Source organism: Prosthecobacter sp., from assembly GCF_044378005.1.
Lineage (GTDB): Bacteria > Verrucomicrobiota > Verrucomicrobiia > Verrucomicrobiales > Verrucomicrobiaceae > Prosthecobacter.
Genome location: NZ_JBILYB010000043.1, coordinates 1 through 43,277 on the forward strand (window position 1 = coordinate 1; position 43,277 = coordinate 43,277).

26 protein-coding genes are annotated in these 43,277 nt (G+C 61.0%); 14 read left to right on the forward strand and 12 right to left on the reverse strand.

Going from position 1 to position 43,277, the window contains the following annotated elements; translation table 11 throughout:
* The 4 genes from AC6FTP_RS10745 to AC6FTP_RS10760 all read right to left on the reverse strand — a co-directional run.
* Positions 1–526 (reverse strand): serine/threonine-protein kinase (locus AC6FTP_RS10745; RefSeq protein WP_497206916.1); only part of this gene is annotated, 526 nt, incomplete at its 3' end.
* Between the two features lie 64 nt (positions 527–590).
* Complete coding sequence (locus AC6FTP_RS10750) at positions 591–1,619, reverse strand: zinc-binding dehydrogenase (RefSeq protein ID WP_497200949.1); 1,029 nt, start codon at positions 1,617–1,619, stop codon at positions 591–593.
* Positions 1,620–1,744: 125 nt separating this feature from the next.
* Positions 1,745–2,119 (reverse strand): GxxExxY protein, encoded by a 375-nt coding sequence (locus tag AC6FTP_RS10755; RefSeq protein ID WP_497206917.1) that lies wholly within the window; start codon positions 2,117–2,119, stop codon positions 1,745–1,747.
* Between the two features lie 66 nt (positions 2,120–2,185).
* Positions 2,186–2,887, reverse strand: coding sequence for an orotidine 5'-phosphate decarboxylase / HUMPS family protein (locus tag AC6FTP_RS10760; protein WP_497206918.1), 702 nt, complete (start codon positions 2,885–2,887; stop codon positions 2,186–2,188).
* 40 nt (positions 2,888–2,927) lie between these two features.
* Here AC6FTP_RS10760 and AC6FTP_RS10765 point away from each other — a divergent pair, with 40 nt between their 5' ends.
* The 4 genes from AC6FTP_RS10765 (at position 2,928) to AC6FTP_RS10780 (ending at position 7,218) form a co-directional block, all read left to right on the forward strand.
* Positions 2,928–3,755, forward strand: coding sequence for a helix-turn-helix domain-containing protein (locus AC6FTP_RS10765; protein ID WP_497206919.1), 828 nt, complete (start codon positions 2,928–2,930; stop codon positions 3,753–3,755).
* A 53-nt stretch (positions 3,756–3,808) separates the two neighbouring features.
* On the forward strand, positions 3,809–5,362 hold the full coding sequence (locus AC6FTP_RS10770) for a sialate O-acetylesterase (RefSeq protein ID WP_497206920.1): 1,554 nt from the start codon (positions 3,809–3,811) through the stop codon (positions 5,360–5,362).
* Between the two features lie 64 nt (positions 5,363–5,426).
* On the forward strand, positions 5,427–5,780 hold the full coding sequence (locus tag AC6FTP_RS10775) for a putative quorum-sensing-regulated virulence factor (RefSeq protein ID WP_497206921.1): 354 nt from the start codon (positions 5,427–5,429) through the stop codon (positions 5,778–5,780).
* Between the two features lie 37 nt (positions 5,781–5,817).
* A complete protein-coding gene (locus AC6FTP_RS10780; protein WP_497206922.1) occupies positions 5,818–7,218 on the forward strand; it encodes a DEAD/DEAH box helicase in 1,401 nt (466 codons plus the stop codon).
* 6 nt (positions 7,219–7,224) lie between these two features.
* Here the strand turns inward: AC6FTP_RS10780 and AC6FTP_RS10785 are convergent, their stop codons facing one another.
* On the reverse strand, positions 7,225–13,068 hold the full coding sequence (locus AC6FTP_RS10785) for a LamG-like jellyroll fold domain-containing protein (RefSeq protein ID WP_497206923.1): 5,844 nt from the start codon (positions 13,066–13,068) through the stop codon (positions 7,225–7,227).
* 64 nt (positions 13,069–13,132) lie between these two features.
* Here AC6FTP_RS10785 and AC6FTP_RS10790 point away from each other — a divergent pair, with 64 nt between their 5' ends.
* Positions 13,133–13,855: an RNA polymerase sigma factor gene (locus AC6FTP_RS10790; protein WP_497206924.1), complete on the forward strand. Its 723-nt coding sequence runs from the start codon at positions 13,133–13,135 to the stop codon at positions 13,853–13,855.
* Positions 13,856–13,923: 68 nt separating this feature from the next.
* Entirely contained in the window at positions 13,924–14,604 is a 681-nt protein-coding gene (locus tag AC6FTP_RS10795; RefSeq protein ID WP_497206925.1) for a 3-keto-alpha-glucoside-1,2-lyase-like domain-containing protein, read from the forward strand.
* A gap of 8 nt (positions 14,605–14,612) precedes the next feature.
* Here the strand turns inward: AC6FTP_RS10795 and AC6FTP_RS10800 are convergent, their stop codons facing one another.
* From AC6FTP_RS10800 to AC6FTP_RS10810, 3 genes are read right to left on the reverse strand one after another with little or no spacing between them, the layout of a single operon-like run.
* Positions 14,613–15,428 carry a histidinol-phosphatase HisJ family protein gene (locus tag AC6FTP_RS10800; RefSeq protein WP_497206926.1) on the reverse strand — a complete coding sequence of 272 codons (816 nt, stop codon included), beginning with the start codon at positions 15,426–15,428 and terminating at the stop codon, positions 14,613–14,615.
* A gap of 46 nt (positions 15,429–15,474) precedes the next feature.
* Complete coding sequence (locus AC6FTP_RS10805; RefSeq protein WP_497206927.1) at positions 15,475–16,683, reverse strand: M14-type cytosolic carboxypeptidase; 1,209 nt, start codon at positions 16,681–16,683, stop codon at positions 15,475–15,477.
* A 47-nt stretch (positions 16,684–16,730) separates the two neighbouring features.
* Positions 16,731–17,825 carry a DNA alkylation repair protein gene (locus tag AC6FTP_RS10810; protein ID WP_497206928.1) on the reverse strand — a complete coding sequence of 365 codons (1,095 nt, stop codon included), beginning with the start codon at positions 17,823–17,825 and terminating at the stop codon, positions 16,731–16,733.
* Positions 17,826–17,845: 20 nt separating this feature from the next.
* Between AC6FTP_RS10810 and AC6FTP_RS10815 the strand changes: the two genes are divergently transcribed.
* A complete protein-coding gene (locus tag AC6FTP_RS10815) occupies positions 17,846–19,345 on the forward strand; it encodes an outer membrane protein assembly factor BamB family protein (RefSeq protein WP_497206929.1) in 1,500 nt (499 codons plus the stop codon).
* A gap of 52 nt (positions 19,346–19,397) precedes the next feature.
* Here AC6FTP_RS10815 and AC6FTP_RS10820 read toward each other — a convergent pair whose 3' ends face one another.
* From AC6FTP_RS10820 to AC6FTP_RS10830, 3 genes are all read right to left on the reverse strand, one after another.
* Positions 19,398–20,630: an MFS transporter gene (locus AC6FTP_RS10820; protein WP_497206930.1), complete on the reverse strand. Its 1,233-nt coding sequence runs from the start codon at positions 20,628–20,630 to the stop codon at positions 19,398–19,400.
* Between the two features lie 4 nt (positions 20,631–20,634).
* Positions 20,635–21,813, reverse strand: a complete 1,179-nt coding sequence (locus tag AC6FTP_RS10825) for an enolase C-terminal domain-like protein (RefSeq protein ID WP_497206931.1) — start codon at positions 21,811–21,813, stop codon at positions 20,635–20,637.
* Between the two features lie 324 nt (positions 21,814–22,137).
* Positions 22,138–23,547 carry a DUF1501 domain-containing protein gene (locus AC6FTP_RS10830; protein WP_497206932.1) on the reverse strand — a complete coding sequence of 470 codons (1,410 nt, stop codon included), beginning with the start codon at positions 23,545–23,547 and terminating at the stop codon, positions 22,138–22,140.
* Positions 23,548–23,865: 318 nt separating this feature from the next.
* Between AC6FTP_RS10830 and AC6FTP_RS10835 the strand changes: the two genes are divergently transcribed.
* The 5 genes from AC6FTP_RS10835 to AC6FTP_RS10855 are packed head-to-tail and all read left to right on the forward strand — an operon-like array spanning position 23,866 to position 38,871.
* Complete coding sequence (locus AC6FTP_RS10835; protein ID WP_497206933.1) at positions 23,866–24,597, forward strand: RNA polymerase sigma factor; 732 nt, start codon at positions 23,866–23,868, stop codon at positions 24,595–24,597.
* A complete protein-coding gene (locus AC6FTP_RS10840; RefSeq protein WP_497206934.1) occupies positions 24,590–26,620 on the forward strand; it encodes a bifunctional serine/threonine-protein kinase/formylglycine-generating enzyme family protein in 2,031 nt (676 codons plus the stop codon). The genes AC6FTP_RS10835 and AC6FTP_RS10840 overlap by 8 nt, the downstream gene beginning before the upstream one ends.
* Before the next feature lie 48 nt (positions 26,621–26,668).
* Entirely contained in the window at positions 26,669–32,032 is a 5,364-nt protein-coding gene (locus AC6FTP_RS10845; protein WP_497206935.1) for a hypothetical protein, read from the forward strand.
* Positions 32,033–32,052: 20 nt separating this feature from the next.
* Positions 32,053–35,307 (forward strand): hypothetical protein, encoded by a 3,255-nt coding sequence (locus tag AC6FTP_RS10850; RefSeq protein ID WP_497206936.1) that lies wholly within the window; start codon positions 32,053–32,055, stop codon positions 35,305–35,307.
* 24 nt (positions 35,308–35,331) lie between these two features.
* Entirely contained in the window at positions 35,332–38,871 is a 3,540-nt protein-coding gene (locus AC6FTP_RS10855; RefSeq protein ID WP_497206937.1) for a hypothetical protein, read from the forward strand.
* On the opposite strand, the gene AC6FTP_RS10860 is transcribed toward AC6FTP_RS10855, so the two are convergent.
* The gene (locus tag AC6FTP_RS10860; RefSeq protein ID WP_497206938.1) at positions 38,868–40,292 is read right to left on the reverse strand and encodes a DUF1501 domain-containing protein; all 1,425 of its coding nucleotides are present in this window, start codon (positions 40,290–40,292) and stop codon (positions 38,868–38,870) included. The genes AC6FTP_RS10855 and AC6FTP_RS10860 overlap by 4 nt on opposite strands.
* A gap of 155 nt (positions 40,293–40,447) precedes the next feature.
* Between AC6FTP_RS10860 and AC6FTP_RS10865 the strand changes: the two genes are divergently transcribed.
* Together AC6FTP_RS10865 and AC6FTP_RS10870 are read left to right on the forward strand one after the other, a co-directional pair.
* The gene (locus AC6FTP_RS10865) at positions 40,448–42,472 is read left to right on the forward strand and encodes a PSD1 and planctomycete cytochrome C domain-containing protein (protein ID WP_497206939.1); all 2,025 of its coding nucleotides are present in this window, start codon (positions 40,448–40,450) and stop codon (positions 42,470–42,472) included.
* 340 nt (positions 42,473–42,812) lie between these two features.
* Positions 42,813–42,941: a hypothetical protein gene (locus AC6FTP_RS10870; protein ID WP_497206940.1), complete on the forward strand. Its 129-nt coding sequence runs from the start codon at positions 42,813–42,815 to the stop codon at positions 42,939–42,941.
* Positions 42,942–43,277 lie beyond the last annotated feature (336 nt).

Genomic DNA, 43,277 nt, shown 5'->3' on the forward strand with positions numbered 1-43,277 from the left:
CGCGGGCCATGCCATCTCGGTCGATGAGCACATTTTCCGGCTTCATGTCACGGTGGATCACCCCGGAGGCATGGGCGGCCTCCAATCCGGCGGCGATTTGCCGCAGAATGCGCAGCGCCTCCGCCAGCGGCAGGCCTTGCGGATGCAGGCGCAGCTTTTCGCGCAGCGTGCCACCCTCGACAAACTCCATCACGATGGCCGCGCCATCGTCGGTGCGCTGGAAGTCATGCACGGCCACGATGTTCGGATGCCGCAGCCGCGCCATCACACGCGCCTCGCGTTCGAGGCGTTCGAGAAACAGCGGATCATCCGCCAGCTCGCCGGCGAGCACCTTCACCGCCACCTCGCGGTCCAGACTGATCTGCCGCCCCAGATACACCGTGCCCATGCCGCCACGTCCGAGCGATGTCTCGATTTCGATGCCATTCAACTCCACCGTCAGGGCGTCGGCAGCCAGCCCATGTGCCATCAGCGCCTCCGGTTTCAGCCCGGAGAGTCGGCGATGCGGTTTGAGGGGATCGGCCATGCTCGGAGGGGCTTTGATGGGCAGTCGAAGCCTGTCATCCATCGGGCCCGATTGCCAATCCAATCTACACCGGACGCAGCACGCTCTTCACGACTTCACCCTTGTGCATCTTCTCGAAGGCTTCGTGCCATTCGGTCACGGGCCAGACGCCGCCGATGATGGGCTTTACATCAAACTGACCGCTGCTCATGAGGGCGATCACGCGCTCCCAGATCGGCCAGTTGTGGCTGAAGCTGCCTTGCAGGGTGATGTTTTTCTGCACGAGCGGGTCCATGTTGAAACCGAGCGGCTGTGGCCCCCAGCCGACTTTAGAAATCCATCCAGCAGGGCGCACGATATCGAGCGCGATCTTGAGCGTGATGCTGGCACCAGCGGCATCAATGACACCATCACAGCCGAGCCCGTCACGCTCCATCGCCCAGGGCTTCGCATCGCCGATGATGACTTCGCAGCCGTAGTGCTTGCGGGCCAGTTCCAGACGATGCGCGTCCTGTTGAAGACCGACGATGGCGACTTGCGCACCGCATTGTTTCGCCATCGCGGCACAGAGAATGCCGATGGTGCCAGGACCAAGAACGACGACGCGATCACCCGGCTCGATGCGGGCATTCTTCACAACTGCGTTGTAAGCGACGCAGCAGGGCTCCGTGAGGCAGGCTTGCTCGAAAGGAAGATGATCCGGCACATGGTGCAAGATGCGGCTCGGCACGCGCACATACTTCGTCATCGCGCCGTTCACGCCATAGCCGAAGCCCTTGCGCGTGCTGTCCAGATTGTAGAGCCCGCGACGGGTCATCGGATTGTCCTTGGAAATGATCGCTGCCGTCTCCGACACGACACGGTCGCCCTCCTTCCAGCCTTCCACGTCTTTGCCGACCTCGATGATGTGTCCACCAAACTCATGCCCGAGCACGACCGGATAGTTCACGGGCCAGGAGTGATCCGCAGTCCACTGATGCAGGTCCGAGCCGCAAACGCCGACGTTGGCGACTTCGAGGAGCACATCCTCGGCACCGATGGTCGGTTTCTCGATTTCACGGATTTCGACAGAGCCTTTTTCAGGCGCGAAGTTGACGACGGCGGCGGATTTCATGGGGTTGGGAAGGTGGGGAATTTTTTAACGCGAATAGTCGCTAATGTCCGCGAATTAGCACGAATTCTGGAGGCCGGAATTCGTGGGGATTCGCGGGCATTCGTGCTCATCCGCGTTGGAGGAATTCAGAGGGATTGTGATTTCACTTTTCGAACCCATTCGAGTTTGGGATTCTTGAAGTTGATAATAAGACCGATCTCCAGACAGGAGATCCGCAGGTAGTTCAACATTTGCGCGATTTCGTTTTCGCCGATGGCGTCGATCGATTTGGCATCCACCAGCACATTTCCGTTCACGGTGATGTCAGGGATGCAATCGCCCACGATCTGGTTCAGATAACGGATCGGGTAAGCCTTCTGCGCTTCGGCCAGAAGTTGCTTCTCCCGCAAAGCAATGACCAGGGCATTCTCATAGGGCTTCTCTCGCAGGCCCGGGCCCAGTGCGTTATGAACATGCATGGCGCAGCCGATGATGTCGTAGGTGCAGTCGTTGAAGTTCATGGTTCAGAGTTGTCAATTCAACGCGAATGGTCGCGAATATCCGCGAATGACAAGAATGAATTTCAATCAGGTGAAAACGGGAACATCCTGTGCATGCACCGCCTCGCAGATCAAACGCAGTGAGGCTTCGAGATTTCCGTCCGCCGTTTTGAAGGCGTCGGCATCAATGGTCAGCGGCGCGCCGAGGACGACAAGCGGTGCACCATACTGCGGGCACTGGATGGCTTGTTCGAGGCTGAGGCCGCCGACGGCCTGCACGGGGATTTTGACGGCGTTCACGACTTCGCGGAGCTGATCAAGTGGGCTGGGCATCCGCCTTCCCGCAGCGGCGATGCCACGGCGCTCGTCGTAGCCGATGTGGTGGATGACGTAGTCGCAGCCGAGGTCTTCGAGGAACTTTGCGCCATCGATCATGCTTTCGCAGATCATGTTATCGCCCATGACCTTGCAACCGAAGTCCTTGCCCGCTTTGACGACGCATTTGATCGTCTCCGCATGCGCGCGGGCCATGACGACGACGTGGGTGGCACCAGCCTTCGCCATCATCTCGGCTTCGAGGTAGCCGCCATCCATCGTCTTCAAATCAGCGACGATGGGCGTGTTGGGGAAGGCTTTCCGCAAGGCTCGCACGCCATGCAGACCTTCGGCGAGGATGAGCGGTGTGCCTGCCTCCAGCCAATCGACTCCAGCGCGCATGGCGAGCGCGGCGGTTTCGAGCGCTTCGTCGATGTTGGTGAGGTCGAGGGAGATTTGGACGATGGGTTTCATGGCGGTGGTTGGACGCTTGCAGTTTAAAGCCGGACCACCCATGCTCGTCACGACAAAGATGATGCGAAATGCGACACCCCTGAAACCCCGCGAGCGCCCCCGAAGATCGGCGGCGGAGATCGCGCGCTGGAAAAAGGAGCGTGCCCGCTGGATGGCGAGCCTGGAGCCGACGCTGCTTTTCCAAAAGCTCTTCGATCATATTCCGGGCGTGTATTTCTTTGCCAAGAACCAGTCCGGTCACCTCATGTTTGCCAGTGCTGGGCTGCTCCAGCGCTATCAGATGAGCGACGATTCCGACTTCATCGGGCGCACGGACTACGATCTGAATCCCGACACGATGGCGCAGGCCTATGTGGAGGATGACCGCCACCTGCTGGCGGGCAAAGTGAAGATCGTGGAGCGCATCGAACTCTGGTGGGATCGGCAGGGCATCCCGGACTGGTTTCTGGTGACGAAGCTGCCGCTGCTGGACACACGTCGTCGAGTTCAAGGCGTGATGGGTGTGCTGCGTCGGCCTGATGAATCCGAGCGCCAGCTGCCTGTCTTCCAAACCGTGGCGCAGGCCGTGGAGATGATCCGTCGTGACTTTGCGAAGCCATTGAAGATCGAAGAGGTGGCACGAGCTTGTGGGCAGTCGCTGCGCCAGCTCCAGCGGAGATTTCAGAGCGCGTTCGGCATCACCCCGCAGGAGTTTTTGCTGAAGACGCGTGTGCTCGCCGCGACTCGGATGCTGGAGGAGACGGCGCTCGCTGTGGGTGAGATCGCGGTGCGCTGTGGCTTTGTGGATGCGAGCAGCTTCACCCAGCATTTCCGTCGTCGTCTCGGGCAATCACCGGCGGCGTATCGGAAGAGGATGGCTGGTGGGTGATGCGGCGGAAGGAATGGCGCACGGCGGACGTTTGTTCCGCCCTTCCAAATCCTATGCGCAAGCATCTCCTCATCACCACCCTCGCGGCCCTCGCTTTTTCAGCGCAGGCAGAAACCAAACTCCCCGCCATCATCGGCGATCACATGGTGCTCCAGCAGAAGCTGGCGAACCCCATCTGGGGCTGGGATGCACCCGGCACCGCCGTGACCGTGACCTTCGCTGGCCAGACCAAAAGCGCCAAGGCTGGCGCTGACGGCAAATGGACCGTGACGCTCGACCCCGTGCCCGCCAATGCCAAGCCTGCCGCGATGACCATCAAAGGCAGCAGCACACGCGAGCTGAAAAACATCCTCGTCGGCGAAGTATGGATCTGCTCCGGCCAGTCCAACATGCAATGGAGTGTGCAGAGCTCCTGGGACGCCGATCTCGAAATCGCCACGGCGAAGTTCCCCAACATCCGCCTCATCACCGTGCCGAATGTGGGCACGCAGGAACCGCAGCAGGATTTTAAGGGCGCTTGGGCTGAGTGCTCACCACAGACGGTCGGCGGCTTCAGCGCCGTCGGTTACTTCTACGGCCGCGTGCTGCATCAGATGCTCGACGTGCCCGTCGGCCTGATCAACAACGCCTGGGGCGGCAGCGCTGCCGAAGCCTGGGTGCGCCGCGATGTGCTGGAGAAAGACGACCGTTTCAAACTGCTCATGGCAAACACCAAAGCGAACGAGGCCAATCTCACCAGCCCTGAGGCCAAGACGAAGTATGAAGCCGCCCTCGCCGCTTGGAAAAAGCAGGCCGACGAAGCCAAGGCCGCAGGCAAGCCCTTCACCACCCGCGCACCCGGCGCACCGGAAGGCTGGCTGCGTGGCAACGCCCGCCCAGGCAACATTTACAACGGAGTCCTGCTCCCCACCATTGGTTACGGCATCAAAGGTGCCATCTGGTATCAGGGCGAAAGCAATGCAGGCCGCGCCTATGAATATGCGAGTCTCTTCCCGCTCATGATCACCCATTGGCGCAGCGAATGGAAGCAGGGTGACTTCCCCTTCTACTGGGTGCAACTCGCCGACTTCATGGCCGAGAAACCCGAGCCCGGCGACAGCTCATGGGCCGAGCTCCGTGAGAGCCAGACGAAGACCCAAAGCGCCATCAAGAACGGCGGTCAGGCCGTCATCATCGACCTCGGCGAAGCCAACGACATCCATCCGAAGAACAAGCGGGACGTGGCCGAGCGTCTCGCCCGTCTCGCGCTCGTGAATGACTACGGCATGAAGCTGCCCTCCCGCAGCCCCGAGTTCAAAAGCGCTGAGTTTGCCAATGGCAAAGCCACCGTCACGCTCGACACCTTCGGCTCCAGCCTCCGCACCGTCGATGTCAGCGACGTCAAAGGCTTCGCCATCTGTGGCGAAGACAAGAAGTGGGTCTGGGCCACCGCCAAGATCACTGGCAACAACAAAGTCGAAGTCAGCGCAGCAGGCGTCGCCAAGCCCATCGCCGTCCGCTATGCCTGGTCTGACAACCCTGTCTGCAATCTCTTCAGCAAAGACGGCCTGCCAGTCACTCCTTTCCGCAGTGACAACTATGAGATGACCACGAAGCCGAAGATGTAATCTCGTCTCCCGCAAGGTTTCTAAACCGGTCCTGCCAGCATGGTGGGACCGGTTTTTTGTTGGCTTGCAGCTCTTCCTCGGCTCGAATGCGGGCATGGATGACCTCGCCGCGCGGATGCAGCACGATCTCGATGAGATTGGGCGAACCTACATGCCCTTTGGCAAATTTGGCCCGCAGTTCTGCCCGCCGAATGGAGTGCCGATCTATGATCTGCCCGCCGAATATCTCGGCTGGTTTGCCAACAAGGCAGGCTTTCCCAAAGGCCGGCTCGGCGTGCTGCTCCAGATGGTGCATCAGATGAAGGCCGATGGTTCTGACATGGCGTTCGACATCTTCCGCCGCCGCCGTGGAGGCCGAACTCCGCTGCGTGAAGAGCGGCAAAGGCACTACGAAGTCGGCGATGGCGCGGGGAAATGAACGCTCGCACTTTGGCTGATCGCGTCCATTCTCGCGAATGTCATTTCAAGCACTCGGCCTCGACGTCAACATCCTCCAGGCCATCAAAGAAGCCGGTTACACCGAACCCACGCCGATCCAGGCAGCCGCCATTCCGCCCATCATCGCCGGGCATGATCTCATCGGCATCGCCCAGACGGGCACGGGCAAAACCGCCGCCTTCACGCTTCCCATTCTGACTCGTCTGGCCACCGGCCCGAAAGTGCCGGGCACGAAGGTTCTCATCCTCGCCCCCACGCGCGAACTCGTCGTGCAGATCGAGGAAAACGTGATGGCCTATGCCAAGCATCTGCCACTCACCATCGCCAAGGTCTTCGGTGGCGTCGGCGAACGTCCGCAGATCAATGCACTCCGTAGCGGCTGCGACATCGTCATCGCCACGCCTGGGCGCCTGATCGATCTCATGGGCCAGCGCCATGGCAACTTCAGCGGTCTCCAGCATCTCGTGCTCGATGAAGCGGACCGGATGCTCGACATGGGCTTCCTGCCCAGCATCAAGAAGATCGTCCATGCCATGCCGAAGAAGCGCCAGACGCTCATGTTCTCCGCCACGCTTTCCAAGGAGATCGAGGCCCTCACGCATGAATTCCAACGCCAGCCGAAGATCGTGCAGATCGGCCGACGCTCGAACCCTGCCGAGACTGTCACCCAGCTCGTTTATGAAGTGCCCGCGCATCTGAAGCTCACGCTTCTCAGCCATCTGCTGCAGGACTCCGCCATGGACATGGTGCTCGTCTTCACCCGCACGAAACACGGTGCGGACAAAGTGGCCCGCAAGCTGGAGCAGACCGGCTTGAAGTGCGCCACCCTGCACGCGAACCGCTCGCAGAATCAGCGTCTCAAAGCACTCGCCGATTTCAAATCAGGTGCTGTGCGGGTGCTCGTCGCCACGGACATCGCCGCGCGAGGCATCGATGTGGATGGCATCTCCCACGTCGTGAACTACGACTTCCCCATGCACGCCGAAGACTACGTCCACCGCATTGGCCGCACAGGCCGTGCGCAGGCCATCGGCGATGCCATCAGCTTCATCTCGCCCGAGGATCTTTCTTCCCTCAGAGCGCTGGAAAAATTCATCGGCCGCGGCCTCGTGCGGAAACGTGCAGAGGGCTTCAACTACGCAGCCTCTGCGCCTCCGCGCAGCGAAGAGCCGCCACGTCATCGCGATCCACGCGCCGCGCAGTTTGGTCACGTCGGTCGCCCACAGCCAGGGCGCGGCGGGCAACAACGCGGCGGCCGCGCTCAGGGCGGTGGTGGTGGTGCGGGTGGACGCGAACGTGAAGACACACGCGGACAAGGCCAAGCCAGACCGCAGCGGGCAGCCCCTCAAGATCCTCGCCAGTCCCAGGCTGCGGACACGGCGAAGAAGAGCTTGTGGCGTCGTTTGTCAGGCAAATAGCCACCTTCAATTCATCATCACCCGCAGCCGATAGAATGTCGGCAAGGAGGATGTTGGCACGGTGACGCTGACAGGTCGCACCATGCCAGCACCCTCACTGATGGATGCTGTTCCCACCGGAGTTGTTCCATTCACCGAAGTGGCCAGCGGCAGCCAGGTTATGAAGTCGGTCGTGCATTCAACGATGAGCGTCATGCCTCGGGCCAGGCTGTTGCGAGTGAGCGTGAGTTGGGCATTGCCGCCGATGATCTGTAAAGTCAGCGGACTCATCGCATCTGAGCCGAGCGCAAACTCAATCGCGTTGGCGATGCCATTGCCATTCGCGTCGGCATCGGGGGTATTGAGCGCGGGATTGGCAAGCTGTGCCGGGGTCAGATTTGCGTTCCTCCAGTCATCAAAGCTCTCCACATCTGGCGCTGCGTGCATCGCGGCAATTTCGGTTTGGCTCAAGGCGCGGCGATAGACGCGGAAGTCGTCGATCTGGCCGAACCAGCCGTTCCATCCGGCGCTGAGGCCGCCGATGCGGAGCAGCTCGCTCACGGTGCCGCCGTTGCCGGTGTTGAACTGCGTGCTCTGCGTGCCGTTGTCATAATAGACTCGCGTGCGCCAGGTGCCGGCGTCGTTGAAGTTCACCATCGTGACGAGGTGCCACTGGCCGTCATTGAGCGCGGGCGCGGTGGCGATTTGGCCACCGTATTGGTTGCCGTTGATGCCTTGGAGCTGCGTGGTCGGATTGGCGCTCCAGAGGCGGTATTGGATGCGGTAAGGATCGCCACCATCCTTACTGAAAAGCGTGGTGTAGCCGTTCGTGGTCGTGGTGCGGCACCAAAGCGAGATTGTGAAGGCATCGCCGCGCGGGTTGAAGTTGAGGTCGGCTTGATTGGCAGGCGTGAAGTTTTGCATGCCCGCGTTTGTCACGCCGGGACCATAGGCACCGCCAAAGCGACCGTCGCTGATCCATTGTGAGCCAGTGACGGTGGTGGCGTGGTTGTTCCCCGTCGGGGCGCTGTCCCAGACGCGGGTGCCGCTGCCTTCATCAAAAGTGTAGTGCAGAATGAGATCAGGATCGTTCACGAAGCCGCCGACAGGCGCGACATCAAGCGCGAGCGTTTGCGTGTCGATGCCGGAGGAATCGGTCACCCGCACGACGAGGCTCGCCCGTGCGGCGGTGGTGGGCATGCCGCTGAGCACGCCGCTGGATGAAAGCGTGATGCCAGGCGGCAGCACGCCGCCGTCGAGGCTCCAGGTGCGTGTGGAAACACCGCCGGTGGCCGCGAGCGAGGCGTTGTAGGCCACGCCGATGGTTCCAGAGGCTAGTGCGCTCGTCGTGATGGTGAGCGGGCCGTTCACCGTGAGCACGGCGGGCGTGGTGACGATGCTGCCTTGTGCGTTCGTGATGGTGCAGGTGTAGCTGCCGGCATCGGCGAGGCTCACGGCGACGATTTGCAGCTCGGGGCTGTTCGTGCCGATGATGGTGGTGCCGCGACGCCATTCATAGGTGAAGGGTCCGGTGCCGCTGACGGCGACGACGAAGTTCAAGGCATTGCCTTCAGCCAAAGCGAGGCTCTGAGGTTCGCTGACGATGCCGGGAGCCTGCGGTGAAGGTGTGCTAGGTGCGGCGAGCGGCACGCCATTGGCATCGCGACCGTCGAGTTGGGTCAAATAGGCCAGCAGGTCGCTGCGATCTCCGCTGCTGAGGCTTTGCACGAGGCGGTGCGGCTGCGCGGTGGTGAGCTGTGTGGCATTCGCGACGAGCAAGCCGTTGAGGAAGAAGTCTCCATTGCCACGCAGCAGCTCGATGGTGTTCGTCGCGCCTGCATTGAGCGGCACATCGAGCGTGAGCCAGCGCCAGCCAGCGGTGTTCCAGGCCATGTCAGGCTCCTGGCGCAGCGTGGTGAGGGTTTGCGAGACGCCATTGATGCGCAGGTAGGAGGTGCCGCCGCCGTATTGCCGCACATAGCGCAGCGAGAGCCGCGCCGTGCCGCCGCTGCCGCCATCGACATTCGTGAAGCGCACGCCGGAGACATTCTCCGTGCCGCCGATGAAGGCGGCGGAGCCATTGAAGTAACCGCGATTGAAGCCGCCGCCGCCCTCCGCGGGCGTGTCCGTCAATGCTCCTGTGCCGCCGCCGAAAAACTCGCCCGTGGCGCCTGAGATCCAGGTGCCGCCCGCATAGCTGAAGACCTCGCCGAGTGTCGCGGCCTGGCCGTGATGCAGATAGACACGCGTGGCATGCAGGCCGTGCAGCGTCGGTGTGTCGATGCCTGGCAGCGTCACGCCGAGCCGCGAGCCGCTGAGCGTGGACTGCGTGCCGACATTGATGAGCGTGCTGTTCGTGAACGCAGCTCCGCTGTGGCATGAGGCGCATTTTTGCACCGTGAAGACGGCCTGACCACGCGCGGCGGCATCAGTGAAGGTGCCGTTCGCGTTACGCGAGGGACTGCGCGGCGTGTGATCGGGCGTGAGCGATGAGACGTAGGCCGCGAGGGCATCGAGATCGCTGCTGAGGCCCGTTTTTCCGCTCGCGGGCGAGGGATGCTGAGCGGCGAATTGCTGCGGCGAGAGATTCATGAAGCCCGTGCCGCCGAAGGGGCCGCGGATGTCGTGCTCGAAGTCCTGAATCTCGTCGAAGTTCCCGCTCCAATGCACCGCGCCGTGGCCGAGACCGCTGCGTCCTCGCAGATCGGTGGTGCGGCGCAGACCTTCGCCGCGTCCGGTGAAGTCCCACACGCGTCCGTCGTGGCTGCCATCGATGTGGCAGGTGGCGCAGGAGATGTAGCTGTCGGCGCTCATGCGCGGATCGGCGGCATTGTAAAAGAGGCGTTTGCCTTGCAACACGCTTGCCGGGAGCAGCTCGGTGGTGACGGCAGCGGTCGTGGCGATGAGCGGGAGAGACGTTTCATTGCTCACCAGCAGCGGCGCGGCATCGCGCACGGTGACACTGCGGCCCATGAAGTCCTGGGTGAAGAGGCGGTTCGATGTCGCGTCGATGAGCAGGCCCTGCGGCGCGAGTCCGGTGCCGACATCGAGCGAGAGCACGGCGGGCTGCGTGGTCGTGGAGCCGGTGATGATCTGATCGGACAGCGGCGCGAGATTCAACGCGTCGATGCCGACGACGCGGTTGTTCCCTTGATGCGTGACGAGCAGCATGTCGCCCATCGGCGTGTAGGTGACGGCGCTGGGGCTGTCGCTGTTGTCGAAGTCGCGGCGTGAGTTCGGGACCTCGGCGTTGTTTGCCAGATCGAGGAAGGACACCACGCTGCGCACCGTGGTCTCATGCGTGAGATTGCCCACGCCGAAAAAGGTGCCGCGCTGGGTGTTGTCCTGTTTGGACACGACCGCCGCCCGCGTGCCATCCGGCGAGATGGCGATGCCTGCGAGGTAGTTTGGCACGCCCGCCGCCCGATCACCGCCATCAATCGTGCGTGCGGCGGCGAGCCTGAAGGTGCGCGTGAGACCCAGCGTGGCCGTGAACTCACCCACTTGGGCTTCCAAATCCGGCGAGATGAAGCGCGTGACGAACACCCGCGCTCCATCCGTGCTGATGGCGATGGCTCGCGGCGTGCTCACGCCGCTGACGGTGAGCGGCGCATTGCCCGGAGCTGCCGCCGAGTAGCGATGCACCTGCCCGGAGCCAAACATCGTGGCATAAAGCAACGTGCCATCCGGCGATGGGCAGATGCCAAACGGCGCGGAACCATACGCGAGCGGGATCGTGGCATGCGCGGTGCCATCGGCATTCAAGACGCGAATTTCATCGCTGCCGTGGCAGGTGACCCAGTAACGGCCATTCGCATCGCGGGCGATGCCGCGCGGGCTCACGCCCACCGCGTGCTCGGCGACTTTCGCGCCGGTGACTGCATTGACCACGGTGACGGTGTTGGCGTCTGGATTCACGCTCCATACGCGGCGGGTGCCGGAGTCGTCGCCGATGGCCAGCGTGCTGCTTTGCGTGGGCCGTGGACCGACTGGCGCGGTGATGACGAGCAGGCGCAGCGAGTTCGTGACGATGTTCCCCGCCGCATCCCGCACCTGCACGAGCACACGCGGGCGGCCTGTGGTGAGGTAGGTGTGATTGCCCGTCGTCGAGGTGCTCCAAGCTCCCCAGGTGCCGTCGAAGTTGAAACGGTAGTCGAGCGTGCCCATGCCAGTCGCGGCGGCGCTGACGGTGATTGGTTGATTCGGAGTTGGTTGATAGCTGCTGGAGGTCAAACTGGTGAAAACCGGCGGCGCGGTGGCATTCACGCCGCCACCGGTCGAGAAGCGGAAGCTGTAAGGCTCGATGTAATTGCCCGCCGCATCGACGAAGCCGATTTGAAGGGCCGGATTGCTCAAAAAATCGACTTGGAAAGTCGTGTCCGCCGCGAGCGGTGCATCGGGCGTGAAGGTCATGTTGCCGGAGAAGTCGTGGATGAGGAATCCGGGCACGAAAGCGCCCAGCGTGTCGTTCGCGCCGACGGCACGCACGGTGAAGTCGATGCCGTTTCGCGGTCCGCCGTTCCGCGGATGCTCATGCACGAGGAAGCTCAGCGGCGCATGGCGCGGGTAGCTCGTGCGGTTCACCTGCGGGATGTGGTAGCTCACACGCGGCGGCGTGGTATCGGCTGCCTGTTGATGAACCCACACGCCGAGTCCTTGATTGAAGCCAGGAATCGGATAACCGCCCGTGAGCCAGAGATTGCCGAGCGGCAGCGACATCTGCGAGGTGTTCACACCGACCAGTGCTCCATTGGGCAGCGCAGGCGCTCCGGCTTGGCGCGGCGGATTCGTTTCATTCAGCGTGAGCACGATGGGGTTCGCATCGCCCGCGAGGAAGCGGGTCATGTCCACCTTGCGGTTGTGGATGAATCCGAAGTTGTCCTGATACGCGGGATAGGAGGCGTTGGTGAAGTTTGGCACCGTGAGGCTCGCCACGGTTTGCAGGTTCACATTCGCGCCGGGCATCGTCGCGGAAGTGATGTCCGCGCCGATGAGGATGTCCGTCGTCGAACCGATTACATACAGCCCCGTGCCATCGCTGAAAAGATTCGGCCAGTAGCCCTGAAAGCCGCCGCTGAGCGATCCGACATACTGCGGCGTGATGCTGTCGTTGTTGGGATCGCCGTCGTCCATGTTGTGGTAGGCCAGCCGATACACCACCACGCCATCGCGAGCCGCTCCGCCGCTGCGGGCCATGATGAGTAGATCACCAAAAAACATCGGATGCCAGTCCCCGCCGCCGAACTGACCCACATGATCGAAAGTGGCGAGCACACGCCTTTGCGCGAAGCCATTGGCGTTGAGGAAAACCTTCGCCAGCTCGATGTCCGAGTCCGGCGTGTCATACCAGAGCAGCGTTGCGTCCCAAGGCCCCGCTTGCGACGGGCGGCGATACCAGATCGGCAACTGCGCGAGCTGCGGTATGCCATGCGTGCCACCACGCTCCACGAGTCCGCCAAACCCATTCACGCGAATCGGGTCCGGCAACAGCAGGTTGCCGTATTGCGCCGTGCCGTGCGCATTCCAGCCGTAGTTGCCAAAGATCCACGAGTTGTTCGCGTAGTTCAGCCCGAAGTCCGACGGCAGCCGCCGCACCGGATTCGTCGGATCAGCGATGTCATAGACTCGCATCTGCCAGTCCGATCCCTCCCGCGACCCCGGCTGCTCAGCACCGACGATGATCCAGCCATTCAGATAATTGATCGACGTCGTCCGCCCAATCGGTTCCGAGCCATTCGTCACCGGATGGGAAAGCAGCGTGCCGGGATCTTCCGAGCGTGCGGCGTTGCTGAATCCCGTCGTCGTGACCTGCGCGGACGCAGACATGGCGAGCGTGAAATAGAGAAGGGCTTTCGAGAAGATCGGGGGCATGGCTTCTGTTTCTTGGTCAAAGCCGGGAAGCGGTTACAGTCTGCCTGAACTTTTTCTCCTGCCAATGCCCGAAACCGCCCCCGCTGCCTTCCAGCCGACTCGCTGGAGCCTCGTGCTCCAGTCGCAGGGGCAGGATGAGCGGGCGAAGCGGGCGCTTGAGGAGCTGTGCGCGGCGTATTGGTTCCCGCTGTATGCGTGGAGTCGCCGGTTCGGTGCTGCGCCAGAAGATGCGGAGGATTATGTGCAGGGCTTCTTCGTTCAGGTTTTGCAAAAGCAGCTCTTTGCCGCCGCGAACCCGGAGCTGGGCAAGCTGCGCACCTTCATGCTCACGGCGTTTCGTCGGCATGTGAATGATGAGCAGCGCAAAGAGTCACGGCAGAAGCGCGGCGGCGGCCAGATCGTGTCGTTCGATGCGGCGGAGGCCGAGGCATGGTATGAAGTGGAGCAGATCGAGGGAGAGAGCGCGGATCACATGTTCGACCGCCAGTGGGCGCTCACGGTGCTGGATCAGGCAATGGCGAAACTGGAGCATCTGGCCGCTTCGAAGGGCAAATCGGACGAGTTTGCCGTGATGCGGCCGTTTTTGACCGGAGAGGCTGATGTGGACGACTATGAAAGGGCAGGCCACGGACTCGGCATGAGCGCGAACACTTTTAAGGTAGCGGTGCATCGTCTGCGCAGCCGTTTCCGTGCGGCGCTGCGTGCGGAGGTGGCCGAGACGCAGCCGGACGGTGGAAGTGTGGAAGACGAAATGAGCTACCTGACGCAGGTGCTGCGTGGTTCGTAGATTCGGCCGGTATTCGAACCCGTCCCTTGGGCGCAATGTTCTCGAATCTGTGCCGTTTCCATTCACCCATGAAATTCATCCTCTCGCTTGCCATCACAGCCACCGCCGCCTTCGCCGCCGACTACCCGCGCGTCATCTTCTCCGATGACTTCAATGCCGAAGGCTTCGGGAAACGCTGGGGCCACTACAAAAGCTCCAGCATCATCAAGGACGGCGTGCTCGTCGGCATCACCGCACCGACCTCTGACCACAGCGCCGTGGACAACATCCGCATCGACGGCGAGCGCGATCTCGAAGTCTCCGTGAAGTTCCGCTTCACCAGCGACAAGGCGAAGAGCTTCAACGTCTGGTTCGACGACAAGAACTACAAAGGTTCCCACGCCGGCCACATCTGCCAGGCCACCATCAGCCCCACGAGCGTGAACATCGCCGATGCCAAGACGGGCGGCTTTGACTTCACCGGCGGCCTTTACGACCGCAAAAAAGCCAATCAACTCACCGAGGACGAGAAGAAGATGCTCGCCAGCAAGCAGACACGCATCCCGACCAAAGTCAGCCTTCAGGAATGGCACACACTTGTCGTCCAAACGAGCGGTGATGAACTCAGCGTCAGCATCGACGGCAAATCTGTCGGCAGTTTCAAGTCACCTGGCATCACGCATGACACGAAGTCACTCATCAGCCTCACCACGAATGCGGTGGACGTGGAATACGACGACTTCAGCCTCAAAGGCATCGCCAAGCCCTGATCAGAAACTCAGCGCACCGGCCATGTCTCCGGCAGAGGAACGACCTTCCTCTGCCGCTTCTCAAAACGAACTGTCGTCGTGTAACCCACACTGCGGACGAGAGTCAGTGCCTTGTCGAAATCCACCCCCACATCCGTGGGCAGATGCGCGTCGGAGTTGATCACAATGGGCACCCTGGCGGCAAAGGCCATCTCCAGCATCTCGCGCGCCGGGTAAATTTCGCGCACATCTTTGCGCAAACCGGCGGTGCTTACCTCCAACACGCCCTGCGTGTCCACCAGAGCCTGGATCACCGGCTCGTAGTAGCGGCGCAAATCACCTTCGGGCCGCAGACCGAAGCGTTTTGCCAGATCGGGATGGGCATGAAAATCAAACTGCCTCGTGCGGATCATCTGCTCGTAGAGTTTCCAATACATGCCCCACATGTGCTCGATGTCGCTCGCCGACTTCCAGCGCGAGACATGCTTCGGGTCATCCACCGCGATGCCATCATGGATGTAATGCACGCTGCCGATGAGGTAATCCCAGTCCGCCATGCCAGTCGTCTTCTCGATCCAGCCTTCCTTGCCCTCCAAATGATCGCACTCCAGTGCGAGCCGGATCGGGAAATCAGGCAGTGCCTCACGAGCTTCCTGCACCAGCTCAAAATAGCGCGGAAGGTCGGAGATCAGCATTCGCCAGTCGTCATACTTCTCCGGCATCGGATTGTGATCCGAAAGGCCGATCTCAGCCAGCCCGATGGCCTGCGCATGACGTGCGTAATCGATTGGATTCCCCTCAGCATGAAGGCAAAGCGGCGTGTGCGTGTGATAGTCCGTGAGCATGGCGTTCCCTGCGTCACTTTTCCCAAGGCGCAAGCACTTCCATCCATCACTCCCGTCTTGGATTCTCGCCGACATAGGCCGCCAGCGCACGTCCCAGTCCGGCACCCACCTTGCCGTAGCCTTCCACGGACATCAGTGGGCTGTTCCATCCTGTTTCGAGCGTGACTGAGATTGTGGAGTCTCCGGTATTTGCGCGCACCCAGCCGCTGCTCATTCGTCCACGCTCTTCATCAGTCGTCACATAGGTGGCGAAGCGATACTTCGGCTGCACGGGCATGGGCTCGGTGATGTTCGCAGCGGCGAGGTCGATCCAGCGCTGGTAGTTCCGCTGTTGGATGCCCGTCATGCGCTCAAAGGCGAAGGGGCCAAAAAAGAAGATCGGATCATTGGCGCCGGGATTGTGCAGGTCGATGAAGACATCAAGCCCGTGCTTCGCCTGAATGTTACGGATCATCTTCTGCGCCGCCGCCACCTCGGGATAGATCGGCTCGGCGGCCCAGTCGCGGTTGTGATCACGCGGCACGGCTTCTTTGCCACCCGCGCCGAGAGTAGCGTTGTCCACGTCCATGATCGGGATGTAATGCAGGCAGGTCTTCGCGCGCAGCGACTTCGCTTCATCACTGGCATACCAGGTGATGAACCCGCGCCCGACCTGACTGCCGCCCGCCTCCCAGGTGTGCTGACGTGAACCGACCCATACCTGATTTGGCGCATGTTCATCACCGATGCGGATGCCATGCACAGGCCGACCACCCCGCGTCTTCGCCAACTCGAAGCGTTTCGCCTCCGGCAGCTTTGCCGCGATGTCGGTGAGCAGCTTCTCCGCATCACTCGGCACAAACGGCGGCCCCCAGGCGAGTGCCATCGTCGCAGTCTCTGCCTTGATCGTGTAGCTCATCACCTTGTCCGCGCTGAGCGTGCCTCGGGCAGATGGCTTCCATGTCGTGCCATCGACACTGATCCAGGCCTGCTTTGGCTGACACCACACGGCGGCGAGCACGGTCTTGTCGCGAAAAGGCTTCGTCTGGGCCTGCACTTCCAGTGTAAACTCCTCGCCCGGCGTGAGTCCATCGACTTTGAAGAGCCACCAACACGGCCAGCCGTGTCCTTCGCGCAGTTCGGGCATGATGCGCAGCATCTTCGTGGCTTGGTCGAGCTTCACGACTTCGGCGTTGCCGCCTTCAAAGTCAGTCATTACACGCAGTTCGGCGTGTGCGTTGAGTGTGAGCAGGAAGACGAGTGAAAGCAGGCGCATGATGAACCTGAACGTCACTCGTTGGAGCGATTGTTCACCGAGCAGGATCAGCTCAAATCAAACGCCGCAGATGCCACACGCAGACCGTTGATTTGAAGCTCCACCTTGTGGTTGCCGGGGTAGTGCTTCCGCGTGGTGAAGTCGCGGATCACCTGCGTTTTCGAGAGTTCGAGCTTCTCGCCGCCTTTCAGTTCAGTCTCTGTCCATTTGAAGACCTTGGCTGCACTGCCGCCGCTGGCTTTCACATAATGAATCACGTAGTCGATCACGAGGCTCTGCGACTTCCGTGAAGTCGAAGTCACCGTGGCGGCAAGCCCCAGCCGCTGGCCCAAAGACAGGCTTGTGGGTGACAAGGTCAGCATCGCCTCCACGTCCGCACCTTCCGCGAAACCAAACAACTGCAAGGCTCGTGGATGACCACGCTTGATGAGGGTTCGGCAGGCATGTTTGGCGATCCAGGACTGCCGCTCATCGCGAAGATCCCAGCCTTCCAGCCGCTCCACCACCCAGTCGGGATGATCCTTCGTGATATCATTCAGATGGTTCGCGACTGACTTCCGCACATAGAGCGCTTCATCTCCCTTCAAGGCTTCCAAAATCGGCGCCGCAGGGCTCGGATCAGCCACCAATGATGGCAGTCTCATACCCCAGGGCAGCCGAGGCCGCGAACCCTCACTGGCCAGACGCCGCACATGCTCGCAGTCGTCCTCGGCCCAGCGTCGCATGGTCTTCAGCGCTCGCTTTTGATCCGTAATTAGGAAAGGCCGCACGGCAAACTCCGCCGAGCCATGCTTGGTGAACCCACGCAGCGCTTCGAGTGAAAAGTCAAAGTCGTGCAGGCCAAAGCTCGCGACGAAGTCCGAAAGAAAGATCGCCACAAAGCCATGCTCGATCTTCGGAGCCAGGCTGTGCAGCACCTCGACCTTCTCACGGAAAGAACCCGGCAGAGCTGTGTCCACGGCAACCGCACATTGGTGAAGCCTCTGCATCAGAGTGCGCTCCTCCAGACCTTCAAGCACAGTTTGGAGAAACACTTTCTTGCGAAACGGCTTGGAGAGAGTCGCAAGTTCACCGGCCAGTGATTGATAGCGCTTTTCGTCAAACCAGTCTTTGAGCTGGGCGGGGTGAGATTCGGCTGGCATGGCTGTTTGAATGCAATGCCATGTGGCATTTCTGGCGCTCGATCAACTTCAGCAGCGTCATCTTTTTGTCGGCTGGCCTGAAGATCGAGGGAACTTCCAGCGTGAAGTCTTCCGACATGAAGCAACTGACTCTCGCTCTCCTCCTTTCCATCACCTGTCTCGCCGACTCAAACTGGCCGCAGTTCCGCGGTGAAGGTGGACTCGGTGGCGGCACAGGAAAACCACCAGTGGAGTTCAGTACTGAGAAGAACCTGAAGTGGCAGGTCGAAGTGCCGCATGGGCATTCGTCGCCGTGCCTCTGGGGTGACAAGATCGCGCTCACCGGACTCGCCGATGGCAAGCTGGTCACCTTTTGCCTCAACAAGTCCGACGGCCGCGAGTTGTGGCGTGTGGCGGCTCCGGCAGAGAAGATCGAAGGAGCGCACCGCATCGGTAGCCCGGCCACGCCGACTTGCTGCACGGATGGCGAGCGCTTGATCGCCTACTTCGGCAGCTACGGCGTACTGGCGTATGACTGGAACGGCAAGGAGCTGTGGAAGAAGCCGCTGCCGGTGCCGGTGGTGGAGTTTGGCACCAGCGCCTCGCCGATCATTGCCGATGGGAAGGTGATCATCGTCGCGGATCAGGATGTGGGCAGTTACATGATCGCGCTGGACGTGAAAACGGGCGCGGAGGTGTGGCGGGTGGATCGCAGCGAGTTCCGGCGCGGCTTTTCGACGCCGTTGGTGTGGAGGCATGATGGCGTGGAGGAACTCGTCGTGTGTGGATCGCTTTGGACACGCAGTTATGACCTCAACGATGGCAAGCAGCGCTGGTCCGTGCGAGGCATGGCGCGGGTATCGAATGCCAGCCCCGTGGCGTCGGATGGCGTGTTGCTCGTCTCAAGCTGGAACGTCGGCGGTGATGAAGATGATCGCGTGCTCATGGAGCCGCATGAAACCTTCGCGGCCGCGAATGATGCCGACAAAGACGGCCTGCTGACGTTGGAAGAGTTTCCCAAAGGCAAAATCAAAGACCGCTTCTCGCAGATCGATGCCGACAAGGACGGCAAGGTGACGAAGGCCGAGTATGAAACCATGCGCGGCATGTTTGCCGATGCCGTGAACCAGCTTTTCGCCATCAAACCCGGCGGCAGTGGCGACATCACGGACACGCATGTCGTCTGGCAGCAAAACAAGCACCTGCCGTATGTCTCATCCCCCATCGCCACGAATGGCCGCGTGTTCACCATGAAGAGCGGCGGACTCGCCAGTGCCTACGACGCGAAAAGCGGCAGCCCCCTTTACCAAGCCGAACGCGTTGATGCCTCCGGCGACTACTACGCCTCCGCCGTCAGCGCCGATGACCGCATCTACATCACCTCCCAGCGCGGCACCGTCGTCGTGCTGGATGCCGCGAGTGATGCGCTGAAGGTGCTGGCTCGAAACGAACTCAAAGCCTCCGTGTTCGCTTCACCCGCCATCGTTGATGGCGTGATCTATCTGCGCACGGACAAGCAGATGATGGCGTTCGGGCCGTAGCATAGCCTTTCTAGGCTGTGTCGGATGGGGATCACAGGCTTGAAAGGCTATGCTACGCTTTGACCCGCACCCACAGCATCGCAGCTACAATGTAGATCGTTCCAAAGCCGACGAGCACGGCATCCCAGCCGCCGGCGTGGGCGATGAGCCAGGGCACCACGATGGGGAAGGAAGCCGCGCCGAAATTGCCGCACATGTTGGTGATCGCGCTCACGGTGCCCGCGTGAGGTCCGCCGAAGGCCATGAGCGTGGCTGAGTAGCACGGGTTCACCGCACCGGCGCAATACATGCCCGCGCTGATGATGATCACCGCCAGCACTGGCTGCGCCACAAACCACGCGCCAAAGATCAACGCGGCACACAGCATGAGCATCGTCATCGCCATGCCTTGGCGGGCGAGACGCGGGCGGCCCGTCCAGCGCATCAACGCATCGGAAATCAGCCCGCCGGAGAAACCGCCGGCCACATCGGCCAGCAGCGGCAGCGTCGTCAGCCACGCGGACTTCGCCAGCGTCATGCCGCGTGCCTCTTGCAGGTAGGTGGCGAACCAGCTCGCGAAGAAAATGTAGCCAGCCGCCCGGAAAAACTGCTGCGTGCAGAGCAGCCAGAGCGAGGGACTTGTCGTCAGCGCACGCCACGGGATCGCCGGAGTCGTGGTGGGAGCTGTTGAGGCATCTTTTTCTATCCACTCACGCTCCGCCGCATCCACGGACGGATGCTCCGACGGCCGGTTTCGATACCACCACGCAAACCACACTGCCCATAGCACGCCAGGCACCGCGTTGAGCACAAACATCCATCGCCAGCCCGCGTTCATCACGAACCAAGCCGTCAGCGGAGCCGCGACGATGCTGCCCACCGACATGAAACCGCTGAACGCCCCCGCCGCCGAGGCCTGGGCCGTTTTGGGAAACCAGCGCGACATGGCCATCACGCCCACTGGCACCAGCCCCGCCTGCGCCACGCCCATGAAGGCCCGCGAGGCCGTCATCCAGCCCAACTCGCCCATCGCCAGCCCCGCCGTGGCCAGCGACCACATCACCGCATACATCGCCAGCGCCCAGCGTGCCCCGAGCCGCTGCGCCAACATCGCCGCCGGGATCTGGCAGAGCGCATACGGCCAGAAAAACGCGCTCATCATCATGCCCGACTGCTCCTTCGTCAGCCCGAGGTCCGCCCGAATCGTGCTCTCCGCCGGAGCCACGCCATTGCGCACAAAATACGCCAGCGCAGCCGCCGAGCAGAGCCCGGCGAGGACGATGAAGCGAGCGCGGTTGGGTTTCATGAGATCACCAGTCCGTCACCGCGCCATCCGGGCTGAATTCACGCAGGACGATCTCTTGTTGGAACGGATGTTTCTTCACCTCGGCTTCGTTGATGGTGATGCCGAGGCCGGGCTTGGTGTTCGGGCGGACGATGCGGCCCTGCTTTTCGATGGTGAAGCCTTCCTCGACCACGTCCTGACGCCACGGCACGTCGTTGTGAACGGTTTCGCAGATGATGTAGCTCGGTTGGCTGAAGCCGAACTCGAGCGACGCGGCGGTGCTGACGGGGCCTTGCGGATTGTGCGGTGCCAAAGCGATGCGATGTGCCTCCGCGAGCGCGGCGATGCGTTTCGCGGCGCTGAGGCCGCCGCAGTGGGTGATGTCGAGCTGGCAGATCTCGACGGCACGCTTCTCGAACATGTCTTTGAAGGCCTCCAGGTTCGTCACGCGCTCGCCGCTGGCCACGGGTGTGGTGAGCGCGGCGTTGATCTTCGCGAGGCCATCGACGGCCTCCGGCCAGCAGGGCTCCTCGAAGAAGTAGAGACCGAAATCATCGAGCGCCTTGCCAAACTTCAGCCCCATGGCCGGTGAAGGCCGCGCATGGCAATCGACCATGATGTCGATGTCCGGTCCCACAGCCTCGCGCATGGCCGCGACGGCGGCTGCGGCAGCGCGGACGGGTTTCATGCCTTCGATGGGCATCGTGCTGGGCACCGCCATGCTTTTGAAGGCCGTGTAACCATCCGCCACGGCCTGCTGCGCCAGTTCGGCGAAGCGTTTCGCATTGTCGGCGGGCGTTTGATAAAAATCCTCCATCTTCCCGCCGCCGAGATGGCAGTAAGTACGCACCCAGTCACGCACCGGACCACCAAACACCTTCGAGAGCGGCATGTTCGCCACCTTGCCCACGATGTCCCACAGCGCGAGGTCGATGCCCGCAATGGCCGTGGCCCGCACGATGCCATGCCCGTGCCAGAAGTGCTGGCGATACATCATCTGCCACAGGTATTCCACCCGCGTCGGGTCCTCGCCGATGAGCAGGTGCGACATGTCTTCAATCGCCCCCACGATGCTGCGCGTATGCCACTCCAGCGTCGCCTCCCCCCAGCCGATGAGGCCGGGCTGATCCGTGACGACTTTGACAAAGACCCAGTTTCGCATCCGGGCATGGCAGACAAGCGTTTCGATGGCGGTGATTTTCATGGGTGTAGCATAGCCCTTCTAGGCTGTGTGTTGGAAGTTCGTTGGTGTGTTGATTTGAAGAATCACAGGCTGGAAAGCCTATGCTACGAACAAAACCACGTCAGGGCGAAGATTTGCGGGTTGTGCTTCATGGGATACGCACCGTGGCAGATGATGTATCCGTGCGGCGCATTCTTGCCTTGTTCTTGGAGAAAGGTCACCAGGCGCCGTGTCCCCATGAATCTGGACACACAGGCCCTCAGTCGAAGGTCTCGGACGCGACTCAGTTCTGCCCAAACAGACAGCCAAAGGATGTTGTCCTTCATGTATTTTACAGATTTGTGTTCACGCCAACGCCTTCGCGATCACCCGACGCTCCTCCACGCCCGTGAGCCGCTGATTCAGTCCCTGATGAGGGAAACTCAGCCGCGTGTGGTCGATGCCCATGAGATGCAGAATCGTCGCGTGCAGATCGCTGACGTGGACGCGATCCTCCACGGCCTTGAAGCCGAGTTCATCCGTCGAGCCGATGGCTTGGCCGCCTTTCACACCCGCTCCGGCCATCCACATGGAAAAGCCGTGCCAGTCGTGATCGCGGCCCGGCTTGCCCACGCCCTCGCTCGTCGGTGTGCGGCCAAATTCACCGCCCCAGACGATCAGCGTCTCGTCCCACAAGCCGGTGCGCTTCAGATCGGCGATCAGCGCGGCGATAGGCTTGTCCGTCTCGCCCGCGTGCAGCGTGTGATTGGTGATGCAGTCGTTGTGACCGTCCCAGGTGTCCTCGATGTGGCCGCCACCGGAGTAGAGCTGGATGAAGCGCACGCCTTTCTCGATGAGTTTCCGTGTGATGAGACACTTGCGACCAAAATCCGCCGTGCGCGCATCATTGAGGCCATACATCTCGCGCGCCGCCGCATCCTCGCTGTCCACATCCACCACGCTCATCGCCTCCGTCTGCATGCGATACGCCAGCTCATACGACTCGATGCGCGCCATCAGCTCCGTCTCCTCGGGATGCCGTTTGAGATGCTCCTCGTTCAGCGACTTCAGCAAATCCAGACTGCGTCGCTGCGTGCGGTCGCTCGTGCCCTCCGGCGTAGCGAGATCAAGCAAGGGCGACCCACCACTGCGAAACAACGTGCCCTGATACGCCGCCGGCATGTAACCTGCCGTCCAGTTCGACGCGCTGCCAATCGGCCCGCCGCGCGGGTCCGTCATCACCACAAAGCCCGGCAGATTTTGGTTCGTCGTGCCCAGTCCGTAGTTCAGCCAAGAGCCCAGGCACGGCTTGCCGATGAAGATGCTGCCCGTGTTCATCTGCAAACAACCCGAAGCATGAGCCGCCGTGTCCGCGTGCATCGAACGGATCACGCACAAGTCATCCGCATGACGCGCCGTGTGCGGAAACAAACTGCTGATCGGCAGTCCGCTCTGCCCATGCCGCGTGAACTCAAACGGCGACTGCATCAGATGCCCCACCGCGCGTCCGTTCGATCCCACCTTCGCATCCCCCGTGTAAGGCTTGCCATGAAACTTCGTCAGCGCCGGCTTCGGATCAAACGTGTCCACCTGGCTTGGCCCGCCGTTCATGAAGAGAAACACACAATGCTTCGCCTTCGCCGAAAAATGCGGCTGCTTCTCCGCCAGTGGCGATGCGGCGAGCGCATCCGCCGCCAACAAATCCGCCAGCGCCAGCCCCGCAAAGCCGTTGGTGGCACGCATCAAGTATTCACGACGTGTGAGAAAGCGGTTCATGGATATGAAGGATAAAGAAACGCGTACAGATTCAAAATCAATCGGTGCGATCCGCGTGGTGTCCGAGGTGCAGTGAAGTGTCTCCCAAGATCAGAAAGCGCCGTCAGGCACTTGATCTTGGGACCAGTGTCTTCTTACGCTGCATCCTCATTTCTGTGAACCCATGGGAATGCAGCGGGCCTTCAACGACACCCGAAAGGAAAGTTTCCACACTGTTGAAACCTTCGGCTGAAAAGAGCGCATTGCCTGCACATGGCTGACGCCTTTCCATCGCCTTCGATCTTGAGTTCTGCAGCTGATTCTGACAGAAACGGGGTCATGTCTGACACTAGCCGACGTTCATCCACCGCTGGAGCCGCTTTTCCCATCACAGCCTGGACGCAGGTGATGCGGGTGCAACGTGGAGATCAGGAGGCGCGGCAGGCGCTGGAGGTGTTTTGCCAGAACTATTGGCCGGCCATCTACACCTACCTGCGCGCGCTGGGCTGCCAGCGGGAGGAGGCGCTGGACGAGACGCAGGAATTCCTCACGCGGTTCATCAGCGGTGGAGGCATCCAAAGCGTGGCCCCGGAGCGTGGGCGGCTGCGCAGTTACCTGCGGCAATCCTTGAGGAATCACCTCGCCTCGGTGAGACGTGACGCCTCACGGCAAAAGCGCGGCGGTGGGCAGATGCAGATCTCGCTGGACGACGTGGAGACCTTTGACGTGCCGAGCGAGCCGGAGGCGGCGGACCAATGGTTCGACCGGCGCTGGGCCTGGAGCGTGATCCGCACAGCCATCGAGCGCATGGAGTCCCGCTACACGGCGCGTGGGCGCAAGGATCTTTTCGCCGAGCTCAAAGCGGGGCTCATCAGCCCGGATCTGCTGAAGCCCTACGCAGAGATCGCGAAGCTGGTGGGCATGACGGAGAGCCAGGTGAAGCTGGAGGTGCATCGCGCCCGGCGGCGTCTGGCGGATGAACTCCGCGCCGAGGTGGCAGTAACTTTACCACCGGGAGGTGACGTGGAGGAAGAATTGCGCTATCTACTCTCCGTGATGAGCCATGAGTGACGCCGCCTCCAGCATGATCACCTGTCCGCGCTGTGGGAAACCGCAGCCCGAGAAGATGCTCGTGGGGGGGCTCTGCCCTCAATGTGTGGCGCGCAGTGTGCAGGTGGATTTCCTGGCGAGTGCGGATGCGGAACTGGAAGAAAAGGAACCGCTCTCGCTGAACGTGCAGGGCTACGAGGTCATCGAACTGATCGGCGGTGGTGGCATGGGGGAGGTTTACCGCGCAGTGATGGTGGCGCGTGCCCGCGAAGTGGCGATGAAGGTGGTCGCGGGTCGGTTGACGCGTGATCCTGAGACCACGGCGCGCTTTGAGGCCGAGGTGGCGGCGCTTTCTCAGCTTGATCATCCGAACGTGGTGCGCGTGCTGGATCATGGCGAGATGCCGAACGGGCGGCACTTTCTCGTCATGGAGTATGTGGACGGCTGCGATCTGCGCCGACTGCTGCGCGCGCAAAGGCTGGAGCCCGAGCGCGCCATCGACATTTTCCTCAAGGTCTGTGCCGGGGTGCAGCACGCGCATGATCGCGGTCTCGTGCATCGTGACATCAAGCCGGCGAACATCCTCATCGGTCTCGATGGCACGGTGAAGGTGGCGGACTTCGGACTGGCGAAGGCGCTGGTGGAGGAGTCCTTCGCCTATGGGTTCACGCAGACGCGAGATACCTTCGGCACGCCTTACTACGTGGCGCCGGAGGTCACGCAGAAGGCTCAGTCTGCCGATGCACGCACGGATGTGTATGCGCTCGGCGTGCTGCTTTATGAACTGCTGACAGGTGCGGTGCCGATGGGGCAGTTCACGCCACTTTCCAAACGCACAGGCCTGGACAAACGGCTGGATGCCATCGTGACACATGCCTTGGTGGATGATCCCGCAGGCCGCACCGCGAGAGTGGCGGAGATGGCGGAGTCTGTGCAGAAAGTGTGGAGCCATCACGTCAGCATGGCCGAACGAAAAGCCCGCCGATACCGCCTGCAGGCCCTCGCGGCAGTGCTGGCCGTGCTCGGAGTCGGTGCAGCGGCAGGATCATGGCTGACCGCGAAAAATAACGGTCCTGCCGCTCCACCGGTCTATCCTCCCGCGACCACTGCCACCCGCGAGAAGCCCTGGACGAACAGCCTTGGCATGAAATTCGTGCCCGTGCCTGCGACGAAGCTTCTCTGCTCCGTCTGGGAGACGCGTGTGCAGGATTTTGAGGTCTTCTTTGAAGCCGATAATGCGGTCATGCCGAGCTGGCGCACGGGGCGCAATGACCCGCGCACCCAGATCCGCGAAGGATCGCGCCGCCCCAGGGAGTCCGTTCTAAAAGAACTCGGTGTGGAGATGCCTTCGGCTGATGGCCCGACCTGGCGCAATCCAGGCCCCAGCTTCCAACAAACCAAGGACCATCCCGTCTGCGGCGTCGACCTCATCGACGCGCGCCTTTTCTGTGCCTGGCTTACTTGGAAAGACCGTCTTGAGAATCGCATCACGGCCTCCCAGGCCTACCGCATCCCGTCGGATGCTGAATGGAGTCTTGTTGCAGGCTTGGAGTTCGATGCCGACATCCCGCCCACGAGGCTCGAAACCATGCTCGACCTGCCTGATCTGCAAAAGCAGGGCAATTTCGGTGGTGTCGAGGTCACGGACAGCTTCTGGCCGCCGAATGCGGAGACTTTGCCCGAACGTGATTCATTCCCACGCACCGCACCGGTGGGAAGCTTTCCGGCAAATGCACTCGGCATTCACGATCTGGCCGGGAACCTCTCCGAGTGGACCGACACGCTGGCACCGCCGCAGGCCAATGCCATCCGCAAGAGCTACATCATGCGCGGTGGCTCCTGGGCCACGGTGCTGCCCCGTGGGCTGAGGCTGCAATCACGGCAGATCGAGCCCCTGGGCCGTGCCAAACACATGAATGGTTTCCGGGTCGTTCTCGACCTCCAAGTGCCTGAGGCACGTCCGCGTAGTATCGATACCACCGTCTCTGAAGAGGAGACCACGCTCGCGGATCAATCCCGCTCTGACACGACGAAAAATAACTGAAACCCAGGCTCCAAAAGGGAGCTTCTTTGGATTGAAAACCTGCTCAAGATGCACTCACGCCTTTTTTTTATCCTCGCAGCCTGCCTGCTCATGCCGCTGCTCGCCCAAGCTCAGGGCGCGGGCAGCGTGAACAGCCTCGCGCTGCCTTCTTACGCGGCTCCTGGTTATGTCATCAGCGCGGATTCCGTGGACCCTGCGGGCATTGATCGTCATCTGATCGATACCCGTGTGAACTACACCATCAGCGCCGCAGGAACTTATGAGATCCAGTGGAGTCTCCTCAACCCCGCTGGCACCGTCATGGTCTCCAGCACCACGTCTCTCGGATCTGTCACCACGGGTCTGCCTGTCACTACCACGGCCGATGGCACACTGGAGCCGACGGCTGCCGCACCTCTCGTGCCAGGTGTGCTCTATCGTCTCCGTGCCAGACTTGTAGAGGTCTCCGGCGTACCTGCCTTGGTGGATGGTCTGACCGGCTCGCCTGGCAAAACTTACCTGCACTTTCCTGGCACGGATGCGCTGAGCAATGACCGCAACGCGCTCACCGAGATCACCAGCGTCATCATTGATCGTGCCTGGCTGCTGGAGACGGATGCCACTAAGACCACCGTCCCCGTCACAGTCGGCTACAAAGTCCACCGCTATGACCGCTGGACCACGACACCGCAGAATGTCAGCCTCGATGTCACACTCACGCCGACACTCACCAACGACGCTGACAGCACCGTACAGGCCGCGACCGTCACGAACAACGCCTTCACGGTGAGTATTGATGGTCATGACAATAGCGGCTCGCCGCCCGCTCCCACGGGTGTCTCGAGTTTTCAGACGATCTACGTCGATCCCAGCGTCATCCTGAAGCCGCAGATGCACCACATCGACGTGCAGGGCAGCCACATCGAGATCCCTGCCACCAGCACGGTGAAGACGGGTGGCACCTTCGCCTCCGTGACCACCTTCACGCCGCACTTCACCGGCAAGCTGACCTTTGGCGGCAGCATCACCACGTACTTCGGCCACATCGCCTCGGCTCCATCCACCATTCCCACGGTGGCCGTTCCTGGTGTCATCAGTGCCACCCTCCGCATCGCCCCGGACAATAACAGCGGCACCGTGGATGGCATCACGAACTACCACTACGGCGACGGCACGATCATCAATGTCATCCTCGATGAGTTTGGTGATGCCAGCTACACGGGCGACCGGGCACCTGCCTTTACCAGCGGTACGGTGCTGCTGCATCCTGACACGCCTGCTGCGGAGTTCGGCCTGCACAATGGCGTGCCGATCCGTCGCGTGGGCGACATCACGCTGGACACCACGGGTGCGCATGGAGAGATCATCGCCCGTCTGCCTGCCGGCGTCGGCTGGAGTGCCACACGCACGGAGGGACTGCTGACGGATTATGTGAACTATGGCATCACGGACTTCACCCAGACACTCGGGCCGCTGTCTGCCACACTGACGAATTCCTACACCCCGGGGACCTTCTTTCTCTGCGAGGAAACCAAGCCGATCTACATCAACTCGGACGAACTCACCTGGAACACCGTCACGGGTGAGTTCCTCGCCAGCAATGCCAGTCTCGCGCACTCCATTCGCAAGCCGCTGCTCGATTTCATCGCGAACTACACCTACGCGGACCCGACCGTGGCGGTGAAGCGCTCAAACGATCATGTCTATAACCGCGTGGTGTCCGCAGCACAGCCGAAGTTTAAAACAGGCACCAGCGGCGGTGGTGAGATGACCACCATCCTCGCGCTAGCGGCGGCCACCTTTAACACGCATCTGCCCTACGACACGGAAGTGACTTATGGTTCGGCCAGTCAGATCAGCATCGAGAATGATCTCATCGTCACCACACCTGCCACGAGCTATCTCGCCACGGCAAGTCCGGTCGTCATTCCCTACAATCAACATTGCCAGGAGGCCTACGAGCATGACTGCGGAGATCTCGTCGCCTCCAGCGTCACTCTCACGAGTGCCTCCGGTCAGCTCGTCTTCACTGCCGACGGAGGTCTGCACGCCGCAGGCTCGGTCACCATGAGCCAGCTTTCATGGGGTGCCATTCCGAAACCAACCTCGTTCTCCCCGCAGGAGTTTGCCCATCAGGTGACGGATCTCTTCGCGACGGGGAACTTCCTCATGGCCGGCACCTTCCTGCGCGGCGACTTGAATGCATTGACTGATGATGATGGTCCAGCCGTGCTGTTGCTCTCGGGCTTTGATCCGGCGAATCTGAGCACCGCAGAGCGTCCCTCCACCGCGCCCTACATCAACGGGCTCGGCGACTACGCAGGTGTGAACTTCCGCTGCACGGCGGGTGCTTTTGACGGCCTCAGCACTCTCCAGGGCGATCCCTACGCGCCCTACACTCTCACAGCTCGCTCGAAGTACTATGCCCGCACTTCCGGCGTCACCGGCATCCACGAGGCTGAAAACGGCACCTTCCCAGCCACGGCAACCATCGGTGGTTATGCATTCACGCTGGATGCCTTCGGTTTCTCCTTCCTTTCCACCGATCAGGAGGACAGCCGCACCAGTGGGATGCTCGACCTGCCACTGCCCACGGACTTCACGCTCGACTTCTCGGAGCTGTCCATCAGTTGCATCGGGGCATTGGAGAGCTTCGCCATTGATGGTGCTGGCAGCATCACAAAGGAATTCAATTTCTGGGACTGCCTCTTCACGCCCTACACTGCCACCTTTGAGTCGGTGAATGAGTGCCAGCCCGGAGATGGCACCACGCTCGTGCTCGGCTTTGGTGCTTATGCATCGCATTTCGAAGACCCGATCGTCGGTCAGTTGGGCATTCATACGGATGGAAGCTTCGTCACTCCGAATCTCAAAGACACGCTTGGCCTAGCGGACAGTGTGGCCACGCGCATCCGCCTGCCGGCGACACTGAAGATGATGAACACGGACGATGAAATATACGAGTTTTTCCCTTCGCAAGGAGCCTACCTCAGCGATGACTCCACTGGCGAAGGCTTCTGGAGTCTCTTCGGTGGACTGGATGTTCCGTTCTTCCGGGACATGCAGGTTCATCTGCATCTGCGCTGCGGCAGCATCACTGGTCCTGAGCCTGCGACGGAGCTCACCTCACTCATTTACATCATGGGCGGCTGGCCTTCCAATGGCTGGCTGGAGAGCACGCTCGATCCCTTCACCTCCACGGAGTTTGATCAGAACAATGCCGGCTTCACTGGTGCCACGCTGGCGCTGTATCGTACCAGTGGCACGGAGCAATACCTCCCGCGTGCGCAGCAGGAGTGGCTCGGCGGCATCATCGACTTCGACTATCCCGTGCAGTGGTCCAACCTCGCCTACAACTTCACTGGTCTCGGCCCCATCTCGAAAGAGCTCATCGTCGTGCAGACGCAGCATGAGTTGGTGTACATGGACTCGGAGAATGCAGAGATCACTTTCGGCGTGCGCTACGATGGGCTGCCGGAGATCAGTCTGACAAACTTTGTCTTTGATGCGGTGGATGATGTCACCGGCACCTCCTCCGCGATGATTCAGGCGGCGGGCGAGCACGTCTTCGGTGCTTTGGAGAATGGGGTGGATGAGTTTGCCAACACCCTCAGTGACAAGGCGGAAAATCTGCTCGGCACGGCTCTTGATGCCGTGTCCACGCCTGTGCTCACCAGCATGGTCAATGCCCTCAAGGCCAAGATCAATACTGGCGTGTACACGGATGCAGATCTGGAGCAGATCATCGAAGACTACACGACCTCCACCACCTCGTCGATGACCTCGCTCAAAGAGGCGCTGAACACGCTGGATGATGCCACCACCTTCCTCGCCGAGCTCGATGCCAAACTGGCGCGCATCGAGCAGGGCATCGACTCCGTCATTAACACTGTCACCATTGATCCTGAAACCGGAGTAGCACTGCCTGTCGAACAGGTCGCCAACGGCCTGCTGAAAAAAGTGGATGTTGATGGTGAGCTGCGCCGGGCGGTCTTCGAGGCGCTCTCCGGTGCGCTCGTCGATGTGCTGAGTGATCTCGTCGATGCCTCCACGATTGAAGAAGACCTCGCCGAGCTCATTCAGGATCAGGAACCCACGCTCGCAGCCATCACCGAGGCTCTTCAAGAGATCCGAGATCTGGTCTCCGATGTGCGCGAGCAGCTTCAACTGGCCACTGACCTTGGTGAGGAGATCCAGGACATCATTAATTCACCCACTGGCATTGCCGACATCATCAACATTTCGGCGGAGATCGAGCTGGCGGCCAAGGACATCGTGCTCAGCGCCACTGTGCAGGATCTCACAAATCTCGACGAACTCGCCGCCGAATGGCAGGAAGCCATCAAACAAAAAGTGGAAGATGCCTTCTATGCCACGGCCATGGTCGCCGAGGTTCAAGAGGCGGTAAAAGAGCGCCTCTACGACTTGCAGGCAGGATTTAACGAGGCCGTGGACAGCGCCTTTGCCGCGCTCAATGACGCCATCCGCGAGGCTCTCTCCGACGTGCTCGCCGAGCTTGATACGAGCATCAACAACACCCTCGGCAGCTTTGGTGACAAACTCGGTGCTGGCTCGCTCACAGGTTATGCCCGGATCAATGGTGACAGCCTCGACGAACTGCGCATCGACGGCGAATTCGAGCTGAGCGTTCCTGATGAATTGAAACTGAACGCCTACCTGCAAATCAAGGAACTCGACTCCGACGGTCCCGAAGGCTGCTCCAGTGCCCCCGGAGCCGTGGCGGCTGAGGTGACCATCGGCACGACCGACATGAGCCTCGGCTGGACAGGCCTAGGCGCAGATGGAGTGCGTGCGGACATGAGTGTGAAGTTTGGTCTCACGAGCAACGTGCCCAGCAGCATGGGCGGCGCCTTTGAAATGACCTCGGGTGAGATTGGCTTCGAGACCTTTGAGATCTACCGTCTCGCGGCCAGTGTGATGTTTGGCACGGGTGAAAACTACATCGCCGCCGCCATCGGTGTACGCTTCGGCGAGTTCGATGTCGCAGGTGGTGTCTTCTTTGGCAGGTCCTGTGATCTGGAACCGCTGAAGCTCATCGACCCGCTCGTTGACGATGTCATCCCCACCAACACCATCACTGGCATCTACGCGTATGGAGAGGGCACCTTCCCCATCGTCGGCGGCACCTGCTTCTTCAATATCAGCGCCAAGGCGGGTGCGGGCGTCTTTTACTTCCAGGAAGGCCCGACCTACGGCGGCCGCATGACACTCGGTGTCTTCGGCGAAGGCTTGTGTGCGGTGGAGATCGGCGCGGAGGTCTCGCTCGCCGGATCGAAGAGCGGAGACAGCTACAACTTCGCCGGTTACGGCCGCATCTTTGGTCAGGCTGGCAAATGCCCGCTCTGCGTGAAGGCCAGCTTCCAGGTGGACTTCAAATACACCGACTCCGGCGGTTGGGATGTGCAGTTCTAAACCTTTTCATGCTTCAGACCATGTTCCGTTCCTTCATCCTCTCCCTTGTTCTCACGGCCTCAGTGCTCGCGCAGTCCGGGCTCGACAAAAGCCTCATCTTCGCTGGCACGACGGCCACGAGCGGGCCCGACACTCATGCCTGGCTGATCTGGCAGCCCACGGACCCGCTTTTCATCAGCACGCATTCGCTGGCGATCTACCGCAAGAACGGCACCGCTGCTTCGCCCGCATCCTTTGCCCGCATCTCGATCGTCGAGCCCTCCGCAGACACTCGCCTCATCGCGTCACTGCTGCCGGTGGCTCAGAAACTGGGGCAAAACATGGCCGATCTGGATACGCTGCTCACGGACATGCTCGGTGATGCCGCTCCCGCAGCAGGCGTGACCATTTCGGAACGACTCAGTGCACTCGTCGCCGCTGCTCATGGCAATGCCGAGAACACCCAGCGGCTCATTTTGTTGGGACGGCAACATCCGGCCGTCGCCCTGGCGCTCGGCATCGCGATTGCCGACCCCATTCCAGCCGCTTCCGTCCGCACCTACGAGCTGCGCGAGTATGATCGTGCTACAGACACCGATGTCGCCGTTCTCGGGCGTGTGACTTTGGATGCTGGCTCCATCCTCGTGCTGCCACAAACGGGGCGACCCTTTGAAGTCGAAGACACCTCTTCAAAAGGTGATCTCAACGTGGCTCTCCGCTGGGCCACGCCGAACAATCTGCGCGACCTCAGCCCTCTGCACTATGGCTACGACGTTTATCGCGTGCCGCTTGCCCAGGCCACAGCTCACGGCTGGATCGCCTCGCCTCCTGCCACCACCGCGATGCTCGTCGCAGAGCCACTCACAGTGAAGGTGAACAGCCTCGCCATCCTCCCGCCGAAGATTCTCTATGGTCCTGAAGCCACGAACGCTGCCGACACGACCACCGTCTTTGTGCTTGATGACAATGATCGCTTCGATGGCGGCACGAAGTTCACAGATGGAACCGCAGTCGCCTACTTCGTCGTCGCTCGTGACCTGCTCGGGCGTGGAGGTCAGCCCTCCGAAGCCCGCACGGTGACGATCAAAGACCGTATGCCGCCTAACCCGCCGCAGAACGTGCGGGTGCGCAGTGTGGCCAGCTATGACGGCGTGCAGCGTGATCAGCGCTTCCACATCACCTGGGAAGCTCCCGACCTGCCAGCAGGGGAGACCATCAGCGGCTGGTATGTTTATCGCTGGCGCACGCCCAAGGAACTGACCACGAAGGGGCTCAGTATCGACCCCGTGACCCACTTGCCGGACAAAAACCTCATCGCCGTGCTTCCAGCCGCGACGATGACCTTTGTCGATGACGGCAGCAACACACCACCACCTTGGGCCGAGGTGGATGAGCCGCCGCCTGAAGTGCCTGATGACACGAGCAAGACCTACTTTTACACCATCCGTGCCATCGACGGCAGTATGAGCCAGAACTACTCCGGCCACAGTGCGCCCACCTGGGGAGTGTTGCGTGATCGTGAAGGCCCCGCTGGCACCGGAGGCAGCGTGCTTGTCACCGCCTGCAATCCCTCGCTGGTCTTCGACAGCTTTACCCAGGTGCCATTGCCAAAGCTCACGAATGATCAGGGCCACTTCCTTTTCACCTGCTCCGCCACTCCTGCAGATGGCTGGGACTGGGCCGAATTCTCCATGGGGGCCAATGAATCCACTCCGCTCGGTCGTGCAGTCTTCCGCAAGACGATCAATGGTCAGATGGTCGCGATGCTGCGCAAAACGATCCCCACCTACCTCGGTGACACCACGTTTCGCTGCCGGGCAGGCACAAAGAATGGCCGCGTCACCAGTTGGGTGGCATCCACCGGTGGAGGGTCGCCACCACCACAGAACAACAACTATATCCTCGCCCTCTGGAATGCGACGCTGAACAAAATCACGATCCCTGGAGTGCTCGGCGACTGGAAGCATGAAGCCGTGGATCCTGCCACCGGCACCACCACGGATCTCAGCGGCACCTTTATCCCCACCGCAGGTGCGAAGGAATACAAAATCTACCGCCGCGTGAACAACAGCGAGCAGACGCTCATCGTCTCCGGTGAAGTCACCACCTCACCCATTGTCTGGAGTGATCCCAACCCCGTCGCAGGAAATGCCACCGTTTGTTATTACCTCCAGCTTCTCGATGAGCATGGCAATGCCGGACCGCTCGTGCAGCAGGGTGAATGCGTCAGCTATGGCGATGCCAGTTACCTGCCCACGCCGATGCTGGAGCCCATCACTGCATTGCCGATACTGCCACTGCGCATGAAGGTGGGCTTCTTCTCCAACATCGCAGGTGTGGAGCGCTTCGAGATCTGGGTGGGCCGCGCTTCCGGCAGTGCCGCGCTTCCGACTAACAGCGGCCTCTCCAATGATCTCGTCGGCACGCATCCCAACGTGCTTACGGATATCGAAGGCACGGAAGGTCTCGACTTCACCATCTTCGAGACCGGTCTCGCACGCCATCTGAATGCTGATGGTTCCCCTGAGTTCAGCTTCGATCTTCCGGTGGTGCTCACGGATACCTACACCGTGCTCGTCCGTGCCGTCGGGCCTGGCAAGTTTGGAGATCGTATGGTCGGCACCTTCAGCAATGTCGAGAGCTTCAGCTACGCCTTGCGCAAAGTCGGCTTAGGCGTGCAGGTGCCCTGGCCGGACCGTCCGCTGCCACCGAAGGCCGACTTCAACACTGGGATCGCAGCCATACATTTGGGTGGCAATCAGCTCTCACCCTGGAAAGGCAACCTCGTGCGCATCGGCGAATATGAGGACTACGGCCAGGGCACGATCATCGGAAGCCCCGACAACGACAATCCCGCTTTGATTCGGACATACACTCTGGAAACACTCAAGGATCTCGAAGAGCATCTCTATCGCAATGATGCCGCCGCTCTCGCCGAGCCCAAGGAGACCATCCCAGGTCTCATCCTGCCCGTCGCTCTCTATCGTGTGCAGGTGGCAAACACTTACTTCCCCACCGTGCCTGGAGACATCGTGCAGGTCAGTCCGCTGATGGAAAAAATCGCCCAGGTGGAGAGCGGTGGCAGCACCACGGTGACGGACCCTTTCATCGCCATCCTTTCTTCCACAGTCACCGGGTTGCCACGCACCATCACGGACAGTGTGCAGGACATCCTGCTGATGGACAGGCAGCCCGTCATCAAAGGCGCTCGCTACAAATACCTGCTCGTCCGTTTTGGCCCGAACAAAGAGATCGAACGCGTGATCGTCACGAACACCGTTGATGTGCCTTTTTAATTCAAACTCCCACCCTGACACGCCATGAAGCTCTCCCACGCCCTGCTGTGTTCGTCATTCGTGCTTCTGCATACCTCATTTCTCCAGGCAGCCGCCTTTGTGCATGAGACCCAGGTCGAGTTCTCCGCCAGCGGTGACTTCAATGGCGATGCTTTTCCCGATGTCCTCATCGTGGACAAAGCCACTGGTCTCTATCGCCTCGGCTATGGTGCGGGCACAGGTGCTGTCAGCTTTTCTCAGAGTCGTCCCACGGGTGTCTCAAATGTCACCGGCATCGCCGTCGGCAGGCTCAACGGTGTCACGGCAGACTCCTTCGCCGTCACCAGTGTGGATCAAAACCGCACACAGATCCTCTCACCCACGAGCCCGGGCGTGACTGTACCCTCCACGGCCTTCACCACCGGCCTCGGCCCACAGCTCCTTGCCGCCGTGGACCTTCCGCTCGGAGCTGCGCCTACAGCGGAGGATGACCTCGTCGTGCTCGCCTCCCGTGATCTCACGGACACCTATCAACTCCGCCAGATCCGTTCCAATGCAGGCACCTGGCCGCTGCTGCGCACTGACGATGTGGCAAACATTGCCGGTCGTAACGGCAACCCCATCGTGCCCGCGATCGGTGCCTCCTCCATTTTTGTCCACATGCGTATCGCCACGGCCTTGGTGGATGGATTCCAGGCTTATGCAGTCACCGGCACCAGCACCACTGCCATGCTCAGCCTCGCGGCCTTGCCGAAAGGTTCACAGTACATCTCCGGCATCTTCGACGGCACGGACGCGGACGTTATGTTCTGGGTGCCCGGCTCTCCCAACGTCAATGTCCGCCGCATCAGTGCTGGCGGGCCAGGCTGGACCTTCAGCAGTAATCTGAACTCCAATCTCGGTTTCAACATCGCCCAGTTGGCCCCTGTGAACACACCTGCGGGCAGGCGTGTGTTGGTCCGCTACGACAATGGCCTCCTGCGCGAATACCCCTACACCGTCGCCTCGGGTTTTGGCGCGCCGACTGCCATCACTGCGACAGGCGCTTCCGGCGTCCTCAGCGGTCTCGTTCCCATGCCGGGAAATGCTTTCCAACTGCTCTACGCACCTGCCCCCGGACAACCGAGCGAGACAGCTGTCTCCTTCACGAATTCAGGCACAGGCTGGACACAGACAGGCATTGTCACTCTGCCAAAGCTGAAGTTCTTCAGTGCCTTCGCGAATGTGATGCTTTTGGACAACCCCATCTTCCAGGTAGATCACGCGCAACTGCTCCACAGCTATCAGGTGCCCGATTGGACCACAGCAGTCACCGTCGGCCCACCTGTCACAGCCAGCGCCTCCACCTTCTCCACCAGCAGTACAGGCCTTGGCACGCCTGTTGTCACCACGCTGGGCACGCCGGGGGCTGCTCCTCTGGGCACGGCCGTGAACCAAATGCACGCTCAGTTTTCGCTCTTCAGCTTTGATGCCAACCTCGGAGCGGCACCGGATGCAGTCATCATTTCACCCGATCCTGGCACCTACGACACCGCGCAGAAAATCGAGTTCACCGGCCTCAACGGCGGCACGACCGTTTACTTCCGTCTTGGAGCGACGGGTGCCTTTCAAGCATGGAACTCAGCCAGCCCTCCCTGGCTCACGCGTCCGGTGACAGTGCAATACTACGCGCTCAGCACGGGCGGTGCGGGCACTGTACAAAGCGCCAGCTACAGCTTCTCCCAACCGCCCGCACTCCAGGATGCCGATGGCGATGGCGTGCCCGACTTTGTCGAGATCTCCTACGGCATGGATCCCAATGGCGGCGCGGATACCGATGGCGATGGCTACAGCGACCGCGAAGAAATCGCCGCTGTCACCAACCCGAATGACGTGGGTGATCACCCGACCTCCCATTCATCCACGCTCGATGCCATGCTCGTCGATGTCCGTGCGCAGATTAAAGACACTTTGGGAACCACCATGGGTGTCGCTGCTGATGGCACTCACGTCACCGTCACCGATCCTTTTGGCAATCAACTCGGTGACCGTCACATTGGCATCGGCACTGCCGCACCTGCCTTTGGCCGCGTCCGCACTCGCGCCGTCGATCCGGCGATGGGTTTCCTCATTGTCCGCACGGACAAACATTTCAGCACGAATCCCGCTGGCACAAACGAACCACGCGGACGCGAACTCATCGGGCTCATCCCCGCACTCGAACCAGAAGTCTGGAGCTTCGCCACCACGGACGGAGCCATCGGCACGCCCACCGCCTGGAGCTGGGGCGGCACGAACTGGCAGGCAGGCAGCAGTAATTGGAACAACGGAGCCACCGACACGCAGGGCTTCGACTCAGGCTGGAGCACGAGCCAGCTCGACCCACTGTGGGATAGCAGCCCGACCGGCACCTATTCCGCCGCAGGTTGGATCACCGCTTTTCAAGCCGCCGCCAATCGTGGCGCACGACCCTATGCCGAGATCACGCTCTCACCCGCCACCTCACTGGGTGCTGTGCTCGTTGGCAAGATCATGGGCGACCTCATCCTTGAGCGTGATCCCACTTCTACAGCGGATGCTGCGGAGCTTTTCTTCGATGATGCCGCCACTTTCTCCGGCCTTCGCCGCGCCTCTACCACCGTGCCCACGGCCGGCATCGTCCGCGCAATCGCCGTGCTGCGGCATGTTGATGATCAGATGGCAGGCGGCGATCTCGGCGCGCAGGCTCTGCGCAAGCTAGCCCGTGATGTTTATGCACTGCACAACGCCCTCGCTCCCGATGCACTCGACACCCTCTCCATGCCTCTTGATGCCCTGGCCTCCTTTGTGCAAACGGGCGCGCTTCCCGCCGACTACCTAGCCGTCACCACCTTGCCTCCAGCGGAAAGAAGCGCAGCATCAGCCAAGCTCGCAGCCATCATCGCCAGCATCCCTGAGCGCAGCAGCAGCACCCAAACCATGTACGTTCGCAGTGAAGCGCCAACGCCCGGACTCTCTCTCGTCAACGACACCGTCGCCACACCGCACCTCCTGCTGGATGACCGCATCCGCGCCCTCACCCTGCCAAGCACCGACGAAGCCCCCGCAGGCACACCTTTGCAAATCACCGCCTACAACGACCTACCGCAGATCGCTGGCTACACTGGCCTCGAAGTCACCTCGCTGACCCTCACTTCACTGCCCCTCGTCGTCGATGAAGACAGCGACAACGACCTCCTCGCCGACTCCTGGGAGCTCCGACACTTCGGCACACTCGCCCACGACACCCTCATGAATCGCGATGGCTCCCTCTACTCGCTCGCGCAGGAGTATCTCGACGGCACCGATCCCCGCAGCGCCAGCAGCAGCCCCGTGCTCGCACCCGTCCTCCTCGCCCTGCGTGACTTCCACCTTGCCAGTCTCGGCGGCGGTTCCTTCAGCATCAGCGCCGACTGGCCCCCTGCCTATGCCAATGCCATCGACGTCATGATCGAATCCAGCCCCGATCTCATCGAGTGGTTCCTCCCGAATCCCGCCCCCTACATCGGCAGCGGCGAATTCCGCGAAACCTTCTCCAACAGCGACCCCCGCTTCTTCTACCGCGCCTTCCCCGCGCTGAGACGTTAAGCGATCAGCTTGTCGATCACCTGCCCGCCGATCTGGGAGAGCTGTTTAAAGCGGCCGCCGTGGTAAAAGGTGAGCTTGTTGTCATCCAGCCCGAGCAGACGCAGCAGCGTGACATGCACATCACGCACGTGATGCACCTCTTCGATGGCCTCCATGCCGCGATCATCGGTGGCACCGATGCTGTGGCCGGCTTTGCAACCGCCGCCAGCCATCCACACCGTCATCGCCTTCGGGTTGTGGTCGCGACCGTAGGCCGTGCCGCCACGCACGCCATTGTCCGGCGTGCGGCCAAACTCACCGCACCAGACGATGAGCGTGTCTTCGAGCAGACCACGCTGCTTTAAATCCTGGATCAGAGCCGCGATGGGTTGATCCACCTGCCGGATCAGATTTCCGTGAGCCCGCTCGATGTAGTCGTGGCTGTCCCAGGTGCCCGCGTAGAGCTGCACGAAGCGCACGCCTTTCTCCACCAGCTTGCGTGCCAGCAGGCACTTCCGACCAAAGGCATCCGTCGCTTCCTTGCCGATGCCATACATATCCTTTGTTTTCACATCCTCCTTTTCGAGGTCGATCACCTCGGGCACCTGCATCTGCATGCGAAACGCGAGCTCGTAATTGTTCATCCGCGCCTTCAACTCGTCATGCCACGGATGATCCTCCGCGTGCTTGGCATTCAGCTTGCCGAGCAGGTCCAAATTTGCCCGCTGATGCTCCGGCGTGATGCCCTGCGGCGGACGCAGATCCAGGATCGGCGAACCCTTCGGCCTCAGCGGCGTGCCTTGAAATTGCGCAGGCAGATAGCCATTGCCCCAGTTCGCGCTGCCGCCCTGCGGATAGCTGATCTCGGGTAGCACGATGAACCCAGGAAGATCCTGGTTCACCGAGCCGAGCCCATACGTTACCCACGATCCAATCGCCGGATCACCGCCAAACCGGTTGCCACAGTTCATCTGATACATTGCCGTCGGATGATTCACCGAGTCCACCTGACAGCCACGATAAAAGCACAGATCGTCGGCCACCTTGGCTAGGTGCTGCCAGGGCTCGCTCATCCACGCGCCCGACTTTCCATGCTGGGCGAACTTAAAAGGTGACTTCACATAGTAGCGCTTTCCGCTTTCCATCGCCGACTTCTGCTTCCCCTCGCGGGTGAATTCCTTCAGATGCAGTTTCTCCAGCATTGGCTTCGGATCAAAGCAGTCGATGTGGCTCGGCCCGCCCTCCATCATGAGAAAGATGCAATTCTTTGCCTTCGCCGGAACCTGCTGAGCCTTCGGCGAAAGCGGCCCTTTTGCCTCCGCCGCCAGCAACGAGGTGAGTGCCACACTGCCAAGCGAGGTCCCCAGTCCAAAGACAAACTCGCGTCGCGTCGGCGCATGCAGCGCCCGCGAGCCAGCGCAGGGAAAGAAAGAGGTATTCATGGGAGATCCCGTTTCGAACGTCGGCTGCGTTTGGGAACTAGCATGGTTTCCATGCCCGAGCCGCCCCGTCACACCGTATTGTCCCCGGCGGAGAGAACCGGCATGCCTTTCGACGTATGAACCGCATGGCATCCTGCGCCAAGATCAATCAAGGCATGAATCGGCTCATCCATTTCCTTTTCTCCTTCACCCTGCCGATGACTCTGGCGGCCGTGGATTATGCCAAGGACATCAAGCCGCTGCTCAAGGAGCGCTGCGTCTCCTGCCACGGCACGGTGAAGCAAAAGGGCGACCTGCGGCTTGATGCGGGCGCTTTGATCGGGAAAAGCATCCACGCCGATCTGCTCGAACGTGTGACCTCACATGACGAAGACGAGCGCATGCCGCCAGAAGGCGCACGGCTCACTGAATCGCAGGTAGAAGCGCTGCGAAAGTGGTTCGCCGCCGGTGCCCCATTTCCGAGCGATGAAGTGATCCCGAAAAAGCCTTCGGAGCATTGGTCGTTTCAGCCGGTGAAGCGTCCGGCAGTGCCGAAGTCGGCGCAAGAGCATCCGATTGATGCTCTTGTCTTCGGAAAACACGAGCCAGCACCACAGGCTTCGCCGCCAGCGTTGCTTCGCCGCATTCACCTCGATCTCACGGGCCTGCCACCCACGATCACAGAGCAGGATGCCTTCGCACATCATTCCCCTCCTTCCCATCAGTCCTATGAGGCCGTGATCGACAACCTCCTCGCCCGCCCCGAATACGGCGAACGCTGGGCACGCCACTGGCTCGATGTCGTGCGTTACGCTGACAGCAACGGCTACGAGCGCGATGCCGAGAAGCCCTTCGTCTGGCGTTACCGCGATTACGTTATCGAAGCGCTTAATAAGGACAAACCCTTCGATCGCTTCGTGATCGAACAACTCGCCGGTGACGAACTGCCGGACCGCACACTCGAATCGCACATCGCCACAAGCTTCCTGCGGCTCGGTCATTGGGATGATGAGCCCGCAGATCCCGCGACGGATCGCTACGACCAGCTCGACGACATCGTCAGCACCACCGGGCAGGCATTTCTCGGCCTCACCATCGGCTGCGCACGCTGTCACGATCACAAATTCGAGCCTCTAGCCACACGAGACTACTACAGCCTCGTCGCCGTCTTCAATCCTCTCGAACGCCCCCGCAAAGGTCGCACCGAGCTGACTGTATCCGTCGATGGCACGGAGGTTTACACCTGGCGCGAGCCGTCTGCGAAAGCACCCGAGACGCATGTGCTCGTGCGCGGCTCGCCCATACGCTTCGGCGATCTCGTCGAGCCTGCGGTGCCCGCGATTCTCGTCAAACAACAGCCGGCGTTTACATCGGGCGACAAGACCACCCAACGCCGTCTCGGCCTCGCGCAATGGATCGCCAGCGATGAAAACCCACTCACCGCACGCGTGATCGTGAACCGCGTCTGGCAACAGCACTTCGGTCAGGGCCTCGTCACCACCGCGAACGACTTCGGCCTCATGGGAGCCGCGCCATCGCATCCCGAGTTGCTCGACTGGCTCGCGCATTGGTTCATGAACGATGCGAACTGGTCGCTAAAGAAGCTGCACCGCCTCATCCTCACCAGCCGCGCATGGCAGTCGATCAAATCGCCCGATGCTCTCATGCGCTATCGCCGCCTCGAAGTCGAAGCCATCCGCGATTCGATGCTCGTCGTCAGCGGCCAGCTCAATCCCAAGCGCTTCGGCCCCGCGATGAAGCCCGGCATCCCCAAGGCCGCGCTCGAAGCCAACACCGACAAAGAAAAAGTCTGGCAGGCCTCCGACGAGCGCGAAGCCTCGCGTCGCAGCATCTACGCCTTCATCAAACGCGGGTTGGTGATCCCCATGCTCGAAACCCTCGACCTCGCCGACACCGTCAGCAGCTGCCCCCAACGCCAAGTCACCACCGTCGCTCCGCAAGCCCTCAGCCTCTTCAACGGCGACTTCGTCAACCAACAAGCCATGCACTTCGCCACCCGCCTGAAGCGTGAAGCGAGTGATGATACCATGAAGCAGATCACCCTCGCGTGGCGGCTTGCGTTGTGCCGCGAGCCGACGGAGGACGAGTTAATGAAGATGCAGACGTTTTTGCGCGAGAATTCGTTGGAGCAGGCCTGCCGGGTGATTTTGAATCTGAACGAGTTTGTTTATCACGAATAGCCACGAATCTCCTTTTCACACACCGTCTAAAGAAGTTTGTTGAGCATGAGGAAGACGGAGACCAGCCAATGAAGGCCAGCGCGGGTGCCCGTCAGGCGTTCATAGTCGCGGCACAGGCGGCGAAAGCTTGACTGTCAGCCGACGGCGCGCTCCTCGTCCCAGCGTTTTGGGGGCAAAATGACTTGTAGCACCATTTTCCTGATTTTGGCAGGAGTGATAAAGCAACGGAATGAAGTCACGGATTGTACAAGTCGCACAACTCTCGATGAACCTCGGAGCAAGGCAACTGGCCGATTTCGGTTCGATCAAAAGCCGCCATGACTTCATGCAGCGGTAGTTGATGAGCTGCCTGATCCCCAAGACTTATCTCAAGACGACCTACCGAGGAGTCATCGACTGGCTGGAGGGTCACTCCGGGCTGTGCCGAGTGCTGGGTTTGCAGCACAAGCTGTCACATTACGAAGAGTAGCCTCTCGATGACCCGTGAGAGCTCGGTGATTGATTTGCCCTCCCGAACACCTGTCGCATTATGATATTCAAGGGTCTTTGGCGATTGTAAGGGCCTCAATCTGAGGCACTACTTTTTAGGGATGAAGTGCAAAGCTTTATGGGGGGCATCGCACGCTCCTCAGGTATCAAACCGCAACTCGCCGCGAGTTTTAAACACGCGTTAATCTGCTTGGCTGGTTATTAGGCGAACGAAAAGTGTGACATGGAGAGGTTTGAGTTTTGAGGGTGGTGGTGAGCGGCGGCCCGGAAAATCAGGGTGTGAGCTGCGGTTATGCACAGGGGGTGTTCGTTGGGT

Coding starts and splice junctions, on each gene's coding strand:
- AC6FTP_RS10850 (WP_497206936.1), top strand. CDS start 32,053: ATGTTCCGTTCCTTCATCCTCTCCCTTGTTCTCACGGCCTCAGTGCTC.
- AC6FTP_RS10800 (WP_497206926.1), bottom strand. CDS start 15,428: ATGCTCACGGACTATCACACGCACACGCCGCTTTGCCTTCATGCTGAG.
- AC6FTP_RS10840 (WP_497206934.1), top strand. CDS start 24,590: ATGAGTGACGCCGCCTCCAGCATGATCACCTGTCCGCGCTGTGGGAAA.
- AC6FTP_RS10815 (WP_497206929.1), top strand. CDS start 17,846: ATGTGGCATTTCTGGCGCTCGATCAACTTCAGCAGCGTCATCTTTTTG.
- AC6FTP_RS10845 (WP_497206935.1), top strand. CDS start 26,669: ATGCACTCACGCCTTTTTTTTATCCTCGCAGCCTGCCTGCTCATGCCG.
- AC6FTP_RS10780 (WP_497206922.1), top strand. CDS start 5,818: ATGTCATTTCAAGCACTCGGCCTCGACGTCAACATCCTCCAGGCCATC.
- AC6FTP_RS10870 (WP_497206940.1), top strand. CDS start 42,813: ATGAGCTGCCTGATCCCCAAGACTTATCTCAAGACGACCTACCGAGGA.
- AC6FTP_RS10795 (WP_497206925.1), top strand. CDS start 13,924: ATGAAATTCATCCTCTCGCTTGCCATCACAGCCACCGCCGCCTTCGCC.
- AC6FTP_RS10830 (WP_497206932.1), bottom strand. CDS start 23,547: ATGAACCGCTTTCTCACACGTCGTGAATACTTGATGCGTGCCACCAAC.
- AC6FTP_RS10790 (WP_497206924.1), top strand. CDS start 13,133: ATGCCCGAAACCGCCCCCGCTGCCTTCCAGCCGACTCGCTGGAGCCTC.
- AC6FTP_RS10770 (WP_497206920.1), top strand. CDS start 3,809: ATGCGCAAGCATCTCCTCATCACCACCCTCGCGGCCCTCGCTTTTTCA.
- AC6FTP_RS10820 (WP_497206930.1), bottom strand. CDS start 20,630: ATGAAACCCAACCGCGCTCGCTTCATCGTCCTCGCCGGGCTCTGCTCG.
- AC6FTP_RS10865 (WP_497206939.1), top strand. CDS start 40,448: ATGAATCGGCTCATCCATTTCCTTTTCTCCTTCACCCTGCCGATGACT.
- AC6FTP_RS10785 (WP_497206923.1), bottom strand. CDS start 13,068: ATGCCCCCGATCTTCTCGAAAGCCCTTCTCTATTTCACGCTCGCCATG.
- AC6FTP_RS10805 (WP_497206927.1), bottom strand. CDS start 16,683: ATGCGCCTGCTTTCACTCGTCTTCCTGCTCACACTCAACGCACACGCC.
- AC6FTP_RS10765 (WP_497206919.1), top strand. CDS start 2,928: ATGCTCGTCACGACAAAGATGATGCGAAATGCGACACCCCTGAAACCC.
- AC6FTP_RS10825 (WP_497206931.1), bottom strand. CDS start 21,813: ATGAAAATCACCGCCATCGAAACGCTTGTCTGCCATGCCCGGATGCGA.
- AC6FTP_RS10860 (WP_497206938.1), bottom strand. CDS start 40,292: ATGAATACCTCTTTCTTTCCCTGCGCTGGCTCGCGGGCGCTGCATGCG.
- AC6FTP_RS10750 (WP_497200949.1), bottom strand. CDS start 1,619: ATGAAATCCGCCGCCGTCGTCAACTTCGCGCCTGAAAAAGGCTCTGTC.
- AC6FTP_RS10760 (WP_497206918.1), bottom strand. CDS start 2,887: ATGAAACCCATCGTCCAAATCTCCCTCGACCTCACCAACATCGACGAA.
- AC6FTP_RS10835 (WP_497206933.1), top strand. CDS start 23,866: ATGTCTGACACTAGCCGACGTTCATCCACCGCTGGAGCCGCTTTTCCC.
- AC6FTP_RS10810 (WP_497206928.1), bottom strand. CDS start 17,825: ATGCCAGCCGAATCTCACCCCGCCCAGCTCAAAGACTGGTTTGACGAA.
- AC6FTP_RS10755 (WP_497206917.1), bottom strand. CDS start 2,119: ATGAACTTCAACGACTGCACCTACGACATCATCGGCTGCGCCATGCAT.
- AC6FTP_RS10855 (WP_497206937.1), top strand. CDS start 35,332: ATGAAGCTCTCCCACGCCCTGCTGTGTTCGTCATTCGTGCTTCTGCAT.